The organism is Pseudoalteromonas sp. XMcav11-Q (assembly GCF_040104525.1).
Classification (GTDB): domain Bacteria; phylum Pseudomonadota; class Gammaproteobacteria; order Enterobacterales; family Alteromonadaceae; genus Pseudoalteromonas.
Window position 1 is genome coordinate 1 of sequence record NZ_JBECOX010000007.1, and the last position, 57671, is coordinate 57671.

Sequence of the window (57671 nt, forward strand, 5' to 3'; positions counted from 1 at the left end):
TATATAGTCACTCAGTTACAATTGAGACTCTAAATTTGTTTGCGTCATCTAGCGAACTAGAATCTGCTGTTAGAACTCAATCTGTACGAGTGCCCACACAGATGATTGCTTCATATTTTTAAAGAACATTTCGAAACATTTCGTTGTTTCGAGGGGTGTGCATTCTAAGCATTCCCAATTTTTTGTCAACACTTAATTTTGAATTTCTTTATAAGAAGTTTCGAACTTAAGTTTTACTTGACGCTAACTCGTTGCTGCTTTGCTTTTCAGCGTAGCGCTCCGTGTCAGTGGGGTCGCATTATAGGGCGATCCGATTTTAGTGCAACCCTTTTTTTAAAGAAAATTGCGAAAAAACGTTTGTTCGAGCAAAAATGAAGCGAAGCGCTTATTTTTGACACTTTTACTTATCTTTTTGCAGTTTTTTCGTACTAGAGTTTTACAATTCAACACTCTACACTAGTGACACAAGACACGAGAGATGAGTAATCTAGACATGCTTAGAAGTTATAAAGGTAAATCCCCGCGCTTGGCACAAGGCGTTTATATTGATGAATCATCCGTTTTGGTCGGTGATATTGAAATTGGCGAAGACAGCAGCGTTTGGCCATTGGTTGCAGCCAGAGGCGATGTGAACTACATCAAGATAGGGAAACGAACCAATGTTCAAGACGGAAGCGTACTGCATTTAACAAGAAAGAGCGCTTCAGTACCTAACGGTTACCCGCTTATTATTGGTGATGATGTGACTGTTGGCCATAAAGTCATGTTGCATGGTTGCAAACTTGGTAATCGTATTCTCGTAGGTATGGGTGCAATTATTATGGATAACGTCACCGTAGGAGATGACGTTATTATTGGTGGTGGTGCACTTGTCCCGCCTAATAAAAATCTTGAGTCCGGTTTTTTATATGTCGGTAGTCCGGTAAAACAAGCCAGACCCCTCACCGAACAAGAGTTACAATTTTTAAAAGTGTCCGCCCAAAATTACGTGGAACTCAAAGATGAATATTTAGAGGAAAGCTAAACTTATCTCTCCCGCCTCATTAAACGCTTCATCCTCTATTAATTGCTCAGCCTGCATTTCATAATCGAATTGGTGCTGAGCAAAGTGTGCTATTGCAGCTTCCTGCTCAAGCTTGGTTGCAATTTTACAGCGGATCAGCTGACCATTGGCCATCGCCGTAAACGTCAATTCTCCCTGTTGATAACTGATGTCATCATTAAACAGTATTGCTTGGTTCATATTTACCCTCTAATAAGCCTAAATATTTCGGACGTATCAGGTCTCACCCCTCGCCATTGGTAAAACGCTTCTGCGGCCTGCTCAACTAACATACCTATGCCATCAATCAATTGCGTTTGTTGATTATGTTGCGCCACCCAGTCTAAGAAACTTGTTTGCTGGTCGCTGTAGAACATATCGTAGGCAACTACGCAGGATGTAATAACAGTAGGGCTAACATCTGGCACTTGCCCTGTGATGCTCGATGAGGTGGAGTTAATCACAATATCGAAACCAATGTCGGGGGTATTGTTTAAGCCACACCCTGTAACCTCTCCATACGAGGAAAATTGCTCTGCTAGTTGCAATGCCTTTGACTCAGTACGATTGGTCACGACGATCCGTTTTGCTCCGGCCTGGAGGAGCGGATAGATACAGCCTTTGGCGGCGCCACCTGCACCAATCAATAGTACGTTAGCTCCCTCAAGTTTAGTTTGGTGTTTCATGAGATCTCGTACCAGACCTGCACCATCAGTATTATCGCCTGTAATACTGCCATCTTGCTGTTTGATTAGGGTATTGACGGCACCAGCGAGCTTAGCTCGTTCGGTGAGGGTATCTGCAAAGGCAAATGCCTGCTCTTTAAAAGGTAAAGTCACATTCGCACCACAACCACCTTGGGCAAAAAATGTCGATGCAGTTTGAATAAAGGCATCTTCTGGTGCCAAAATAGCCTCGTATTCTAATTGCTGCTGGCATTGCTGTGCGAATTGCGCATGGATTGCCGGCGATTTAGAATGCTTTATCGGATTACCGAATACCGCGTATTTGTCCATCGTTATAAGAGCGCCTTGAAAGAGTCATTATGAAGCAGTTAATTAAACGTATCTTTAATAAAGATGCAACCGTAGAACAAACAAATAGTGCCCCCACGCCAGAAAAAACACCTTATGAAATCATTGGTGGAGAACAAGGTGCCCGCGATCTTGCCAACCGCTTTTACGATATTATGGCAACCGACCCCTATGCAAAGCCGCTTTACGATATGCATCCACAGCCATTAGATAGGATCAGACAGGTATTTTTTGAATTTCTTTCTGGTTGGTTAGGCGGGCCCGATTTATTTGCAGAGAAATATGGTCACCCACGCCTAAGAATGCGCCATATGCCCTTCCCTATCGACCAAGATTTACGGGATCAATGGATGCACTGCATGAATAAAGCATTAGACTTAGAGGTAGGAAATCCATTATTAAGAGAAGGATTAAGGCAGTCCCTCGCTCAGCTTGCGACACATATGATTAATCAGGAATAAAACTAAAGTACTAGTTAATTAAAATTACACGGCTATTTTGCGCTAGGTCAAATCCCGCTCTTGAGTAGAGATGCATAATCACTGTTCTAATTGTGTACAGGTGCGATGCGTGTGAAATCTATTCAACATAAAATTTATGCGTTACTGGCTGTGACGGGCGTGCTCGTCTTGATTGCCAGTATCCTTAGTAGCAGCAGTCAACAAAAGACGCTCGCTGAAGAAACCGTCGAAAGTAATATTAAGCTACTGGCAGATAATTACTTTGACTCTATCAATACTATGATGCTGACCGGCACCATGGCAAACCGTGAAATTCTGAGTGATAAAATTCGCAATCATCCAAATATCGAAGATGCGCATATTATCCGCTCCGAGCAAGTTAATAAGCTTTACGGTCCAGGTAATGCAAATCAAGCACCTAACTCTGAGGCTGAATTTGATGCATTGAACGGGAAAGAAACCTTAGTTATTGAACAGCGCGACGGTAGTCGCATCATGACTTATTTAAAGCCGATGGTGGCCAAAGAAAGCTATAAAGGAACAAATTGCTTGGGTTGTCATCAGGCAAAGGAAGGCGATGTGCTCGGTGTTGTGCGGATCAGCTACTCTTTGGATGATATTGATAATACGGTACACACTAATACATGGTTTAGCACTGCGCTTCTCTCTGCTATCTTTATTATCACCTTTGTGATTTTAGGCGTACTTTTTAGGAAGCTCTTTATAGTACGACTAAAAACGCTAGGCCGAACCATGCGCCTCGCAACGACGAACAAAGACTTATCATTACGAATAGACGACCAAGTCGATGACGAGCTTGGACGCTTGGCGATTAACTTCAATAAAATGATGGATAGCTTTAAAGACAATATTGCGCAGTTATCCAACTCTTCAAAAATACTTATTCACTCAGCAGAATCTATATATGCTTCAGCTGAAACTACCGAGCTGGCCATTCAAGAGCAAAAACAAGGGACGGACTCTGTTGCAGCCGCAATTAATGAGCTTGAAAGCTCTTCAAGTGAAGTAAAAAATACCACCCACTTTGCATCAGAAAAGTCTGATAGCAGCAATCACCTCGCGGAGGAAAGCATGGCTGTTGCTAATCATACTGAGCAAAGTATCAACCAATTAGCACAAGATGTAAGGCAAGCTGCAGAACAAGTTTCTCAGCTTCAAGCACAAACACTAGAAGTGGGTAAAGTACTCGAAGTGATCAGTAGTATCGCGGAGCAAACCAACCTCTTAGCGCTCAATGCAGCAATAGAGGCCGCACGAGCCGGGGAAGCAGGAAGAGGGTTTGCGGTTGTTGCGGACGAAGTCAGAACACTTGCGACACGAACACATGACTCAACCGATGAAATCAAACGCACTATCGATAAACTACAGTCCGAGGCACAGCAAACCGTGGCAGCAATGAGTGCTTCTTGCGAAGAAGCAGATGACCGCGCACATCAGGTCAAGAAAGTGGCACAAGCGCTTAAAGACATCTCGACACAGATGCACGAAATTAATGCCTTAAACCTGCAAATTGCCGATGCCACTGAGCAGCAAAACTTGGCCGCTGAAGAAATCAATCGTAGCGTAGTGGCGATTAGCGATAATGCTGAGCGCTCGCTAGTTGATGCCCATGGCTCAAAACAGATCAGTGAAGAGTTGCTCACCCTTGCGCGCGATTTGGATGAGCAAGTGCGCGGATTTAAATTAAACTAAGTGAATAGCTAAGAGTAAAAAAGGAGCCTCGGCTCCTTTTTTACTCTATTACATCGCCAGCCAATTCTTTGGCGTAAGATAATTATAAAGCTCAGCTTCTTTCGATCCTGGCTCTGGCTGGAAGTCATACTCCCAACGTGCCAAAGGTGGCATCGACATTAAAATAGACTCGGTACGTCCACCTGTTTGTAGACCAAACAATGTGCCTCTATCCCATACCAGATTAAATTCAACGTAACGGCCTCGGCGATATAGCTGGAATTGACGCTCTTGTTCGCTATACGGTGTATCTTTGCGTTTTTCAATAATAGGCAGGTAAGCATCAAGGAAGCCATTACCAACAGCTTGCATAAATGCAAAGCTCTTTTCAAAGCCCCATTGGTTTAAGTCATCAAAGAATAAACCACCCACACCTCGAGTCTCATCTCGATGTTTTAAATAGAAATATTCATCACACCACTTTTTGTAGTCACCGTATACCGCGTCACCAAATGGTGCGCACAAATCCTTTGCTACTTGGTGCCAGTGCTTCACATCATCAAGAACTGGATAAAATGGGGTTAAATCAAAACCGCCACCAAACCACCAAATCGGCTCTTCACCTTCTTTCTCAGCAATAAAAAAACGCACATTGGCGTGGCTAGTTGGAATATTGGGATTCTTCGGGTGGATCACTAAAGATACCCCACAGGCATGGAAGCTTCTGCCTGCTAACTCTGGACGGTGTGCCGTCGCAGAGGCTGGCATGGAAGCGCCAAAAACATGTGAATAGTTTACCCCGCCTTGCTCAATAACATCGCCATTACGGATCACGCGAGTGCGACCGCCACCACCTTCAGCACGCTCCCAGGCATCTTCAACAAACTGAGCGTTACCATCGGCAGCCTCTAAGCCTTGGCAGATATTATCTTGTAGTTGTAATAAAAAGGCTTTTACGGTCTCTAGGTTTATTTTACTCATGGTACTTTTTATCCTCGGATCACTTGGCCAGTCATTGCATTTTTGATGACGCTTGGGGTCGTATTACCGCCTAACTCACCTTCAACATAATAGCCAACTTGCGAGCCAAACTGGCTACGAGCTTCCGACAACGAAACAACTGGAGTTTGACCCGTTACATTGGCACTGGTAGATACAATCGGCTTACCAAAACGTTGACACAACTGCTTTACAATGGGATGGCTAGTAACACGAATAGCGATAGTGTCGTGTCCCCCTGTTAACCAATGCGGCGTACTGGCTTTCGCTGGCAATAACCAAGTAATGGCGCCTGGCCATGACGAAAAAATATCAGCGCGCTTATCCATCGGGATTTTATTGTCATCCACGTAGGGCAAACATTGACCATAATTGTCGGCAATTAAGATTAACCCTTTTTCTATGGGTCGAGATTTGATTGTTAGCAACTTAGTGACCGCATCTTGGTTATCAGGATCACAACCTAAACCATAAATGGCTTCCGTTGGATAACAGATCACTTTGCCAGCTTGAAGTGCCGACTCGGGCGTTGTTATTGTCGCAGCATCCGCTTTATTGTCATTACTCACGGTATTTCCACTATCTTTTGACATGATTTCTGCGGGCATTGTAGCACAGCTTTACCCGCTCGGGTTTTCTCCACCAGCACGGGCCAATGACACTCAGGACAAGCCTGCTCTACAGGCTTGGCGTTCAAGGTATACTTACAACTTGGGTAAGTGTCACAGCTATAAAAGTGTTTACCAAACTTATTTTTACGCTGAATTAGGTTGCCTTTTTGGCATTTTGGACACGCAGGCAACGCCGCTGTGGGTGGCGCATCTTCATAACCAATATAGTGGCAATCAGGATACCCAGTACAGCCAATAAACATGCCGTAGCGGCCATTTTTTATCACTAGATCTTTGCCACATTCAGGACAAGCCACATCTTCTAGTACTTTAATTACATGGCTATCATGATGTGCGAGCGGGCGAATATAATCACAAGTCGGGTAGCTAGCGCAGCCAATAAATGGACCATTTTTACTGTTTTTGATTACCAGCTCAGAGCCACATTCTGGGCATACTTCATACTCTTTTTCTAATGCATGTTTGTCTGCATTAAATAATGCATGGTCTATTTTACTCATCGCTTTACCACCGCCCCCTTGTGCAAGTATGCGCCTAATATAATAGCCTCGTTTTTAGGGTCAAGGAAATGATGGAAATTCCCCCTTGCAAGTATTTGATATCAGTGTTTTCAACTAAGCAGGAACATTATTTGAAAGGCGGTAAGCTGAAACCAGAACCTCAACTTACCGAAGGAAACTTGCCATGCTAGAGCAGAGTTAATGAACTACAGATGCAGGCTCGGTAAAAATCAGATCTTCCATCTGCGCATAAGCATGTTCTTTACCCGGCACATTAAATAGCACCATTAGTATCACCCACTTTAAATCATCTAGGCTGATATAGGTTTTATCCAACGCGAATAAGCGATCCATCACCATTTCTCTGGTGGTACTGTCAATCACTCCGACTTGTTCCACAAACATTAAAAAACCACGGCTTTCAACGTCTAGCATATTGCATTCGCTGTCGGTGTAGATCCGCGTTGCATGGTCCGGTTTAGCATTTAAATAGGGGTTTTCGTCACTGTGTTGTAAATCTGCAAGTTGCTCAAGCCAATCAAGCGCTTTGTATATTTCGCCTTGATTAAAGCCGGCGCGAAGGAGTTCATCGGTGAGTTCATTTTGTTCGACAAAGATTTCTGCCTCACTGTGAATATAGTTCTCAAATAAATACATTAAAATATCAAACATCTTCTTAACCCCTCGCGAGTTTTATGTAGCCGTCGAGTACACGCTCTACTTTATCTTCGAGTTCTAGGTCCAATAGTCTGGCAATCACCTGTTCTACTGGCCACTGGGTCCTTTGCGTTAAAGTGTCGACTGACGTCACCTCAAAGCCAAGGTTTTCTAATACGGGACATTGCTCCTCTTTTTGCTCCCCTATTTCTATACTATATAGACTGTTTTCACAAAAAAAGCTCACTTCTTCCAAAATATCCTCAATATTTTCGGTGAGTTTTGCGCCTTGCTTAATCAAGTAATGACAACCGCTACTTAATCGATTTTTAATTGAGCCAGGGATCGCAAATACTTCCTTGTTTTGCTCCAGTGCATAGCGTGCAGTAATCAGCGAGCCACTTTTTACTTCGGCTTCAACCAACAAAACACCCAAAGATAAACCTGAGATTATGCGATTACGCCGCGGAAAGTGATTACTATTTGCTTGAGTATTTGGTAAGAATTCACTCACCACCAAACCATGCTGTACGATGTCTTCATAAAGTCGTTGATGGCGTTTGGGGTAAACAACATCAACACCAGTCCCTAGCACAGCAATGGTTCCTCCTTGAACATCAAGTGCACCTTGGTGCGCTGCGCCATCAATCCCTCTTGCCATACCCGACGTCACCACCAACCCCGAGCGACTTAAGCCCTGTGCAAACTCATGTGCAAGCCCAAGCCCAGTTCTCGTTGAACTACGACTACCGACAACCGCAATTTGTGGTTGTTTTAATAACGCAATGTTCCCTCTGCAAAAGAGCACTAAGGGAGGGTTACAGATCTCTTTTAGTTGCTCGGAGTACTCAGGAGAAAACAAAGATACAACATGAATTTGCTGACATTGACAATAAGCCAATATGTGCTCGATACGAGACCAATCTGTGCTCGCTAAATTGGCAGCAACATTTTCTTGTAGCCCAAGCTGACAAAGCTCAACTTGGCTTAATGTGAATAATTGCGCAAGGGAGACGTGATTAAGTAATGCAGTGATGGTTTTGATACCCAGCCCTTGGCAAAGGGTTAATGCCAAAGCTTGAGCTAGTTTAGCTTGTTTCATACTCTCTCCTTGAGTTTACTGACTCACTCAAGGAGAAATTCTACCACCTAGTTACTGGCAGTTTCCTTGAATGCTTGTACATGATCACCAACGCGGATCGGCTCCGAAGTTTCAACAACCATAGCGTAGCTTAAGTCTTCATACACTTTAAAGACCATCAGCTCACCGACTTTTTCCTTTGGCATATGCCATACCACACTATCGTCATCGTTTTCCTCACCAAACCAAGATCCCATTTCGGTGATCAGTTTGTCAAGTCGTGATGCATCTTCAATATAGCGCGGACCGTGTTGACTTTCTATAACTGTAGGTGATTGCCTTATAATATCAAGGACATGTCCCTCTTTTAGCCGTGCTTTACTACCCACATCTAGTACCACAACACTCATGGTACTAAACTCTCTGAGCTTATTATCGCTCGCAATAATACGGCCCAAAGTTTGCTCCTCAGGACGAGACATAGAAAACTGTGCCGGAAAGCTTTGTCCGGTAGATATGGGTAGTACAATATCCCCAGCTCTAACCTCTTGTTTGGCAACCTCTAACTGTAGCTTTGCCGGACGCCCCGCAGCTAGGTCACCTTGCTCAACCACGTGGCCAGAACCAACTAACACAGCTTCCAAGCCAAGCAATTGTTGGCTATCTATTGCACGATAGATTTCACCGCGACGATAGATGGCATAGTGCCCACCTTTTACTAAATCAGCTTTAACATACAAAAGATGACCCGGAGTCGCATTTTTAATATTTCGATTAGCTCCCAGTACAATTGGGCTATCAGAAAACTCCGACTCAGAAAGTGCTTGCTCGAAACGCAAAAACGGTTCCATGATGGGTAGTGGCAAGGTAGGAATAGCAGCCACTTTTTGGTTAACAATACGTGTATGCGGTGACAGCTTCTTCACACCTTTGTCTAACACCAGTATTGGATTGCCATTTTCATCGTAAAGTAGCTTAAGACTGTCTCCTGGATAAATCAGATCTGGGTTTTGAATACTAGGATTCCACTGCCACAATTGCTTCCACTTCCATGGAGAACGTAGGTACATTTTTGAAATATCCCACAAGGTATCGCCTTTTTTCACCACATAACGCTGTGGTGCATCTGCTTTTACAGCCAAAGTGTCCGCTTTCACAGAGAAAACAGAGCAGCTAGCGAGTATTAATGCAGCAATCGGATATTTCATGATGGCTTCCTTGTGGTTATTTTTGGTTATTATCCACCAAAACCTGTTAAAGGGGAACTTGAATGGCTAAAATAAGACCATACACTAGCTTACACGATAAATTGATTTAGGGTAATCATGGCTATATTAGAAGTTTTAAAGTTTCCAGACGAGCGTTTACGCACTGTTGCACAGCCTGTAGCAGAGGTTAATGACGAAGTACGTCAAATAGTTAAAGACATGCTGGAAACAATGTATGATGAAAATGGTATCGGCCTTGCGGCTACGCAAGTTGATATTCATCAGCGTATCGTCGTTATTGACGTTTCTGAAGAGCGCGATGAGCCACGCGTATTAATCAACCCAGAAATAACCAAACGCGATGGTACTACAGTGAGCGAAGAAGGCTGCTTGTCAGTACCATATTCATACGCAAAAGTAGATCGCGCTGAAACGGTCACGGTAAAGGCAACGAACGAACGTGGTGAAACATATGAGCTGGACGCTGATGGTTTGCTTGCCGTTTGTATTCAACACGAATTAGACCACTTAGTTGGTAAGCTATTTATCGATTACCTATCACCACTTAAACGTGACCGTATTCGTAAGAAGCTTGAAAAAGAAGCTAAGTTCGCTGCAAAGCAAGCTTAACCAATCTCCAACCAACTGATTTTAGGGTATTTCGTGAGTAATCCTTTGCGTATCGTTTTCGCAGGCACGCCTGATTTTGCAGCGCGCCACCTTGACGCACTTATTCAATCACAACATGACGTCGTGGCAGTGTACTGCCCACCCGACCGTCCAGCTGGACGTGGTAAAAAGCTCAAAGCATGTGAAGTAAAAATATTAGCACAAGAACACAACCTGCCAGTGCTACAACCGCAATCATTAAAAACATCGGACGCACAGGCAGAGCTAGCCGCGCTTGATGCCGATGTCATGATTGTTGTTGCCTACGGAGTATTATTACCAAAAACTATTTTAGATACTCCTCGACTTGGGTGCCTGAATGTTCATGGCTCAATTTTACCACGATGGCGAGGCGCAGCGCCTATTCAGCGTGCTATTTGGGCTGGCGACAATGAAACTGGCGTAACCATCATGCAAATGGATGAGGGCCTAGATACCGGTGATATGTTGCACATCGCCCGCTGCCCTATTACAGCTACTGATACCAGTGCAGATCTCTACAACAAGCTTGCTGAACTTGGCCCTGATGCACTGATCGATACGCTAGCACGCTTATCTGCGGGCGAGATCACGCCAGAAAAGCAAGACGATACGCTAGCGAATTATGCTAAGAAACTAAGCAAAGAAGAAGCCGAGATTGACTGGCAGATGGAAGCCGCGCAAATTGAACGTAACATCCGCGCATTTAATCCATGGCCGGTTTGCTTTACCAATATGGCGGGTAACAGCGTCAAGATTTGGCAAGCGAAGGTAGTTGACGAACAAGGTGATGCAGGACATGTGCTACGTGCGGACAAGCACGGTATTGTAATTGCCTGTGGCACACAGTCATTAGAAATTCACACCTTGCAACCACAAGGTAAAAAGCCCATGTCTGCACAAGACTTTTTGAATGGTCGAGCTGACTGGGTAGCAATTGGTGCTAAGGTTGGTGAAGCGTGAGTAATGTTCGCGCACTTGCCGCCCAAACCCTATTTCAAGTCGTCGATAAAGGCGCATCGTTAAGTGCTCAATTACCACTTGCCACCAGCCAGTTAGACGGTAAAGACAAAGCCTTGCTACAGCAAATTTGCTATGGCGTATTAAGGTACTTGCCTTCGCTTGAACATTATTGCCAGCAATTACTTGAGCAACCACTTAAAGGTAAGCGCCGTGTTTTCCAGTTTTTGCTGTATGTGGGTATTTACCAACTGCAACATATGCGTGTACCAGCTCATGCTGCAGTAGCCGAAACTGTAAACGCACTTACGCCACTAAGAGCGCCCGGCATGAAAGGCTTAGTTAATGCAATTTTACGCAGCTTCCAACGTCATCAGGTCGAATTAGAAACCAGCGCTGCCGAAATCCCAGCTTGTTTATACAACCACCCAGGCTGGTTTATCAATCAACTAAAAGCAGCTTACTCAACTCAATGGCAAGCTATTTTAGAAGCGAACCAACAACAAGCACCAATGTGGCTGCGTGTTAACCAATCGCAATTCTCTACTGCCGATTATGCAGCTCTGCTAGACCAAGAAGGGGTAGCCTATCAGCTTCATAGCGAATACCCTGACGGGATCTTACTTGATAGCCCAATCGACGTTTACGCACTACCACAATTTGCTGCTGGCGCTTGCTCAGTGCAAGACGCCGCTGCCCAAAAAGCCGCGAGATTATTAGCACCACAAGCAGGTGAAAATATCCTTGATGCTTGTGCCGCCCCTGGCGGTAAGACTTGCCATATTTTGGAGTTGGCAGATGCCAAAGTGACTGCAATTGATGCTGATGGTGACCGCTTGCTACGTGTAGAGCAAAACCTTGAGCGGATTGGATTGTCGGCCAAATGCCTTGAGGGCGATGCAAGTGACCCCGAAGCATGGTGGGATGACGAGCAATATGATCGCATCTTATTGGATGTACCTTGCTCTGCAACTGGCGTTATTAGAAGACACCCGGACATCAAATGGCTAAGACGTGCTTCTGATATTGATAACTTGGTGACGTTACAGGCACAAATTATTGATAAAATCTGGCCATTGCTTAAGCCCGGTGGCACACTAGTTTATGCTACCTGCTCGGTACTGCCACAAGAGAACCAGCAACAGATCGCACGCTTTCTTTCTGCGACCCCTGATGCAACGCTTGTACCTTTGCACGATGCAGACACACAAACACAACCAGGCTTGCAGCTATTACCCGGATTGAGTGATGGGTTTTACTACGCAAAGTTGACAAAACAATAATAGAAAATCGACCATAACCAATATGAAAATCATCATCTTAGGCGCCGGCCAAGTCGGCGGGACACTGGCAGAAAACCTCGTCGGTGAAGAAAATGAAATTACCGTTGTCGACATCGATGGCGAGCGCTTAAGAGAGCTGCAAGACAAATACGATCTACAGGGAGTCACTGGCCACAGTGCTCACCCTGAGATCTTACGTCAAGCAGGTGCTGAGGACGCCGACATGATAATCGCCGTAACCAGCTCGGATGAGGTTAATATGGTTGCGTGCCAGGTTGCCTATAGTATTTTCAATACGCCAACCAAAATTGCGCGGATCCGCTCTGAGCAATACTTAAAGTACAAAGAAAAGCTGTTTCACAATGACGACCTACCGGTCGACCATTACATCGCACCGGAGCAGCTAGTAACGCAATATATCCGCAGGCTAATAGATTACCCAGGCGCTTTGCAGGTGTTGCAATTTGCAGAGGGCATGCTGTCACTCGTGGCGGTTAAAGCTTATTACGGCGGTTTACTCGTTGGCTATGCACTTTCTGCATTAAAAGAGCATATTCCAAACGTCGACACCCGCGTTGCCGCTATTTATCGCCAAGGCAAAGCCATCAAGCCACTCGGCACCACCGTAATTGAAGCCGATGATGAAGTCTTCTTTATCGCCGCAACCAAGCATATTCGTGCGGTCATGAACGAGCTACAAAAGCTCGAACGCTCTTACAAGAAAATTATGATTGCCGGTGGCGGTAACATAGGTGCGGGATTGGCAAGTTCATTAGACAAGAACCATAGCGTCAAGCTTATTGAACGCAATCAAGCTCGTGCCACACAACTATCTGAAACGCTTGATAATACAGTAGTTTTTTGTGGCGATGCCTCAGACCAAGAACTGCTATCAGAAGAACATATAGAGCAAGTAGACGTGTTCATCGCGGTGACGAACGACGACGAAGCCAATATTATGGCTGCGATGCTTGCAAAACGTATGGGCGTACAAAAGACCATGGCGCTTATTCAACGTGGTGCCTATGTCGACCTCGTGCAAGGTGGCGACATTGATATTGCCATCTCACCACAGCAAGCGACTATATCAGCGCTACTCACCCATGTTCGTCGTGGAGATATCGTTAACGTTTATTCATTGCGTAAAGGTGCTGCAGAGGCCATTGAAGCTGTAGCACATGGCGATGAAAACACCTCTAAGGTTGTCGGTCGTGCTATTCGCGATATCAAATTACCGCCGGGTGCGACTATCGGTGCCATTGTCCGTGATGAAGATGTACTGATCGCACATGACGATACTATAATTCTCTCTGGCGACCATGTGATCATGTTCCTAATCGATAAAAAGCAAATCGGTGTTGTGGAAAAACTCTTCCAGGTAAGCGCTTTATTCGTTTAATGCCAATTGAGTTAATTCTCCAATCAATTTTAAGGGTGAATTATCTCATTTAAATGGTGTAAAGCGCCGTACTCACTAGGTATCTTGTTGGTCTTGAAAAATAGATAAATCGATTAAATAGTCTTTTAATACGCTGCGGATTATTTCTGGTTCTGAGGTTAAGTGAATGCCTAGAGAGACGATTTGCTCATGACTTTTTATACGCCGAATATCCCCTTCTAGCGAGATCTGATTCCCTTCTTTACCTTCGATAAACACTTCGCACTTTAAACCTTCTTCCATATGTTCAGCATCAATTGACGTTAAGTCGAGCTGTAAACCAGCAAGTGAGATGTCCTTTATTACCCCAACATCTTTGCTGCCATGACAGTGAAACTTAGCGGGGATTAAGGTTGGCACCCGGTTTTGCGAGCGGAGTTTGTATGTTTGTACCTTTTCGGGTAAATAGAGAAAAATAAGCCGCGCGGGATGGACTGAAACCGCTTTGATTTGCGATTTGAATGCAATGACTTGGCCATCACCATTTTCGAGCAAAGCCCGAACGATAACCGAAGTCCCTTCCATAACAAAGTCCAGCGCCGCGCCTAATCGCTTAGGGTTGGGATGGTTAAGAATTAAAAACGCCCCTTGTAGCATACCGACATATTCTGTTTTTATTCTTTTACTATTTGCCGGTAAACAAATTTCTAAATCAACAATACTTCCAGCGCTGATTGCGGTGAGCAAAGTTTCTTGCCCAACCTCTTGAGTTTTTAACATGGATCCAACCCTTCCTGAGTTCACTCTACTACTTTTTTATTGTAGCAGTTTTAGCGGAAGGCCATTTAAAACTGAATTCAGATTAATTACAACTCCCCGATCATCAGCAATACCTAACAAAGATCCGTTTATTTGACTAAAAAATGGCTTTTTAATACTATCGCACCATCTCTTAACGTCATCATTTTACTTTGTACCTCAAGCGAACTTTGTGGCATACCAAGCTCGTTATCCTCAATAAACAACATCATAGGTTCGCCGTTACGCTTAGCAACAAATAATATACCCGAGACATCATGCTTGAATAAGCAGCCTGCTCCCTCCGTCTCGAAGTCATCGACAATCGCTGGTATTTGGCGCTTTTGCCAGAGCTCATTTTCTGAAATCACTTGAACAACAAACCGTATACCACTCTCACAGCCAATTTGATGAAACAAGTCATATGATTGAGCACTACCTAATGTGGGCTGGTTATGTTGCAAGTAACCGACCTCATTGATTAAGCTATTTAACTGTATTACGCTTCGTTCTATAAGCTGCATACCCAAGTCCTGCTCATGGCTAGCAGCAAATCCCTCAATCACTTTAAACCCTTTATCTGAAAAGCGTGTGGCAAGCAATATCGTCGCCTCCAAGTTAAATCGTTGTAAAAATACTGACACTTGAAAACCCCGAAAATCCGAGTTTTTGAAATTTTTATTAACTTTTTCTTTGCGAAGTTCAAAAGGAAGATGACAACTTGTCACAAAGTGGCAGAAACAAGGTAGTGATACTGTCAGTTGTAGGCTCCTAGCAAAAGAGCCCACAACTTAAGCACTGTTACCCACGCCAGAAGGTAGGAGTAAATAAGACTAACAACGTGAAGATCTCTAAGCGGCCAAAGACCATAGCAAGAGTAAGGATCCACTTTGCTGCATCGCTAATGTCGCCGTAGTGCGCTGCAACACTTCCCAATCCTGGGCCCAAGTTATTTAGACAGGCCGCAGTTGCTGAAAATGCAGTAATGTTATCGAGTCCCGTCCCCAGTAATGCAATCATAATAATCACAAACACCAGCGCATAAGCCGAGAAGAACCCCCACACCGCTTCCACCACTTTATCAGGCAATGCCTTGCGGCCTAATTTTATCGAGTAAATAGCGCGTGGATGCACTAAACGATTAAGCTCGCGGATCCCCTGTAAATAGAGTAAGAAGACACGCACAACCTTCATCCCACCACCCGTAGAACCAGCACAGCCACCAATGAAGCTAGAGAAAATCAAGAGAATAGGTAGAAACAGCGGCCACGTTGAGAAGCTATCGGTCGCAAACCCAGCAGTTGTACTAATTGACACAGCCTGAAACATCGCTTGATCTAAGGTTTCATCACCCGTTTCATAGACATTGCTTGACGATAATACCGCAAAACAAATCACTACCAACGCTAACTGGATAAATAGAAAGACTTTAAACTCAGGATCTCGCAAATAGGCTTTAATATTGCGGCTCGACACAGCAGCATAATGTAGCGAGAAGTTAATGGCAGCAATCAGCAAGAAGATGACGCAAATAACGTTAATGAGCGGGTTATCGAAGTAGCCCATAGAAGCGTCATAAGTCGAGAAGCCACCGATAGCTATCGTAGCAAACGCATGACAGATAGCATCAAACCAATTCATTCCTGCTATCCAGTAAGCCAGCGTACAAGCTGCTGTTAGAGACACATAGATATACCAAAGGTGCTTGGCGGTATCGGCAATACGCGGTGTCATCTTTGAGTCTTTAACTGGACCTGGTGTTTCGGCACGATATAACTGCATGCCACCAACCCCAAGCATAGGAAGAACGGCTACGGCCAATACGATGATCCCCATACCACCAAGCCACTGCAACTGCTGGCGATAGAATAATACCGCTTTGGGTAAATGTTCTATACCCGTCAATACCGTAGCCCCAGTAGTTGTCAGCCCAGAAAAAGCTTCAAACACGGCATCTGCTAAAGATAGATTCGGTTTATCTAAGAAAATGAGCGGCAATGATGCAAACGATCCCAGTACCAACCAGAATAAAACAACGATTAAGAAGCCCTCTCTGGCTTTAAGATCGCCGTTTTCCTTGCGGTTTGGGTAGTACGCAAACAAACCCATCAGCACACTAAAAATGAAAGCTAAAACAAAAGGTACACCACCACCATCTTTGTATATCAAAGATACAATGGCTGGTGGCACCATAGTGATACTAAATAGAGCGACTAACTGCCCGAGTATTTTTATTATGGTACGAAATTGCATTTTGTACGCTGCGCTTTTTGTTATTTAACCAGAGGTTAATTAGTGAATGTAAAGAAGTAGAACCTACTCCTTGAGTTGCTTAAATAATACAACACCATTGGTTAATTCATAAATAGCATCAATGATTTGTTGTGTTTCACGACTATCTACTGCTATTTGCCAGGTAATATTAGCCGTGTATTCTTTATCTAAATTTAGCACTGTAAACTGGCTTTGTAATAGCTGCTCTATCACACCTTGGAGATGGTAATCACTGTGACCAACAATAATAGAAGCCGGTACCTTTTTAGTCGTGCTTAGCTGTGCTAAAGCGTTATTAAGCGTGCCTCCATAGGCTCTAACCAACCCCCCGGTGCCAAGTTTTATACCGCCAAAATAACGCGTCGTCACCGCGGTTATTTCACCAATCCCTGATCCCATTAGCACATTGAGCATTGGCTTACCAGCGGTCCCGTTAGGCTCACCATCATCAGAAAACCCTAACACATGGCTGCCACCAGGGGGCCCAGCTATGTGTGCCCAACAATTGTGCCGTGCATCAGGATACGCGTCATTAATCTGCTTAATAAACGCTTTAGCATCTTCGATGGTTGGCGTGTGGGCCAAATGTACGATAAACGTGCTTTTCTTAATTTCCTCATGATGACTAATTGATTCACTCGGAATGAAATATTCAGACATAATGTTCCAAACTAAAAGGGAGCCAATCGGCCCCCAAATATACTTACTTTTAGCGCTAGAAGTCAGCTTACTCGAGACCGAAATCTCGCGTCATATTTTCTAGTCTATCTTCATGCACAATGATGTTATCTTCAATACGGATACCACCGTAAGGCTTCAGTGCGTCAACCTTATCCCAATTGATATACTGTTTGTTTTCTGTTTGCGCCAAGTCTTCCAACAATGAATCGATGAAGTACAACCCTGGCTCAATAGTGAACACCTGATTAGCCTCTATCTTACGAGTACAACGCAAGAACGGGTGACCTTCAGGCGGTGCTTGGTGCGTGCCGGCTTCATCAGCCATGAATCCGCCCATATCATGTACCTGTAGACCAATATGGTGACCGAGACCATGAGGGAAGAAAGTGGAAGAAATTCCCTTCTCGACGATGGCCTGAGCACCAAGCTTAACAATACCAAAGTCACTCAACACTTGCGCCACACGATTATGACAATCGATATGCAGCTCACCGTATAGTTTGCCCGGTTGTAATGCTCTGCCCAATTCAATTTGGTGATCGTTCATGACTTTCACCAACTCGGCAAACTCACCTTGTTTAGCAAAATCATAAGTACGGGTAATATCTGACGCATAACCGTTAAAGTTTGCACCGGCATCAATCAAAAATGATAAGTGCTTACTCGGTGCTTTACGCTCAAAATGGGTATAGTGCAAAATCGCACAATTTTCATTCAAGGCGACAATATTGCCATATGGCGTATCGTTTTCCATATGCTGAGTTGCATTAAGATAAGCTTGTTGAATTTCAAACTCGGAACCACCAGCAAAGAAGGCATCGCGCGCCGCCATGTGGCCAAGCACGCCAAGACGGCTTGCTTCACGTAAACATGCCATTTCATACTGAGTTTTATATGCACGATGATAATGCAAGAAGTTCATCACCGGCTCTGGATTCACTTGAGTAAAGCCAAGCGCTTGTGCAACCTCTAAATATTCACCGATATAGGCATAGTTTGCTTTGTCGTATGGCAGTAACTGTTCAACCTGATCTGGCTTAACCAGCAGTTGAATATCAAAATACTCTGCCCAAAAATCTCTCGGCTCGTCAGGCACTTTATGCCAAAAATCAACCGGACGATAAAAAATGAGTTTCGGCTTGTCACTGCCATTAACCACAACCCAGCAATGCGGATTATCGATAACAGGCAACCAAGCTTTAAATTGCGGGTTAACTTTAAACGGATAGTACATATCATCAAGGAATTGACGCTTTGCTTGCCCCGAATGGATCACAAGTCCATCCAGTCCTTCTCGTTCTACTATCGTTCTTGTACGCTGTTGCAACGTGGCAATGTGCTCTGCGTATAAATTTGCTAACTTATCCATGGTGTACCCATTTTCAAAAATTCACATACTATCGAGTCTATCATAGCTGCTACCTAAAAACGACGAACTGAGTCTAAGCACCAGCCATGTGCGGTTATTTCACAATTTTCATATCCAAGATACTTGCCAATATGTTGCCATCACGACCAAGGCGGGTATGGTAAACCTGTCGATATGCCATCACATTTTTTACGTAGTCACGTGTTTCTCGGTACGGGATCAGCTCAATCCAAAGCTCAGCAGGCATAGCCTCTGACGGCAGCCAACGCTTAATTCTATGATAACCCGCGTTGTACGATGCTGTCGCCAAAACCTCATTTCCAGCATTTTTACGCTTCAAATACTCTAAATAACTGGTCCCCAAGCGAATGTTTGTGGCCGGATGATATAGGCGATTTTTTGCCACGCGTTTGCGGTTGTTGACGTATTTGGCTGTGCTTGGCAGCAGCTGCATTAAACCGTGAGCATCCGCACTCGAGCGTGCATCCGGTGCGAAAGAGCTTTCCCGGCGAGCAATCGCAATGCTCCATGCAACATCGACTCGATTACGCTCACTATATTTAGTGAACAGCTCTTTAAACGCTATCGGGAAACGCAAATCAACGTAATTCCAAGCTTTGATCTGTGCAAGAGTAAAAATAGTGCTGTCGTACCAATCAAAGTCAGCAGCCAATATGGATGCTGCAAGCTTTTCCTCTTTGCTTGAGGTGTTAGTAAGGTAGTTCCACTCTCGACGTGCTTGAGTATACCTTTCCAGTTCGTATAAAGCCTTTGCTCGCTTAAAACCTGGCGCATGAGATACTCGTTCGACAATGCTGGGGTCAACATTTAACGGCTCTTCATTCAGTGAGACTGGTAATCCTAAACGCGCAGCAGCCAAAAAACCGTAGTAATCACGCTCTTGCGCTAATTGCTGCCAAATCTCGTTAGCCTTAGCTAACTCGTCACGCTTCGCGAGGCTATATGCAAGCCAGTATTGTTGACCATTGCTTAGTTGCTCGTGACCCACGAATAAGGCCGAAATCCCTTCCCAATCTTGCTCTTTCAGCATGTTACTCATCAGCCACTGTAGTAGCTTTCTGTCCTGCAACGATTTGGGCACTTTATTAAGCCAAAACCGTGCGTCTTCATGCCCTTTAGACGCAAGCGCTAGAGCGAAACGATAAGCAACACTATCCTTTTGCCGCTGAGTAAAGGTAAACATATCCTGCATCTTCTGCCAGGCACGCAGCGCTAAATCAGGATCGCGCCAAACGAGGCGTCTTATACCATATACCGCAATTTCGGCTTCTTTTTCGGTGCGTTTACTAAACCGATAAAGCCCAGCAGCGGCACTCGGATCTTGGCGAACCTTTTTATATAGCTCGGCAAGGTATGCCTCATTTTTTGGTAACAGCTTCTCAAGATAGTCTAGCAGTGACGTTTGACCAGATTGCGCAGCATTAGAAATTCGCTGCCAGACTAGCTCAGGCGTTCTATACCCCGCTTTTTGCCATTGGTTAAAAAGACCATCACAAGCTCTGGGCTGAGACTTTCCCACCGTCCAAATATCGGCTACCTGATCAAGAATGGCTTTTTTCGGTGCACCCAAGTCCAACTGATACACCAAATACGTACACTTGAGTTCAACATCACTGGTTTCACGATAGAACTCGATGAATCGTGCTTTCTTTTTATACCGCTTTAAATAATCGAGCCAAGCTGAACGTACAGGCCATTCTAATGGGGTGTGTTCGTATACCGTTAAAAAGTGCTGAATTTCCTGCTGGTACTTGAGTTTAGGGTGACGCTTGTAAAATGCCATTTCAACGTATGGCTTAAGTGGATGATCGAGCTGCGCTGTTGCAGCTTTAAAATTATTATAATTACCAGACCAAGCGACACGCTCAGCCTCTTTAAATTCGTCGTGAGTGCTATCGGCTGCACAGAGCCAGCTCACCATACATAAGCTGCCTGCAGCTAAGCGGGGTAACCAATATGTCATGCAAACCCTTTTTTATCTGCCAAAAGAATACACACCTAAATTGAAATACAGCCAAATTATGCTTATCTAAAGATGGCGCTGAAGACCAAAACTCGGCTTGTCACTTGCGAGCATGCTCATAAATGACACTAAATGCGAGGTGCGTTAAGCCACCATAGCAAACCGACTCAGGTATTTCAGTAAATGTGCGGTAAATTTTTCATTGCAATTTGCCGCCAAAGGATCCACACTGATTGAAATTACAACTCATCGTACCAGTGTAAAGCACGGGAGAACATGTATGTTAATCAAACGCGAGTCCTTTGTAGTTGATTTTTGCAAAGGCAATATCGCTGAGTTTAAGTTTTGCCTACCAGGCTCAGTAAACAAACTATCTCAGCAAGTACTAAAGGAAAGCCACGAAGCACTTATCGAATTGAGCCAGCGCGACGACATCGACGGCTTAATTTTTACCAGCGATAAAGACCACTTTATTGTTGGCGCTGATATTTTTGAATTCCTTCCGACTTTCCAACGCTCAGAAGAAGAACTTGTTGGTTGGATTAAAACCGCAACCGATGTCTTCGACGCAATAGAAGATTTACCTTTCCCTACACTATCGGCAGTAAATGGCCTTGCGCTTGGCGGTGGTTGCGAGTGGTTGCTCGCCACGGATTACCGTATTGCAACTGACAACGCAAAAATTGGCCTACCAGAAGTTAAGCTTGGCATTATGCCGGGCTTTGGTGGTACCGTAAGACTTCCTCGCTTAATCGGCGCTGACAACGCAATGACGTGGATAACCACAGGTCAAGAAAACCGAGCGAATGACGCACTAAAAGTGGGTGCGGTTGACGGTGTAGTACCTGCTGACAAACTCATGGCTGCCGCTATTCGTACCTTGGAGCAAGCCATTGCAGGTAAATTAGATTGGCGCGCGAAACGCCAAATCAAGCTTGACCCATTGAAGATGAATCGTGTTGAGCAAGGTATGAGCTTTGGTATGGCCGAAGGCTTAGTCATGGCAAAAACCAAAGGTCATTACCCAGCACCAATGATGGCGGTACAAACGCTTAAAGCGGCAGCTAACCTTAGCCGCAGCGAAGCGATGGCACTCGAAAACCAAAACTTTGCTAAACTTGCCAAAACGGCAGAAGCCGCAGCGCAAACCGGTATTTTCTTAGCGGATCAATACATCAAAACGGTTGCCAAGAAACAAGCAAAACAAAGTAAAACAGAGATCAAACAAGCAGCGGTACTTGGTGCTGGTATTATGGGTGGCGGTATCGCTTACCAATCGGCCTACAAAGGTACGCCAATTGTCATGAAAGACATCCAGCAAGGTGCCCTAGACCTTGGTATGGGTGAGGCTGCAAAACTACTTGGTAAAAAAGTACAGCGCGGCCACATGTCAATGGACAAGATGGTTGCCACTTTAGGTAAAATCAAAGCAACGCTCAACGATCACGATCTACAAGGCTCAGACATCATCGTAGAAGCCGTTGTTGAAAACCCTAAAGTCAAGAAAACGGTATTGGCGAGTTTAGAGTCGCAATTACCAGAAGGTACGATCCTGACTTCAAACACATCAACTATTCGTATTGATGAGTTAGCCACGGCACTTGAGAAGCCAGAAAACTTCTGTGGTATGCACTTCTTTAACCCAGTGCCAAAAATGCCATTGGTAGAAATCATTCGTGGCGAGCAAACATCGGATGAAACCGTTGCTGCAGTGGTAGATTATGCCTTAAAGCTTGGCAAGTCTCCTATCGTTGTTAACGATTGCCCAGGTTTCTTCGTGAACCGTGTTCTATTCCCTTACTTTGCAGGCTTCAGCCAACTTGTTGTAGAAGGTGCTGACTTCGCAAAAGTAGATAAGGTTATGGAAAATGTCTTCGGCTGGCCAATGGGTCCAGCGTACCTACTAGACGTAGTGGGTATCGATACGGCAAACCATTGTACTGGTGTAATGGCTGATGGCTTCCCTACTCGCATGGCACGTAAAGACAAAGACCCTGTCGCAGTACTTGCGGGGGCTGAGCGCTTTGGTCAGAAGAACCAAAAAGGCTTCTACCAATACGCACCAGATCGCAAAGGTCGTTTGAAGAAGAGTAAAGACGACAGCGCGCTTGAGCTGCTGAGCGGTATTTGTGACGCACCAACTGAATTTGATAAACAAACGATTATTGAGCGTTGTATGGTGCCAATGATCAATGAAGTGTTACTGTGTCTGCAAGAAAACATTGTTGCTTCACCGCAAGAAGCAGACATGGCACTGATCTACGGTATCGGCTTCCCTCCATTCAGAGGTGGTGCATTCCGCTATCTAGACCAAATCGGCCTCGCAAACTTTGTAGCTATGGCTGATAAGTACGCTCATCTTGGTGAAATTTATCGAGTTTCTGAGCAAACTAGACAGTGGGCAGATGAAGGTAAAGTGTTCTATCAAGTGGAGGGCCAGTAACATGGAAAACGCGGTAATCGTAGATTGTATTCGTACCCCAATGGGCCGTTCAAAAGGCGGTGTATTTAAGCATAAACGTGCCGAAGACCTCAGCGCACACTTGATGAAAGGCCTACTTGAGCGTAACCCTCAAGTAGCACCAGACTCAATTGATGATATTTACTGGGGCTGTGTACAGCAAACTTTAGAGCAAGGCTTTAACGTTGGTCGTAATGCTGCACTCTTAGCTGGCATTCCTCACACCGTACCGGCGGTAACCGTGAACCGCCTATGCGGTTCCTCAATGCAGGCATTGCATGACGCAGCTCGCGCTATCATGACAGGTGCTGGTGACACTTACCTTATCGGTGGTGTTGAGCACATGGGTCACGTACCAATGACACATGGTAATGACTTTCACCCAGGCCTTGCGACATCAGTTGCGCAAGCTGCTGGCGTGATGGGGTTAACAGCTGAGTACTTAGCGCTAATGCATGGTATCAGTCGTGAGCAGCAAGATGAATTTGCCGTACGTTCACACCAGCGCGCACATGCCGCAACCCTTGAAGGGCGTTTTGCAAAAGAAATCCTGCCAATGGAAGGTCATGATGCCGATGGTACACCTGTACTTGTCGAGCATGACGAAGTTATCCGCCCTGAGACAAGCCTAGAAGGTCTAGGACAGCTACGTCCTGTATTTAACCCAGCATCGGGTACGGTAACTGCAGGTACCTCTTCAGCGCTTTCTGACGGTGCTTCAGCTATGTTGGTCATGAGCGAGTCTAAAGCAAGAGAACTCGGTCTTCCAATTCGTGCTCGTGTTAAGTCAATGGCAGTCGCAGGTTGCGATCCTTCCATCATGGGTTATGGTCCAGTTCCAGCATCACAAAAAGCCTTGAAGCAGGCGGGCATTACTATCGATGATATTGATGTTGCTGAACTAAACGAAGCCTTTGCAGCACAATCACTACCAGTGCTAAAAGATCTAGGTCTACTAGACAAGGTAGATGAGAAAGTGAACCTCAACGGTGGTGCAATTGCACTCGGTCACCCACTTGGTTGCTCAGGCTCACGTATTAGCACGACGCTTATCAATCTAATGGAAGAGAAAGACGCGAAGTATGGTCTTGCAACTATGTGTATTGGTTTAGGCCAAGGCATTGCTACCGTATTCGAGCGCGTAGAGAACTAATTCCAACCAGCTGGTACTGGGCTTTTATAAGACAATACCAGCACACAACTTCAACTTGGTGACCAAGGCAAAACGGCACAGCTGTTTTGCCTTTTTTATTACCTGCATTTACCTCACCTCGGTTGGCTAAGACTTGAGTTATCCAAACTTGAGCTTACTTACAACATGCGGTTAAAATAGCAGTTTTCGTCACTAACAACGTAACTAACAAGGCCACCCACAATGAGTTTTGATAATACCGACCACACCTTAGATGCAGTAGGCTTACGTTGTCCGGAGCCGGTAATGATGATTAGAGGCATGGTGAGACGGATGAACTTAGGTGAGACGTTGTTAGTTATCGCAGATGATCCATCAACGACAAGGGACATTCCGAGCTTCTGTGAATTTATGGATCACACTTTGGTTGCCAAAGCAGTGGCCGAATCTCCTTACAAATATGTGATTAAGAAAGGTCAGTGATCTCCTCTTTAACACACTGTTTGAACTCATGAGTCATAGACAATAAAAAAGCGGCTGATGCCGCTTTTTTAAGATTTTACAATCACCACCTTTGGTGAGCGAGGATTACGATAATCTAAGCGGATTTCGTACCAACCTTTTTTACTTGGCTTAAAGCTAAAGTAGTTATACACAGTGTTACAATCCGCAACCAGCGGTTGTCCTAGCGTTAACTGCCCTTCACTCTTATAGCCACAGTTGTAGCCTTCACTCCACTGCTCATCAGCAATTTTAAATTCATACACTTTACCTGGGCTCATGAATCTTGCTTTTGTTGCGTAGATCCCCGGTTGTGTTTCTTCAAAGCGATACTGAGGTTCGGCATCCCACAGAGTGAAGTCACCGCGTAAATACATTGCCTTATCCAACTCACCAGCAACTACCGGTGAAGTTGACGTTGTTGGCAATTGAAAGTTACTACTACAAGCGGTAAGTGCTAATAGCGCAATCGCCATTGCCCCTTGTTTTTTAATCATAGCTAGACTGCCTTTTACTTGCTTTTACCAATCAGCAAAAAGCCAGCAATTGCTGGCTTTTGTATCAGCAATTAGTTTTGTAACACTGAAATATCTGCAGTATTAAGGAATAACTTACTTAACTGACCAAGTAGCGCTAAACGATTGGCTTTAACCGCTTCATCGTCCGCCATTACCATAACATTATCAAAGAAGTTATCTACTGCTTCACGTAAACTTGCTAAACGCGTCAGTGCAGTTTGATAATCACCTTCAGCGTAAACAGGTGCAAGCTCAGCAGTTAACGCAGCAACTTGTGCAGCCAATGTTTGCTCAGCTTCTTCTTGCAGGAGTGAACTCTCCACCGCAGCTTCTGACGCGACGTTATTCTTCGCTAAAATGTTGTTTACACGCTTATTGGCAGCAGCTAACGCTTCAGCTTCCGCCAACGTTCTAAAGTGACTAACCGCTTTTACTCGGCGATCAAAATCAACAGGGCTCGTTGGACGTCTTGCAAGTACTGCTTGGATCACATCCACGCTGATACCTTCATCTTGGTACCAGGCACGGAAACGACCTAACATAAACTCAACCACTTCATCGGCAACATTTGCATTGTTTAGCTTATCACCGAATAACGTCATTGCTTTGGCAACGATATCCTGAATGTCTAATGGTAGTTCTTTTTCTACCATGATACGCAATGCGCCGATGGCAGCACGACGAAGTGCAAACGGGTCTTTATCGCCTTTTGGTGTCTGGCCGATACCAAAAATGCCAACCAAAGTATCAAACTTATCCGCAAGCGCCACGGCAAAACTAACTGGGTTAGACGGTAGGTTATCACCAGCAAAACGCGGCATATATTGCTCATTTTGTGCTAATGCGACTTCTTCCGCTTCACCATCAATACGCGCGTAATGCATACCCATCACGCCCTGAACGTCAGTAAATTCCATGACCATTTCAGTCATTAGGTCCGTTTTACTTAGTAAACCTGCACGCTCTGCTAGCGCCTTATCAGCACCAAGCTGCTCCGCAATAAAACCTGCGAGTGCCGAGATACGCTCTGACTTGTCTTTTAGTGTGCCAAGCTGCTTCTGAAATAACACTGAATCAAGTGACTCAAGACGGCTTTCCAGCGTTTTCTTCTTATCCGTTTCAAAGAAGAACTGAGCATCTGCCAGACGCGGGCGAACCACTTTCTCGTTACCCGAGATCACCACACTTGGGTCTTTACTTTCAATGTTAGAAACAAACAAGAACTTGTTGATCAAGTTGCCTTGCTTATCTAACAGTGGAAAGTACTTTTGGTCGTCTTTCATGGTGTAGATAAGTGCTTCATCTGGCACTTGCAAGAAGGCTTCTTCAAAAGAAGCAACTAAAGTGACTGGCCACTCGACTAGCGATGTAACTTCTTCAAGAAGGTCTTCATCCATCGCGACTTGCGCGCCGAGCTTTTCAGCTTCAGCTTCAATTTGGCCTCGAATTAACGCTTTACGTGCTTCGTAATCCGCAATAACGTATGCACCTTTTAGCACTGCATGACTATCATCCGCATGTTCAACACGAACACGCTCAGGGTGATGGAAGCGATGTCCTTGCAGCTCATTGCTGATAGCTTTACCTAGCACTTCACCTTCAACTTGTTGACTACCAAGTAGTGCAGCCACAGTATGCACAGGACGGATAAATTGCGTCTTGTTCGCACCCCAGCGCATCGGCTTTGGAATAGGTAACTTAGCCAGTGCTTTGTTGATCACATCGCTTAGTAACGCTAAGGTCTGTTGCCCCTCTACTTTCGCTTTGTGTAGCAGCCAAGTACCCTTGTCAGTTTCTAAACGCTCAGCATCATTAATATCAATACCACAACCACGCGCCCAACCTAGCGCCGCTTTAGTCGCGTTACCATCCGCGTCAAATGCCGCCTGAATAGCTGGACCACGCTTTTCAACCACTTTATCGGCCTGTTGCGTTTGCAATGCTTTAACTTGAATGCCTAAGCGACGAGGTGATGCATACCAGCTCACGCCTTCATGACTAAGTTCTAATGCTTCAAGTTCTTGCCTAGTATTTTCTGCGAATGACTCAGCAAGGTTGCGTAACGCCTTTGGTGGTAACTCTTCGGTACCAATTTCTACGAGTAAGTTTTCAATCGACATTATTTATCCTTACAAAGCGGGAAGCCAAGTGCTTCACGTGCGTCATAGTAAGCCTGTGCACAGGCTTTTGATAAAGCACGAACTCTTAATATATAGCGCTGACGCTCAGTTACTGAGATAGCATGACGTGCGTCTAACAGGTTAAATGCATGAGATGCCTTCATTACCTGCTCATAAGCTGGCAATGGAAGCCCCGCTTCGATTAGCTTTTCACTTTCTTTTTCACACTGGTCAAACTGCTTGAATAATGCCTCTACATCCGCATATTCAAAGTTATATGTCGACTGTTCGATCTCGTTTTGCATGAACACGTCACCATAAGTTACGCGCCCCATTGGACCATCTGTCCAAACGAGATCATAAATGCTATCTACACCTTGTATATACATCGCAAGGCGCTCTAAACCATAAGTAATTTCACCCGTTACCGGTGAGCATTCAATACCGCCAACTTGCTGGAAGTAAGTAAACTGAGTCACTTCCATGCCATTCAACCATACTTCCCAACCTAATCCCCAAGCACCTAGCGTTGGTGACTCCCAGTTATCTTCAACAAAGCGCACTTCGTGCGTTAATGTATCAATGCCCAACGCTTCTAGAGAGCCTAGGTAGAGCTCCTGAATATTCTCAGGCGATGGCTTCAAAACAACTTGGAATTGGTAGTAATGCTGAAGACGGTTAGGGTTTTCACCATAGCGACCATCCGTCGGGCGGCGACAAGGTTGTACGTATGCGCTCGACATTGGCTCAGGACCAATGGACTTAAGGAAGGTCATCGGGTGGAATGTACCCGCACCAACTTCCATATCTAAAGGTTGAGCTACAACACAGCCTTGCTGCGCCCAGTAATCCTGTAAAGCCAGGATCAAACCTTGGAAGGTTTTGATATCGTATTTTTGCATAGTTGGCTTATTTTTATCTGGTACTTATCGTATGTAAACGCCTGCAGTAATTTGGCGCTTACGCTAGATTCAATGATTGAAAATTATGCTCAGTATACCGCGAGCGCAGGAGGGTTTTAAGCTTTAAAGCATAAAAAAAGGAGGGAAAATCCCTCCTTTTTACTAGATGTTTGAGTTTACACGTCTAAGTTAACAACTCTCAGTGCATTTGTTTCGATAAACTCTCGACGAGGTTCAACTTGGTCACCCATCAAGGTTGCAAACAATTGGTCTGCAGCAATAGCATCTTCAATAGTCACACGTAGCATACGGCGAGCATCTGGATCCATCGTTGTTTCCCAAAGTTGGTCAGGGTTCATCTCACCCAATCCTTTATAGCGTTGTGTATACAAGCCACGCTTAGACTCTGAGATAAGCCATTCAAGACCAGCCTCAAAATATTCGATTGCTTGTGTCTTCTCACCACGCTGTACATAACCGCCTTCGCTGATCAAACTACCAATCTGACGACCCGTGTTCGCAATGCGAACATAATCTTTAGATGTAATAAAATCGAAGTTCAAAGTATGCGCTTTATCAACACCGTGCTGACGAATATTGATCACCGGATAATACATATGGCGCTCTTCATCAAATGCAACTTCTGCGTTGAAGATAGTGGCGTCTTCATCTTTCTTCACAAGGTCAGCAACCAAGTTTTCAGTCCACGCCGTTACTTTTGCTTCATCAGATAAGTCTGACTCGGTTAGTTCTGGGTGGTAAAGCAAGCGGTTCATGATTGAAGACGGATACTTACGCTTTAAACGCTCAATAATATCTATCGTATTCTGATAGTCATGCACTAGGTTTTCTAACTTGTTGCCAGTAATTGGCTCAGCACCTTCTGCTGGGTATAACGCAGCATCGTTTAGAGCTAATGTCGTTAAATATGAAGTTAGCGCATTATCATCTTTAATATAACGTTCTTGCTTACCTTTCTTCACTTTGTATAGCGGTGGCTGAGCAATATAGACATAACCGCGTTCGATGATCTCTGGCATCTGACGATAGAAGAAAGTCAGTAGCAGCGTACGGATGTGTGACCCATCCACGTCCGCATCGGTCATGATGATGATGCGGTGATATCTTAGCTTTTCAGGGTTATATTCATCACGGCCAATACCACAGCCTAATGCAGTAATTAGTGTTGCCACTTCCTGAGAAGAAAGCATCTTATCAAAGCGTGCTTTTTCTACGTTCAGGATTTTACCTTTGAGCGGCAGAATTGCTTGGTTCTTACGATTACGACCTTGCTTAGCAGAACCACCCGCTGAGTCACCCTCCACTATATATAGTTCAGAAAGTGCAGGATCTCGTTCTTGGCAGTCAGCGAGTTTACCCGGTAGACCAGCTAAATCCATAACGCCCTTACGACGAGTCATTTCACGGGCCTTACGTGCAGCTTCACGTGCGCGCGCAGCATCAACGATTTTGTTTACAACGGTTTTTGCATCGCCTGGGTTTTCTAGCAAGAATTCGGTTAGCTTTTCAGCCATCATTTGCTCAACAGCCCCTTTCACTTCACTAGAAACGAGCTTATCTTTTGTCTGTGAAGAGAACTTAGGATCAGGAACTTTAACACTAACAACAGCGGTCAAACCTTCACGGGCATCGTCACCCGTAGCACTGGTTTTATACTTTTTATTAAAGCCTTCTTTTTCCATGTAGGTGTTAAGCGTACGCGTAAGTGCTGCACGGAAACCCGCTAAATGAGTACCACCATCGCGTTGAGGAATGTTATTGGTAAAACAGTAGATGTTTTCTTGGAAACCATCATTCCATTGCATAGAGACTTCTACGCTAATGCCATCATCACGCTCAGTCGAAAAGTGGAAAACGCTTTGATGAACTGGCGTCTTCTTACGATTTAGATATGCAACGAATGCTTGAATACCGCCTTCATATTTGAAGTGATCTTGTTTATTCTCTTCGCGCTCATCACTCAAAATGATGCTTACACCAGAGTTAAGGAAAGATAGTTCACGTAGGCGCTTGGCTAGAATATCGTAGTGGAAATTTGTATCTGAGAAAGTTTCAGCACTTGGCCAGAATCTCAATTCTGTACCAGTAGATTCCGCTTCACCGATAATACCTAGCGGCGCATCTGGAACACCCATTGTGTATTTTTGCTGATGCACTTTGCCATCACGGCGGATTGTTAATTGTAGTTTTTCAGAAAGTGCATTTACAACAGAAACACCTACACCGTGCAGACCGCCAGATACTTTATATGAGTTATCATCAAATTTACCACCGGCATGTAGTACAGTCATGATAACTTCCGCCGCAGAAACCCCTTCTTCTTCGTGAATTGAAGTTGGGATACCACGACCATTATCTCGAACAGATACAGAGCCATCGGTATGAATTGTTACGAAAATATCGTCACAATATCCTGCTAGTGCTTCGTCGATTGAGTTATCAACGACCTCAAACACCATGTGATGTAAACCAGTACCATCGTCTGTGTCACCGATATACATTCCCGGACGCTTTCTTACAGCATCCAATCCTTTAAGTACTTTAATACTCGACGAATCGTAATTTTCCGACATGGTTTCTTCCAATTATTTTGTTATTAAGCTGCCATGTTCCACGTGGAACATTTTAATTTCACGTTCCATTGGTTCAATAACGGCGGCAATACTTTCTGGAGTAATAGCAGTGATAAACAGCTGTGACTGACATTGCGCCAACAGACGCGATACCGCCACCTTAGTATCTTCACTAAGCTCCGAAGGTAAATCATCAATAAGCAGAATTGACTGCTTATTACTCTCTTGGTCAATCAAACTGTTTTGCATTACTTTAAGTGCATACAGTAAGAGCTTGAGTTGCCCACGAGAAAAAATATGTTCTACGCTGTTTCCTTGAGTATAAAAGTTAAAGTCAGCCTTATGCGGCCCTTTACTTGTATAGCCAAGTTTTACATCTCGCTCTAACTGATTCGTTAATACCTCAGCGAGTTCCCCCTTCCAGCCCGCTTGAAAGCGAATTTCAAGGCCTTTAAATATAGGGCTTATATCCCCTATCTTATCAAAAAAATGCGTCTGAAACCTACCTATATAAGCCTCTCTAAACATATTTATTTGCTCAGCAAGGCGTACAAACTCCTTATCCCAATAACTTAGCTGGGATTGGAGATCTCTCGGTTTAGATTTCAATAAAGCGTTACGTTGCTTGAGCACCTGATTAAACATTTTCCATGTGGAATAGAACTGATGTTCCACGTGGAACACACCTAAATCAAGAAACTTACGACGCTCTTTTGGACCACCAAAAAACAGCTCATAGCTTTCTGGTGTAATAACTTGAACAGGTAAAACCTGTGCTAATTCTGCCACTTTCCGGCTTGCTTGCCCCTGAATTCGAAGCTTAGTTTCGCCACTGGTATATTTACTAATGCCAAGCGGTATAGACAAGTTATGTAGTTGTTTTTTTGCATGAACAACGCAATGAGAAGCCTCATGCTTGATCATTAATTTTTGCAGATTGGTACGGAAAGATTTACCACTGGAGAGAAAGTAAATGGCTTCGAGCAGACTGGTTTTACCGCTACCATTTTCACCGAGAATGACATTAACGGCATTGCTAGGTGAAAGCGCCATCGCCTCAATGTTTCGAAATGCATTGAGGCTAAGGTGAGTTAAACTCATAACTCTATAAACGCATCGGCATAACTACATACATTGCATGTTCGTCACCAGCGGCTTCAATAAGCGCACTGCTGTTCGCATCAGAAAGCGTAAATTGTACATCTTCAGACTTTATTGTATTTAACACGTCTAATAAGTAAGAAACGTTAAAACCAACTTCAAGATCATCACCTTGGTAACCTACCTCAACAATTTCTTCAGCTTGCTCCTGCTCTGGGTTATTGGCACTAATTTTTAATTGTCCATTACTCAGATTCAATCGTACGCCACGAAACTTCTCGTTAGAAAGAATAGATACACGCTGAAATGCACTACGTAGCCAGTCGCGATTTGCGGTAACCAACTTGTCCCCGCCTCGAGGTAATACGCGACGATAATCAGGGAATCGCCCATCCACCAGCTTACTCGTGAAAGTAAATTCGCTGTCGATGATGCGCACATGATTAGCGCCAAATTGAATGGTGATAGTTTCATCATCCGCAGGCAATAAGCGCATGATCTCTTGCACGCCCTTACGAGGAATGATCAATTGACGTTGTGTTTGCAATGACTCAGGTAATCTTTGCTGCGCAATTGCCAAACGGTGACCGTCAGTAGCTACCGTTTTAATTTCATTATTATCTACCTCGAACGACATACCATTTAAATAGTAACGTACGTCTTGGTTAGCCATAGAGAAATGCGTTGCTTCTAGCAATTTTCTAAGCTCTAAACGCGTTATGGCAAACTCAACCTCACCATCCCACTCTTCAAGATTAGGGAAATCTTCAGCGGCTAAGGTTGTCAAAGAAAAGCGACTTTGACCGCTAGTCAGTAGCAATTGATGCTCTTGGCTACTCAGCACTAAATCCGAGTTATCTGGCAAGCTCTTACAAATATCTAGGAGCTTTTTCGCTGGTAAAGTGATCTTGGCGTCTGGCACATTGGTTTCAAGGGCAACAGATGCAACAAGCTCTATCTCTAAATCTGTACCTGTCATATGTAACGCGCCATTTTTCACTTCTAGCAATACATTAGACAAAATAGGCAGTGTATGTTTGCGCTCAATGGCACCCGACACTTGTACCAGTGGCTTTAAAAATAGTTCTCTTGGAATCGTTATTTGCATCATTTAACCCTTAAGAAGACAGCGTTCTAATTAAGTTTTGATAATCTTCTTTTACCTCATGACTTTCATCACGAAGTGCTTTTACTTTTCTACACGCATGTAACACGGTGGTATGGTCGCGACCACCAAATGCATCACCTATTTCTGGTAAGCTGTGGTTTGTCAGTTCTTTAGACAATGCCATGGCTACTTGTCTTGGTCTTGCAACTGAACGGCTACGACGTTTTGACAATAAGTCAGAAACACGAATTCGATAATATTCCGCCACGGTGCGCTGGATATTATCGATGGTAACGAGTTTGTCTTGTAGCGCTAATAAGTCGCGTAGCGCTTCTTTAACAAAATCGATAGAAATTGGACGACCAGTGAAGTTGGCATTAGCTATCACGCGGTTTAACGCACCTTCTAACTCTCGCACATTAGAGCGTAATTTCTTAGCAATAAAAAAGGCAACTTCGTGTGGCAAGTTAATATTACTTTGCTGCGCTTTCTTCATTAAGATAGCAACGCGAGTCTCTAATTCTGGAGGCTCAATAGCAATAGTTAACCCCCAACCAAAACGCGACTTCAGTCGGTCCTCAACCCCTTCTATTTCTTTAGGGTAACGGTCAGAAGTTAGAATAATTTGTTGGTTGCCTTCAAGCAGCGCATTAAAAGTATGGAAGAACTCTTCTTGCGAACGCTCTTTGTTTGCAAAGAATTGGATATCATCAATCATCAATGCATCAACGCTGCGGTAGTAACGCTTGAATTCTTCAATGGCATTATTTTGTAGTGCTTTAACCATGTCCTGAACAAAACGCTCTGAATGCATATAAACAATTTTTGCATCCGGTTTTTGTTCAATAATGCCATTACCTACGGCGTGTAACAGGTGCGTCTTACCCAGACCTGTACCACCATAAATAAATACGGGGTTGAATGCAGAACCTGGATTATCTGCAACTTGCGTTGCAGCGGCTTTTGCCAGCTGGTTAGATTTACCTTCCACAAAGTTATCAAAGGTATAATTCTCTTTAATATTAGACTTATGCGAAGATTTAGGAGCTGGCTCAACTTTTTCTGCCATTTTTGGCTGAGTGCCTTGCAGCATTGACATGTTATCAGCGGCATGACCTACACTTGCGGCTTTTTCGTTAGATAAACTTGGTTGTGCAGCTAACACAGGTTTGCTACCCACATCAAAGCGCAGCTCTGGTGCTTCATCACCACAGATCTCAATCAGCAGTTCATTGATGCGGTGGAGATACTTTTCTCGTACCCAATCCAATACAAAACGATTCGGCGCATAGATAGTTAGCGTATCATCAGTACTTTCTGCCTGTAGTGGTCTTACCCACATGCTAAATTGCTGAGATGGCAATTCATCTTGCAAAACATATAAACAACTTTGCCAAACCGACAGATACACTCTGAACTCCAATAGGTTTTGATTCCCGGGAATAAAAAATAGAGCATTCAGATCTAAAAAATCAGATCTAAATGAAAGGATCGCCGGAAATACTTAGTTTTTATTACAAAATCACTGGTGGAAGCGGGGTATTATGAAGTGATCTTATCCACAAGTTCAATATTGACATTTAGAAAAAGCAAGATCTCACCCTAACAAAAAAATAAACACATGAAATTTAAAGGTTTTTATTTTTTACCCACAAGTAAGATCATAGCAAAAAACTCTCCCGATCTCACCCCAAAATTAAGATCAAATTTAGTTTTCCAGAGCTTTTCCTATTCTTACTAAATGCTATAATGCCGCCCATCGGATCAGATCTATGCAGATCGATTTCGTATTGATCCTACTTTATGTAGATCGTCTATGTTTGCTCGATAGCTTTGCCAAGTTTTGTCTATATATAAGGATAAAGAAATCCTACTGTGGATTATTTAGCCACAGAGAACAGATTTTGATTGACTTTAGACGCGCTCAGCTTTAATATCTCGCGCTCGCAATGGCACCTGTGCCAGGATCGCGACCTGCATAGGATGTTTTAACTTTTAACCGATCGGATGGAATTGTTATGAAAAGAACTTTTCAACCTAGCGTACTTAAGCGCAAGCGCACTCACGGTTTCCGTGCTCGCATGGCGACTAAGAACGGTCGTAAAGTATTAGCACGTCGTCGTGCTAAAGGCCGTAAAGTACTTTCTGCTTAATATTTAGTGGAAGACTTTAGCTTTAGCAGGGAGTTACGTCTGTTAACTCCCTCGCATTACTCCCGCATATTTCAAGAACCAGCTCGCGCTGCTACGCCTTATTTTACTCTACTTGCAAAACCAAATGATGTTGGTCATCCAAGACTCGGTTTAACTGTAGCAAAAAAACGCTGCAAAAAAGCATGTCAACGAAACCGTATCAAACGACTTGCTAGAGAAAGCTTTCGATTAAATCGTCATAAACTTGATAATATCGATATTGTGTTGATGGTCAAAACCGGTGTTGACGAGCAATCTAATGAAGAGCTAACTAAACAGCTCACTAAGATGTGGCGCAAAATAAATGAACGTTGTAAGCCAGGTGCACCTAAACCACCTTTTAAGCCAAAACCTCAACACAAGCGTTCAAAAAATCCTCAAGCTAACGCGAAAAAGCAATAATCTGCTTTAGCCTTTCCTTTTTACGGCGCATTTACCCTTGCTAGCATAGTAATTTTACGCCAATTAAGGTAAGGTTAGCTCACCTTTTAATCAGCTATATCAATGGAAAAATAGTCTGTTTTTGCCTACTTAGGTTGAAGCAGTAAATTGAGGAAATTGATATCTACAAAGCCATGAATTCAACTTCAGGGCGTAGCAAGATCAGAAATCAGTTCAAAGCAGTTTGTTCGCTTCCCAAGCACCTGCTTATATTGCTGATCCGCGGTTATCAACAATGGATTAGCCCCCTACTCGGGCCTCATTGTCGTTTTAACCCGACCTGTTCTAGTTATGCAATTCAAGCAATTAATTTACATGGAATTGCAAAAGGGAGTTGGTTAGCGGTTAAACGCATATTAAAATGTCACCCTTTGAGCGCAGGTGGAGATGATCCTGTACCTGTGAAGTCGACTAAAGTTAAACAACACGAGAAATAAGAGCTGTTATGGAATCGCAACGCACGTTTTTATTTATCGGTTTGTTGCTGGTTTCGTTCCTACTGTTCCAAGAGTGGACACAAGAACAAAACCCGCCACAAGCTGATACCAGTGCCGTCACACAACAAGTGGCGAACTCAACCCCAACAGAAGAGCAAGCTGATGTACCAGCATCAAGCCAATCCGATGTCCCAGTTGTAGCAACTCAGGCAACACGTTCTGTCATTAGTATCACTACCGATGTACTTTCGGTAAAAATTGATACTAAAGGCGGTGACATCGTTGAAGCCAGCTTACTACAACACGCAGAAACCCATGGCAGCGACACGCCTTTCATGTTACTTGGTGAGTTTGAAGGCAAACAGTATGTTTCACAGAGTGGTTTAATTGGTTTAAACGGCCCTGACGCGAACAAAGCTGGTCGCCCAGTCTATGAGTCGGCACAACAGCAATATGAGCTCAATGGCGATACATTACGTGTACCACTGACTTTTACTGATGAGAAAGGTGTACAGTACACAAAAACTTATGTATTTAAAGCAGGTAAGTATGACGTTGACTTAGAATACCAAGTTAACAACACCACCTCATCACCTGTTCAAGTACAACTATACACACAAATCAAACGTACACGCCAAGATAAAGGCAGCATGGTTGATCAGACCTACTTAGGCGCAGCCTATGGTACCGCTGAAGAACCTTATGAGAAATACAGCTTCTCTGATATGGCGGATGCGAACCTGAATAAAAATACCCAAGGCGGCTACGTTGCTTTCCTACAGCACTACTTCGTCAGTGCATGGGTGCCAGATCAGCAAACCAATAATACGATTTATACCGCGCTTAGAAATGGTAATGGTATTGTTGGTATGAAGAGCGAGCCAACCAATGTTCAAGCAAATAGCACGGCAACTATCCATGCGGTGTACTACATGGGTCCTAAAGACACAGAAGCGCTTGAAGCAATTCAAGAAGACCTAGATCTCACTGTAGACTACGGCTGGTTATGGTTTATTTCACAACCTTTACTGACTCTGCTTAAGTTCCTTTACGGTATTTTAGGTAACTGGGGTCTGGCGATTATTGCTATCACTTTGATTGTGAAAACGGCGTTATACCCACTAACTAAAGCGCAATATACCTCAATGGCTAAAATGCGCATGCTACAGCCTAAGATGCAGGCACTAAAAGAGCGTTATGGCGATGACCGCCAGAAGTTCGGCCAAGCGATGATGGAAATGTACCGTAAGGAAAAAGTGAACCCAATGGGTGGCTGTTTCCCACTACTACTACAAATGCCAATCTTCCTAGCCTTGTTCTACGTATTCCTTGAATCAACGGAACTACGTCATGCTGAGTTTATGTTGTGGCTAACGGATCTATCATCAATGGACCCGTACTACGTACTACCAGTGCTATTTGGCGCAAGTATGTTCCTAACCCAAAAACTACAGCCAATGACAGTTACAGACCCAATGCAACAAAAGATGATGACTTACATGCCAGTCGTGTTCTCAATCTTCTTTATTTGGTTCCCATCAGGTCTGGTACTTTACTGGTTGGTTTCAAACCTTATCTCTATCGCTCAGATGCTTATCATCTACCGTGGCATGGAGAAAAAAGGCATGAAAGTACGCGGTTAACGCTCGTACACCTTGAATAAAAAACGCCAGCTTCACAGCTGGCGTTTTTTATTTGCGTATCATATGAAGTTGTCGTTATTGATCAATCCACTGGAGCTCACCATTTGGACCGCCGTCAACACAGACTTTCCATTTGTTATTTTGCTTTTCTACCGATCCCTTAGAATATGCCTGATCGGCAAAATAACAATATTTTGTAGGGTCGTAGTCTGGTTTTACATTCTCACCACTTAGTGCAGAACCAGATACCGCAAATGCTGCAGATACAACCGCTAGTGTTAGTCTATTCATAATATCTCCCTTTACGCATAATTTTAAGTTACCTAAACTAGGTAACTTACCTTATCTTATAAACACAACGAGCAACAAGCACTTTTTCTTTTAAACTCATAACAATTAAAATATCAAATAAAAGCAAACGCTTGATAAAATTTGATAGCGATTTTATGACGATTTGATAGGTCAAATCTGGGCTATCCGTCATGCTCTTTTGCAGTTAAAAAATGCAAAGAGAAGACGATGCTTGAATCTACGTTACTACAGGCACTCTCCAGTGCCGAAACTGATTGGTGGTTAGTGCCTATTGCACTCTTAGTAGGTGTACTCACCAGCTTCACGCCCTGCGTATATCCCATACTTCCCATAACTGTTGCGACTCTTAGCCAACAACGCCATATTCGCCTTGCCCCTATTTTGTATGCGCTAGGCTTTGCAGCTGTGTACGCCGCGCTTGGATTTATTGCAGCACTAACGGGTAGCTTTTTTGGCCAAGTAGCAACAAACCCTTGGGTGCTGCTTATTTTTGCTAATCTATTACTCTACTTTGCTGCGGTATCAAAAGGCTTAATCTCGCTGCCACGCTTGCCAAATACGATTGCAACAGGCTCACCAGCACCTCTTCTAATGGGCATGGCCAGCGCTCTTGTTGCGGCTCCTTGTACGTCTCCAATTCTAGGCGGCTTATTGCTCTTCGTTGCTAATGCCCAGCAACCTCTATTAGGAGGCGCGCTGCTGTTTAGTTTTGCGCTCGGTATGAGCACCCTATTACTGCTAGCAGGGCTAAGCACGCGCTTTTTGCATACATTACCAAGATCTGGAGCTTGGCTAAATCACATCACTACAGCAACCGCACTTATCTTAGTCGCGATGGCGCAATATTTTCTTATTCAAGCTGGCAAAAGTTGGCTATAAAACGCAAAGGAACCACCATGAAAAAAATCATTTTTTCTTCACTCTTTATGTTACTCAGCACAATGTCTGCAGCAAAGGACTATCCCGTACTGACCGCCAATACGCTTGCAAACAATACCGTAACCAGTCAAGGCAAAGTCACTTACTTGAAGTTTTGGGCAACGTGGTGCTCCTACTGTGTGGAAGAAATGCCACTGCTTGAGCAAAGCTTTCAGCAAGCCAATAACCACTATCAGGTTATCGCCGTCAATATTGGCTTCAATCAGTCGAAAAAACGCGTGCAAACTTACCTTGATAAACATGATTACCAGTTTCCAACGGTATTTGATGGTAGTGGCAAGATAACTCAGCAGTTTCAAGTGTTAGGCACGCCACAACACATCCTCATTGATGAAAACGGCAAAGAAATCTATCGCAGCGCATTGTTTACAGATGAGCTGCAACAACATCTGAGCACACTCCAAGGAGCAAACTAATGTCATCAATTAAAGCCTTACTTATGTTCGCCGCTGTGTGTTTCAGCGTGTTTGCGCACGCCAACACGCAAGAGTATGTGTTTATTAATATTTGGGATGAGTATGTACAACCCACGACTCTACCAACGCCACTAGCACCAAGGAGATTGCTACAGCCCGATATCAATATTGATGAGGCAAGCTTAGCGCAATTTAAAACGGCCTATCCAAGCTATGCTGAGTTAGCTATTGATAAGCAAAACCAGTTGATGCAACGGTTTGCAGTAAGGCAAACACCTGCTCGTGTTGTCGTTAAAGACGACAAAGTTATCAAACGAGAGTTGTTGACGACTAACAGTGCACCAAGCACAGAGAAAGAAACACAGATCCCATTGCAAACACTCACCGGTGCGCCATTTTCGATAGCGACGATAAACAGCCAATACAGAGTGTTATTTTTCAGCGATAGCTTGTGTCCGTTTCAGCATATTCCTGCCTGTGAAATGAGAATAAAGCAAAACAATCAACTCGCTGACTCGAGTGCGTATCCGGTCGTTACTGTGATTAAGCCCTTTTATGTGGAAGAACAAAGTGCTCGAGACTACCAACAACGCTTTGAGGTCAAACACGATATTGTGTTCGATCACCACAACGAAGTATTTAGCCAGTTTGAGATTAGAGAGCTACCTTACTGGGTGGTACAAGACAAACACGGTGAAGTCGTTTATCGCGGTAATCAGCCACCCAACATAGACTAGAGCCTAATTTATCGTCCATTTACTCTGACAATAGACGCTGTAAGGGGCATCGATAAGCTCAGCAATAAAGCGCTTATCGATGCTGCTTTGCTGGCGTATTTGCAGCAACTGTTGCTGTAATAATTGGCTGTTTTCGAGTCCGGCCAATTTATCTGAAAAGCGCTTTTGCAGCGCTTCTTCATTTAACATATCAGCCGCAACAACACCGTAAAGCAACAAAAGATGTGAATTGGTATGTTGATGTGCAGTAATGATCTCAAGCGCTTGTTGAGGCTCGTTTCTCAAAAGGTGGATATACATTTGCGTATAGAGCGCATAGGTCTCAACTTCTTGTAGCTGTAACGTTTGATAGTCTTGCATTGCTTCAATCGTCAACGGCTCTGCTAATTCGAGCTTGCCCGCTTTGATCCAGGTCCAACCCAGTAACAATTTAACGTTGGCACGCGTCACCGAAGAAATATAATCGCTTTCTAACAGCATTTGATATTGCGTAATTGCACTTTGCATTGCATCCGTATCACCCGTTTGCAATGCGATATCCATATGCGCCATGCCAATCAGTAATTGCTGTTGCTCATAGCTTGGAATAAAACGCGGCTCGCCGTTAATGTCTTTTAAATACCGTAGCGCCTTTTCTCCCTGATGTAGCTGAATATAGTAGAATCCTAGGTAAGTGAGTATTTGCTTTTCTAAATAGTGATATCCATTTTTCTGAGCTAAAGCGAGGGCTTTTAATAAACTAGGTTCACTTTCAACCACTGGCACTAAGTAATTTTGACCATAAGCAAACAAAGCTTTTATTAGATTCATGGTCTGCTCTGTTTGCTCATAATAGGCAATGGCTTGCGCGAGTACAGGTTTACTCTTCTCTAAGTTCAGTAACGTTTTTTCAGCGGGACCAGCCGCTGGTGGATTAGCAAGATAGAAACTCCGCTGTGCTTCGCTATAGGCAAACGATCGACTGCCTATCAAAACATGCGCTGAACTCATCGCTTGCTGGTATTCATCCCAACGTTGTAACACCCAAAAAGCATCTGCTTTGAGTTGATATGCCATCGCAATCAACTCAACTTGCTGGCTTTGCTCAGCAGCATCGAGGGCAAGCTGAGCTTGCTGCAACGCTTGCTGATGTAAGCCTTGTGCCTTGAAAAACTCTCCGTAATAGAGGTGGTAGCGAGCACGAGTCGCGATTGAAGCTGTACTTAGTGAAGTCTGTTCGAATCGACGTGTGGCAGAACCAATATCACCGAGCTGCCAACAAATTTGCGCAAGCTCCAACTGACTTTCTAGATGTTCTGGCATTTGTGCCACAGCCGCCTCAAAATATGCCTTTGCTAGTTGAGGTCCCTGTTCATTTAATGCTTGTACACCGCGGTAATAGTCATTCATTGCTAGATTTAAGGATGATTTTTTGGCGGTTTTAGTGTCAACACCTAGCGCTAACTGCGCAATAACCTCTGTTGCAATCGCTTCAAAGCTCTCATCTAACTGTTCAACAATTATCTCGCTTTGCTTATCTCCATAAGTAACACTGAGTAAAAAACGCTGTTGTATCGGCTTTAGTGAAAGCGTGAGCTGATTAATCGCACTATCCTCTGCAAGCTCAGGATATTGGCTTCGTGGTACTAATTGATAATGAGACTGTAAATGTTGTCTCAATGCTGCTTCAAGCGCATAACCCCACCACGCATTGGCTTGCACACCCGTCTCATTCACCATAGGCACAATGATTAACGAGTCTTGCTCAGCTTGTACACGAGTGACAACGGGTGCTGAGCTAGAAACGAGGTAAACACTCGCTGCGACTCCACTTAACGCAATAGCGCCAACGACAAGCATCGCTTTCATTGTTGTAGTGAGTTTGAATGTGGTAAATGTGCGGCTCTCAACAGGACAAATCCACTGATAACCTTGCTGTGGTATGGTTTTAATAAAAGTGGGGTGCTGGGCGTTATCTTTGAGGGCTTGTCTTAGCTCAGTGATACTTTGTGTTAGTGCAGCTTCTCTAAACTCACCGTGTTGCCACAACGTGCTGAGCAATGTTTCACGTGTAACAATCTGATTTGGATGGGCTAAAAAATAAGCCAACAACTGCGCGACTCTCGGCCTCAGTGGCACTTGCTCAGCATCACGATATAAACACGAGACATTTGGATCGAAGCGGAATTGAAGAAAATGCAGCACAGCGTTAGTTTCCCTTATACAACCTTTGCTAGTAAGAACAGTAAAAACTGTGACCATAATTATACCTGACAAAAGCGCATAACCGTATCATTAAGCTCATCAACCACCCAAAACACAATGAGCATACTCAGATATTACCCACCAGCTATACCTGAGATATATCAATTGCTGTACAATTATGGCTATTAACCAGACAGTCTAAAGAGTCATCATGATCGCACAAGACACCATAGCAGCACAGGCTACCGCACCGGGTCGCGGTGGCGTTGGTATTATTCGAGTTTCAGGGTGTAAAGCCCGAGCAGTTGCCGAGCAAATCTTAGGTAAATGCCCAAAAACTCGCTATGCCGAATACCTGCCATTCAATACCCTAGCAGGTGAACAACTAGACCAAGGTATTGCATTGTTCTTCCAAGGGCCGAACTCATTCACCGGTGAAGATGTCCTTGAGTTACAAGGCCACGGTGGCCCCGTGGTACTTGATATGCTGTTAAAGGAAATCAGCCAAATTGAGCAAGTGCGCTTGGCAAAGCCTGGTGAGTTCTCAGAACGTGCTTTTATGAACGACAAGCTAGACTTAACACAAGCAGAAGCTATCGCAGACTTGATCAACGCCACCAGCGAGCAAGCTGCAAAGAGTGCGCTACATTCACTACAAGGTGACTTTTCTAAACATATCAATACGTTGGTTGAGAAAGTAATTCATCTGCGCATGTACGTAGAAGCCGCAATAGACTTCCCTGACGAAGAAATCGATTTTCTTTCCGATGGTAAAGTCTCGGGTGACCTAGAAGCCATTATTCAGCAACTCGCGGAAGTGCGTAAGCAAGCCAAGCAAGGCAGCATCATGCGTGAAGGCATGCGCGTGGTGATTGCAGGCCGCCCTAACGCCGGAAAATCTTCACTACTCAATGCCTTAGCAGGCCGTGAAGCCGCGATTGTTACAGACATCGCAGGTACCACAAGAGACGTACTACGTGAACATATTCATATTGATGGCATGCCGCTTCATATTATCGACACGGCAGGACTTCGTGATAGTCCAGACAAAGTAGAACAAATAGGTATTGAGCGTGCTTGGGAAGAGATCCGCGGTGCCGATCACGTACTATTTATGGTGGATGGCACCGAAACCCACGAAACCGATCCTGCGAAGATCTGGCCTGATTTTATCGAGCAATTACCACAAGGCATGGAAATTACCGTGATCCGCAATAAAGTCGATTTAAGCGGTGAAGCGGTTGGCGCAACAACGAGTGATGGCCATACTCTTATTCGCCTAAGTGCCAAAGATATTCAAGGCATTGATTTATTGAGGGAACACCTAAAAGCCTGTATTGGATTTACTGGTGCAACTGAAGGTGGCTTTATGGCTCGCCGTCGTCACTTAGACGCCCTGGAGCACGCTGCTGAGCATCTAGAAATAGGTCAGACTCAGCTAGAAATGCATATTGCCGGTGAAATTTTGGCAGAAGAGCTGCGCCTTACCCAGCAATACCTCAATGAGATCACCGGTGAATTCACCTCCGACGACTTGCTTGGCAAAATCTTTAGCTCATTTTGTATTGGTAAATAACAAGGTAAACTAAAGGAAACAAACATCCAACTTAAGTTAAAAAACCTAATTTATTCATACATTTAATAACTTTCTTATCTTTCAATAGTTTCCTTTAGTTTCATAATATGGGTCTTGAACGGCCCACCTACTTCTTTGATGTGGGCCACTATTGGTCCACCAAAGAGGAAGTTATTATGAAACTAACCATCGAGAAAAAATCACCTGATAGCACTGGCCGCCAACAACTACTGTTAACCAGAAATTATGGTTCTTACCTAAACGAAAACGGCAAACGAGTTAAACGCCGTAAAAGACAATCAATGGACTTGTTCATTTATGCCAACCCTAAAGACAAGTTCCAACGTGACCACAATAAAAAGACCTTAGATATTTCTGAAAAGATAAGAGCGCAAGCGATTGTCGATTTAGCTAACAACAAGCATCACTTTGAAGACTCAGAAAAACAGCAAGAAAGCTTTTATAGCTACATGCAGCAAATAATTAATGACAAAGAGCACACTGATAGCCCATCAAACGTATCGCTATGGGAATCATCGTTAATGCATCTAAAGAGATATTGTGAAGGAAATCCGCTGTCATTTACTGATTTTGATGCTGATGTATTACTTGGGTTCAGAACATACCTAATAAAACATGCACGCACAAAATCAGATAAGCTACTTTCTTCAAATACTACATCATGCTATTTCAATAAAGTGAGAGCGGCTTTAAACAAAGCATTTCACGAAGGCATTATTCGTCGAAATCCTGTAAACGAAGTAAAAAGCATCAAGATAGAACAAAACCCTCGTAATTACTTAGAAGAGGAAGAAGTAACTGCACTTTATAAAACAGAGTGCCGGTATGATGTACTCAAAAGAGCATTCTTATTCGGATGCCTCACAGGTATGCGCTGGTGCGATATTCAAAAGCTAACGTGGGGTAAGCTTACAATGATCGATCCACGAGCAACTTTTAGGCATATTAAAACTGGGCAACTCCAGTACTTACACCTTCCTTCTGATGCCAGAATGCTGTTGGGTACGCCAGGAGAAGACCATGAGCGTGTTTTTAAAGGTTTAAAGTACTCTAGCTATACCAATGTAGCCTTAACCCAATGGATGCTCAGAGCGGGGATCACAAAACATATTACCTTTCACTGTGCTAGACACACCTTTGCTGTACGTATGCTAACTAATGATGTCGATATTTATACTGTTTCAAAATTGCTTGGCCATTCAGAGTTAAAAACAACACAAATTTATACAGACATCATTGATCGTAAGCGAAAAGAGGCGATGACTACCCTACCTAGTCTATTTCAATGAAGGATATTAGGTTGGGAAATATGGGAAACTGGGAAAGTATAATAAAAACAGATAAATATAAATTTATTTACCTTCCCCCTTTCCCGCTTTTATTTGAAAAGCCAGTTGTATCCAGGAGGTGTGAAAGCGTCGAGTGCTTGCCACTCAGAGCGCCGCATACCTCTTGGATAACCTTCACTACGCAAAGAAAAGTCAGTCAAGCTAGAAATCGCCCGCAGGGTTGCGAAGCAAGGGGGCCCCGCTTGCGGGGTTCCGATTTATGGCTTTACTGGGTTTGAAAGGAGTGGTTTATCTCAAAAAAATAGACCGTGTTATTTTTAATTTCTATAGAAAAAACAACAAAAATGTTGTATTTTTAGTACTCAAACTCAAAAACTTTACCCTAGTAGATCATAATGCCTTTTAAACCAAGAGAAAGAGTTAGATTTAACAAAAACCCTCTGAAGGAAGTCATATGCCAGCTAACTTTTGTAGCAAAGGATGAAAAGTATGATACTCCTGAGTGGCTTGTTCGTTTTCATGACTTAATTCGTGAGCAATTACCTTTCTTAAACAAGCGCAATGAAGTTACTGTTGATGTGAATACTGATACTCAATCTATTACTGAACATCAAGAAACGGTATATGAATTTTCAAATTTAGAGTCAACGCTAAACGTAACATACGATGGTCAAAATGTAACTTGCTTTACTAGTGATTATACCTGCAAAGAAGATTTTTTTGCTGTAATTGAACTCTTCCGTAGCTCTTTGATGAAGGTAGGATTAAATAATAACATGCCTTTTAGTCGTGTTAGTTTAAGATATAAAGATGTAATAGAACGTAGTGATTTAGGTTATTCAAAAAGTGAACCATGGAGTAACTTACTTAATGAAAGGCTCACTGGGGCAATATCTGCTCATGAGTTTTCAGAGGATGTAAGAGGGTTTCAGAGTAAATTAGCTATAAAACTAGACTCAGATGTCAGTTTAAATTCTATATATGGCTTAATTAGAAATATAAAAACGGAAGAAATGTGTTTCTTAATAGATTGCGATTTCTTTATTGAGGGAGTTATAAACGATGATGACGTCATGCCACACTTATCAAGAGCCAATGAATATGCAAGAAACTTCTTTCAATGGTGCATTACACAAAAACTCTATCAAGATCTCGAGCCAACAAAAATTGAATAAGGCACAACCAACTGTCGCTTTATTTCTAGCTGTACCTCTACTCTCATTTCAAGGATCTGTAGATAACTTTGAACAATTAGAAAGCTTAGTTAGCACAAATAATCAAGCTAAATACGAGGATACCTCTTTCTCCGCAAGCACAAAGAAGCGAGCAACAGTGAAAAAGGCTCCTTTGAGTGATGTAAAGTGGCTTAATGAATTTATGGAAAGTGATCCATTAAACGCAAACTCAGCTATAGCTGTTTACCCTATTGTTGAAGGTATTAGAAATCACTTCTTAAAAGGTGATTTTTCGACTGTGAACGATATATTACTTTTAAATCAATGGCAGAAAATGAGCCCTACGGCAATGGTAACATTTCTAACTACAGTTTTTTCAGCTAAAGATAAATTACCATTCTGGGATATTGCTATAAAAAATGTATCTTCTGCACTACAACATAAAGGTTTTTCTGCGGAAGAGATTCTTGTTGGCTTAATATAAAGTATATTCAATGGAATTAAAGAAACCTTCTGATAATTGTTTCACAGAAGTAGATGGCTTTGGTATAGCAATATGCAATTACGAAGGAGACCAAAACCATCTAGCTATTTTATATAAAAACCCTCAAAAGCCAGATGATGTGAAGCTGTTTCATGTTAATAGTTATAAATCAGAGTTATTAACGCCTGTAGAGAGTCACTACCTTTGGGTGGATATAGACTGGCTTCCACCTATACGTAAAATTGCAGTTACTGCAAATCTTAAAAATATAATAGATAATAATAAAGACACAAAGATTAGATATGGGTTCAGTTTTAACCTAGGCTGCTTTGATCCTGTCACAGGTAAAATAAACGACTTTTATAATAGTACTGACGGTTTCACCTGTGCGACCTTTGTGTTGGAGATTTTAAAGTCACTAGGGGTAGAGCTAGTAGATTGGAGTAGTTGGCCTTCAGCAAGCCAAAAAGATATAGCCTTTAAACAGCACATACTATCTCAGCTAGAAAGCTTCAGCGTTAAGCGCCCAGATATTGTTACTAAGGACTTTTTGCTTGGACAAAAAAACAAGCTTTATGATCCAAGATTCAAACCTCAAGAAGTCATTGCGGCCACAGAATTTAAGGAAGCTAGTACTTATCAATCTATTCAAAAACCAGCACAATTAGTTCACGAACAACTTTTATCCTTCTCTAATTAAAATATAGTCGTCCCTACTAGAAAGAGGTAGGGACGACTCGCAGAGTCCCTCGTCGAGGCCACTGCTCATGTTGCCTCGACACCCAATCTGTCCTGAAAAATTGCAGGGCCAGAAGAAGGATGGAAATTTGAGCGCGTCGAAAAGGTCTTGCAATCTCTGATCACTGTGATAATTTTAACTATGTAGTAGCTCGAAATGAGCACAAAGAAAAAGGGCGTATTCACTGCCCGCAACACGTTTCTGAGGAGCTGCATTCGCAGCATTATGGGTCACACGACCACCCCACTATAAACAACACAAATATAAACCACAGTAGTTCGCGCTGTATTTCAACAGAAATCACACGGCTCAGCTTTGTTGCTTTAGGCCAGTTAGCCTTTATGTCTTTCGACAGTATGCTCGGTTACGCACCGTTCATATGGCTTTAAAACTTACCTATTTTGGCATTTCGCCCCCTGGTCTTCGGTTTGGTGTTTTTCTCAATACTTTCGAAATTACTTTTTAAATTTATGAGGAACATGAAATGAGCCAATTAGGATATCGTCTTCACCAAATGGTAAACGACACACACCGCGAAAGTAGCTTTAGCACTAGAGCTACCCGAAGCAAAGTTTTAAACCTTGCAGCAGCACAGCTACTTAGCCATGGTTATCGATTAAGAGATCCATCAGGTCTTAAAACCAAACATATCAATCACCTTGTAATGCGTTGGAAGGATGAAGGTTTAGCACCAAAAACGATTAAAAACAGAATGGCAGCACTGCGTTGGATTGCCGAAAAAATAGGTAAACCTAATATCTGTTCACGCAGCAATGATGATTACGGTATTCCAAGAGTTCGCAACAACCCCATTGGCAAGTCAAAAACGTTAGATATGGACAAGCATGCCAAGATCAAGAGTGACTTAATTAAGCTTTCCCTGCGTTTGCAGCAAGAATTTGGGCTAAGAAAAGAGGAGTGTATGAAATTCAGCTTATCTTATGCTTTGATAGACTCTAACACTCTACAAATAAAAGGCTCATGGGCTAAGGGTGGCAAATACCGCAAAATTCCTATCTTAAAAGAATCTCAACGACAGCTTATTCGTGATATTGCAGCTGTTACTAAAGGCGCACTTATCGAACCTGACAAAAACTATAAGTCACAAATGGAACAGTACGACCGCGAAACAATTCGAGTTGGATTAAATAAAAATCACGGACTGCGTCATCATTACGCAAGGGAGCGTTATTTAGAGCTTACAGGTTGGAAATGCCCTGCCGATGGAGGCCCACATAGAAGAGGGCTCTCGCCAACCGATTATGAGCACGATACCAAAGTCCGTGAGCAAATTAGCCAAGAGTTAGGTCATGAACGTTTGAAGATAACCTATGCATACCTGGGTAGCTAGCGATTTGGCATGCCAAATCGCTCAATCATTTTCTTAGCTGTATTTTAAGATTAGCCATAATTTTCAGGCTTCTATTAATCAGCTAAACTTTTTAAATTTACTGTTTAGTATCAAAATCACTAGTATGGTGAAATAGCCGATAAATATAAGTGTTACGATAGATGCAATTACTTTGAAGAAAGTAACAAACCCCGAGGTTCTTTCTATCTCTAATGGCTTTTGCTGACCATAGTCAAATAATGCATTTGAGTGTAAATTTGATCCCGTAACTAATATGGAATCAAAAACTGGATGCGATATTAGGCAATAGATGTAAAAGCTATCACGGCCTAAAATTTCTCCGACAGAAATATTAATTATGCTATTTTTTGACTCTTTTTCTTCAAAAAACTTATTTTCAGGTAGCGTTTCGCATTTTGAAACTGATGACTCTCCAAAGTTAATTTTTATATTCACATCTTTAGCGGTGATTTGAGAGTAGTTAATAACCTCTACAAAAAACGCTGAATCAATAGATGTATTCACGGGAGGCACATAGGCGTTTGATATTGCAAGCCTTGCAGCGTCATTAGGTTTTTCTAACTTACCAGTAACATTTACTTCTTTATTTTCAGCAGCCTTGCCATCTAGATGAATATACAAAGCAATACTACCAGTTATAAATGCTGCTATCACAGCTCCCCAAAAAGTATATTTAGCGGTTTTAGATTCCATGTAGCTTTGTTTTCCTTATATTTTTATAGCTCATGAACAAGATACTATAAATTAGCATATTTCCTAGGTTAGTTTCTTCGATCCCACAATATTAGTATAAAACTACTCACAAAACTGAGTAAGTTTATATCTTTCATAAAAAATAAGCTGTTTTTTTATGGGAGATATAAATAACCAATTGAAATATCAATGAATTATTTATTCCACTTTACACTGTGAGACATATCCTATTGATTTACTTCCCCTATTCAACTTAACTAAAAGCAAGCTCAATTACCGTTCGAATTAGGCATGCCTAATTCTACCCTACCTAAACATACATTTTAGCCTTCAACATAGTACCCAAAAAAAACCCACTTTTTTTGACCCCCCCTTTTCGAAGAATTAAAAGTTGCCTTCGTGATTGAATTGGTTTTGAGAAAACAACCGAAACCAATAGAAACTAGAAGGTAACTAATAACATGTATGAATTACGAGATTCAGGGTTATTTTACACCCCGGCAACTAACTCAGAACCAAGGTTCTTATGCGGACCTATTCAAGTGCTTGGTATTTCAAGGGGAGATGATGGCACTAAGGATTATGGCTTGCTTGTTGAATGGAAAAACTTAGACGGTATTTGCATACGCAAGCTGATACCTCGACGTCGGATAATGAATGAAAAAAGTAACTTCGTAAAAGAGCTACTTTTGGATACAGGGCTTGTAATATCAAGTCGTAAAGGAGTTTGGGAGCCAATAATATCTTACCTCATTCAAGCAAGACCAAAGCAGAGATATAAAAGCTCGGCTCAACCAGGCTGGCTTAATAATAGCTTTATTACACCGAGCTGGTGCGTTAGCAATGGAGCTGAAAAAGTTATTTATTCAGGAAATAAGAGCAACGAATTCCTCAGTACTTCAGGTACTGTTTCGAGTTGGCAAAAAGAGGTAGGAAGCCTGTGTATTAATAACCCGATCTTAGCCTTCACTGTCTGTGTCGGGTTAAGCGCCCCACTGCTTCATTGGCTGAACTGGCCTAGCAGTGGTGTGCATTTATTCGGTAAATCGAAAATATCCAAAACAACCATACTAATTTTAGCAGCTAGCCTATATTCCGGTACTAACTTTTACTATACGTGGAGAGCAACAGAAAACGGGCTAGAAGCCACTGCTGTTGAGCATAATGACTTGCTCCTTTGCCTTGATGAGCTCCATCAGGCCCCGCCTGAAGTTGTCGACCAATCTATATACACCCTCGCAAATGGACTGTCTAAAATGCGCAGTAACAAGACCATAACCCAAGACGACATAAAAAATTGGCGTCTACTTTATTTAAGTACCGGAGAAATGGGGCTAGAGGAAAAATTGGCACCCATTCAAAAAGGTGTCAAAGCAGGCCAAGAAATTCGCTTTTTAGAAGTGCCAGTCCAGAGAAAATATGGGGCCTATGATGAGCTTTACGGCCACAAAACGATGAATGACTTTTCAGACTCTATCTGGAAAGCAGTAAAAGAGAACCACGGTACTGTCATGCCAAAGTGGATTGAACACTTAAGCTCAATTGACGATCTTTCAGGCTTGCTAGCTTATCGAGTCCATGAACTTCGCGATAAATGGCAAATAAGTAAAGACAATAATCATGGCAGCCAAGTACTTGAAGCAGCCAAACGTTTTGCACTGTTTGGGGTTGCTGGGGAAATAGCTATATCAGCAGGGTTAATGCCTTGGCCAAAAGGCTGCGGAGAGCATTCAGCGAAAGTAGCGTTTGACTCTTGGCTTGAGATGCGAGGCTCTTCCAATGACTCAGAGGATGAAAAGCTGCTTAAAGAAATACCTATCGCATTAAAGCGCTGGCGCAACAAACTATTACCTGAAGGCCAGCCGCTGAATGATAACTTCGGTTACGCTTTAGATTTGGACGGCAAACAAGCATGGTTTTTAACACGACAAGCATTTCTGGAAGGACTAAATATTAAGTACAAGCAGCAAATATCCCAAGCGATGAAATTTATGGAAGAGAAATCTTGGATGGAAACGAGTGAGGGACGCGATACGTTCAAGCGTGTTGTGGATGGCGGGCCAAAGGGTGGCCGCTACTACAAAGTTATTCCGCATCGCATAACCGAAGAACTCGCGCTAGATGAGGCGCTTTCGCGAGCCGCTTTCCCATGTTAGTGGTTTGAATTTAAAACAGTTTCCCAATTTCCCGTTTTCCCGTTTTCCCGTTTTCCCGTTTTCCCGTTTTCCCGTTTTCCCGTTTTCCCGTTTTCCCAAAAGATTTAAGAGAGTAAACCATGAAAAATAACATAAGTGATGCACTACGTAAGAATGACGAATTACCAGATATCCGAAATACAATTGAAGAGATGATCTTGAAAAGTCACTTAAGCAACAAAGCCGCATTAACGGTTGACGAATGCGCACTTTATACAGGCATGGCAAAAAGTTATATCTATAAACTAACCCATGAAGGCATTATTCCTCACTCAAAACCTAATGGTAAAAAGATCTTCTTTGATAGATTAGAGCTAGATCAGTGGTTACTTGGTAACAAGATAGAGAGTGACAGAAGCCTAGGTGATTTTATCAAGAAGACAGCAGAATCACTCAATAAGAAAGCATCTATAAACTACCGATAATAAAACTTGGTGATCGGGCTTACTTTCCTTTAGTTTACTTGCACGATATTTTCTAATGCGAAAGTGGGCCACCACAGACCCACCAATAAAATATAAACCCACTGTTTTTATGGGTTTTTTCACTTATTGTATCGGTAAATAACCCAAATATCTGAGTAGCCATACGCCCCTTTTTTAGGCGTATGACTACACACTAACCAGCGTATTGGTTTACCGCTTCTTTTACCTTGCGAGATTTGTCTTTTTTTAATGAAGCTAGCAATGCTTCAGCGTCTGCTGCTTGGCTGAATATTTCAGGAAGTTCAGCGCGGCGATCAGCATATAAATAGCTCAAACTCTGTTTAAAACTGCCATATTGGCCACGGGCATGTGCCACGATAAATTCACGACATACGTCAAAGTGACTGCGCTTAATACAAAACAGCACCAAATGTTCGGGTTTAACGCCTATATCAAATAACCAGGTGAGCAAAAATGCCATGCCGGTTTCGGACGCTTCGCCTTCATATTCACCGCTTTTCGATAGGTAAGTTTCAAAATCTATCTCATTGTGTGCCAGTTGATGTAATAGCCAAGGTTGTTCCATTTGCGCTTCAATTAATTTAAAGCCCCGATAATCATGATTAAGAAGCAGACGTACCAGTTTGTTGCGACGCTTAGCATCTAACATCCACACAAACTGACGGAGACTATACATTTGATATTCATCGGCATCGATACGCATAAACTCGGTGGAGATTTGCCCTTTAAACAGCGCAGCCATGACATCAAACTCAACTTCGTTATCTAAATAAGCCATCGTTTGCTCAACAATCGCTTTAATGCGATTGGATTGCACTTGCAGTTCAGCCACGCATTTTATAATAGCCGCACGCTCAAGCTGTTCTGAAAATATCAGTAATGGCCCCGATGGCAGCCTTTCTTCATACCAAGCAAGTGGCACCTCATGATCGGCCATCACAATAACGTAATTGTCTCCTTGCTGTTGTAGCACAGTGCACGCTTCCCAACTTCGACCATCAACATGGCAAGGCTTATCGTGTATTGAGAGACTATCCGCTACAATGGCTTTATGCAGCTTCTTTGGTAACTTTTCACCTTCACCAAAATATAGACAATCCCTACCTAATTCCTGTGCTAACGCATGCTCCCAAGAGTGCAGGTTCAATTGCACAAAAATATCAATCGCGCGCTGTAAATCATGACTGAAATCAAGCTCAACTTCCGGGTGTTTAAGCGATACATGATGTAAAAACTCAACTTTCGTGCGCTCATTGATATACGCGAGTCCCTGCTCCATAGCTTTGGCTTTGTTACGTCCCATGCTGCCAAACATGCTGTTATCATCACTAGCTATTTCGCTGTAAATCTCTATCCAATTCAAGTAGCGTTCGGAGTTATAACGTTGGTTGCTCATTTCATAGGCATTTAGTATACCGCCATCTATCCCAGCTTTACTTAACTGTTCGTAGACCTCAATTTCATCGAGTATAGTGTCAAATTCTATGCTCAAATGATCATCCGAATAAGCACGAAGCACGTTGCGTGCAGCCCTAACTGGCGCTAATGCAATAATAAATTGCCACAAACGATCTGCTTTATTTTGCTGGGGGAAAGGTAGCTGTCGCAACAAAAATGCAGTTAGGGTAAAGCGTTGGAAATCATCATCATGATCTTTAAAAAGCTGATAGCTTGGTTGCTTTTCACTAAACTTGTTTAGATAAAGATCGCCGCGACAACATTCATCTCGATACAACTGCGGCTGCACTAATGCCAATAAACTGCTCAAATCTTCTTGCGGTGTGTCTGCGGTAAAGTAATCACAGATCCGAGTTATTTGTGCCTCGGACAATCCTAAATTATCAGGGTTATAATGATCTGACTTTTTATGACATTTCTGAATTATGTGCTGGGCAGCGAGCTGCCAAATATGATTGTCGTTAAGATAATTTGCTAGTGCCTCAGTAATATCATCGCCAATATGCTGATTATAATCACTATGCAGGTGATAGCTGGCCAGTGTAATTAATCCCATATTCAATTGCGGCCATTGCTCTGGGTGGCACAGCGCACGTGATGAGCGAAAATGCTCATCGACCAACTTAAGATGCTCGCGACAAAGTAATTCATCTTGGTTGGTAAAATGACGAAATATCGACTGGATATTTTTGGCTTTAGCATTTTCAGCCGCGCTTTTGATATCAGACACGGAGAGTTGAGTATAACGCTGATAGTAGGCTTCTCTGGAGAGTAGTGCTTCATCACCTTCGGTAAGTGATGCCATCATATATTTGCTAAACTCACGCTTGCCTAGGGCATGGTAAAATACATCAATCACGCGAAGGTACTGCTCAGCACGAGCTTGTAGTAAGTTATTTTCTGCATCGTTGCGTACCGCAAGCGTCAACACCATGCCATTTGGTTGTGTATATTCAGCTTCTTCACTGAAGTGATCTGTAAGTAGATCGCCTCGCACAAGGCTGAGCACCGACTCCAGCTCCTCGGCTATACCTTGATTATTGCGCTCAAAACTATTCAATTGATCAATAAGATGCTCAGCCATGTCACTGGCATGCACTTTCGCTAATTCAAGCACATCTACTTCACAGACTGTTTCTAATACTGTTTGTGGTTCCCCAGTTTCAATGTAGCGCCACAATAATCCGCCTTGGGGCATGGCCAGCACTAAAGGTTTCAACAAATTAGTACCATAGTTAAGCTCATATTTACGCTCATCTCTGGCAAGATAGGCACGATAGTTTGCACGAGCAGCAATAGCACTCTGTGCAATTTTAACTAATGGACCTGCAACCTGTGATTGGACTTTTTGCTGTAAATCATACGCTTCATTTTCGAGGGTACTGCCAAAAAATGGTATTGCCATAAAGCTGTTTTTGGCTTCTTCATCGTCATAAAAAATGGTATTGCCATAAAGCTGTTTTTGGCTTCTTCATCGTCATAAAAACAGCTATGGGGGAATAGCGATTGATACAAAGAGATCACAGGCTGATGACCACTCAGGTCTTCTTCTTCCTCATCACACATGGTATCGACATGGGAAAGTAATACGGGCTCAGCTTGAAAACGTGCAATGACTAATGCTTTAAATTGCTCATAACTCTCAGGATTTTCGCGTAAATATTCCCCAAGCGGCTGGTAGTCACATTCTTCACTGTATTGATCATTTTTGAACATGCCAGATCTAAAGTTATCGTTGTCACACCAAATAAATGCTTTGATCATTTCACGATGCCAACCGTGCTCGTGTAGCAATACACTTAAATAGCTTTCATAACCGCATGCATGTTCATCATCCCAATAAGGCACAAAGTATTGTGCTAGCAAATAGGCGTACTGTATATCCGTCTTTGCAAGCATATACAAAGCTTCAACGCCAAATACCCGCATATCATCAAGCCACATTTCATCAGTGTCATTTTGGCGGCGACTATAGGCCACTATCGCCTTGGCGGCCTCTACAACGGCTTGTTTGATCTCAGGGTATTGCAGCGCTGCTGCAAATAAAATGACCTCAGAAATATAGTTTTCGGTGTCATCAAGTATGGTGTGGTCATAGTGGTGAGCACCGCCTTCTTGGCCTAAATCTAATGCAGATTGAAGCAACTTTAGGTTGTTGCCACTATCTTGCGGTTGCAAACGGCGCATCCCCGCTTCATCAAGTTGCTTAAACTCAACATCAAACTGACTGTTAAAACAGGCCTTATCGCTGTCCAACAAAGCCTTATACTGAGCTAATGCTAATTCTATTTGTTGCGGGTTTTGGATATCCAGCGTGATTATCTGGTTTTTATCGAATTGGTTCATGTCGTTATTTCTAATTGAATTTGACGTATAGCCACACCAATCGGGCTATAGAGTAGAAAAAGATAATGAAGCGCAGCTTTGAGAACTGCGGCAACTTCAAGTAAATGCTAAACACAGCGAGTGGCAGCTACGCGTTAGCATCCTCAGCTTGCAGCTCCTTTAACCTGTCGATATCTATTTGAGAGTCCTGCTTTGCTTTTTTCTGTTGATCGGGTGTCATATCATCCCAATGAATGTAACCACCGTGTGCGTATGGCGTATTGTATAAATAGTTGGCGAATTTTTTGTTGGCAGTACCAGAGACTAGCCCTCTTACTGAACCCTGTTTATCAGCAGCCCACAGTGCAACGCGTTTAAATTCCAACTCTCCAGATGCATTAATACGAAATGAGTACCAATTTTCAGCAGCACTAATGTGCAGATCCTTATCCATGTTTTACCTTTTGTAGTTCCTTAATATCGACACTATTATTTCGAATCCATGTAACTAGGTCAATATCAAACTCATCGTTAAGCTTTTGATAAATATTAATAAAAAGTAAATATTAGCAAGCCTATAAGCAGGTTCTGAGCGATAACCACAAATCTACCCATTCACGTTAAGTGCTAAATCTGGCCAGTCCAACATCCCTACACTGCGTATCCTAAGCACTTCAACTTAGGAGAAATAAAATGGCTCTATCTACAACTTTCAATGCACTACACCAACAATCAGCCCCGCTTTTTCTAGCTAACTGCTGGGATCCATCATCAGCGCTTATCATCGAACAGGCTGGTGGTCAGGCCGTTGCGACAACAAGCTGGGGTATGTCTAATCATCAGGGCTACAAAGATGGAGAACAACTCACATTTGACCGTGTACTACAAACAGTAAGTGCCATCCTTAAGGTGATCACTATTCCATTAAGTGTTGATATTGAGGCAGGCTACAGCGCGGATCAAAATCAGATCATCAAACATATTATCCAATTGGCCGACCTTGGCGTTGCAGGTATCAATATTGAAGACAAACCCAGTCACCAGAGCAGCTTACGCGATATAAAGGCACACCAAGCATTATTGCAGGCAATCAAACAAGCTTTACGTCATGGCGGTTTCGATCATTTCTTTATTAATGCCCGTTGCGACCTTTGCTTACAACCACAATGGACGGAAGCGGCGCTGCATGAGCGTGCGCTCGCCTATCAAGCAGCAGGTTGCGATGGCTTTTTTATTCCCGGTTTAACCAACACCACCATGATAAAGCACCTAACAGCCCTGCTTTCAATTCCAGTTAATGTGATGCTGTTGCCCGGATTTAGTGATAAACAGGCGTTAGCAGAGTTAGGAGTCAAACGTATCTCATCGGGTAATGCTCTCAGCGATCATCTGATTGCACTACAAGAATCAGCCACCAGAAGGCTGCTCGAAGAACATGCTGTAGACTTCTTATTTGAGCAATCAGTCCGCACAACTTGG

At 43.2% G+C, this 57671-nt stretch carries 53 protein-coding genes (1 of these 53 running past the window's edge); 26 read left to right on the plus strand and 27 right to left on the minus strand.

Features of this window, described 5'->3' with window-relative positions; all coding sequences use genetic code 11:
• Window positions 1-478: 478 nt before the first annotated feature.
• Complete coding sequence (locus ABMY45_RS12510) at window positions 479-1024, plus strand: gamma carbonic anhydrase family protein (protein WP_039840733.1); 546 nt, start codon at window positions 479-481, stop codon at window positions 1022-1024.
• Here the strand turns inward: ABMY45_RS12510 and ABMY45_RS12515 are convergent.
• A complete protein-coding gene (locus ABMY45_RS12515; protein WP_102055806.1) occupies window positions 1010-1243 on the minus strand; it encodes a DUF1488 family protein in 234 nt (77 codons plus the stop codon). The two genes, ABMY45_RS12510 and ABMY45_RS12515, sit on opposite strands and share 15 nt — an antisense overlap.
• A 2-nt stretch (window positions 1244-1245) precedes the next feature.
• Window positions 1246-2058 carry a shikimate dehydrogenase gene (gene aroE, locus ABMY45_RS12520; RefSeq protein WP_174170116.1) on the minus strand — a complete coding sequence of 271 codons (813 nt, stop codon included), beginning with the start codon at window positions 2056-2058 and terminating at the stop codon, window positions 1246-1248.
• Between the two features lie 29 nt (window positions 2059-2087).
• Between aroE and ABMY45_RS12525 the strand changes: the two genes are divergently transcribed.
• Window positions 2088-2537: a group II truncated hemoglobin gene (locus ABMY45_RS12525; RefSeq protein ID WP_010379482.1), complete on the plus strand. Its 450-nt coding sequence runs from the start codon at window positions 2088-2090 to the stop codon at window positions 2535-2537.
• A 105-nt stretch (window positions 2538-2642) separates the two neighbouring features.
• On the plus strand, window positions 2643-4250 hold the full coding sequence (locus ABMY45_RS12530; RefSeq protein ID WP_349288944.1) for a methyl-accepting chemotaxis protein: 1608 nt from the start codon (window positions 2643-2645) through the stop codon (window positions 4248-4250).
• 48 nt (window positions 4251-4298) lie between these two features.
• Here ABMY45_RS12530 and hemF read toward each other — a convergent pair whose 3' ends face one another.
• The 6 genes from hemF to ABMY45_RS12560 form a co-directional block, all read right to left on the minus strand.
• Entirely contained in the window at window positions 4299-5210 is a 912-nt protein-coding gene (gene hemF / locus ABMY45_RS12535) for an oxygen-dependent coproporphyrinogen oxidase (RefSeq protein WP_010604183.1), read from the minus strand.
• An 8-nt stretch (window positions 5211-5218) separates the two neighbouring features.
• Window positions 5219-5797, minus strand: a complete 579-nt coding sequence (locus ABMY45_RS12540; RefSeq protein WP_010604182.1) for an L-threonylcarbamoyladenylate synthase — start codon at window positions 5795-5797, stop codon at window positions 5219-5221.
• Entirely contained in the window at window positions 5794-6360 is a 567-nt protein-coding gene (locus ABMY45_RS12545) for a type I DNA topoisomerase (protein ID WP_174170117.1), read from the minus strand. The genes ABMY45_RS12540 and ABMY45_RS12545 overlap by 4 nt, the downstream gene beginning before the upstream one ends.
• Window positions 6361-6558: 198 nt before the next feature.
• Window positions 6559-7032: a DUF494 family protein gene (locus ABMY45_RS12550; RefSeq protein ID WP_010376797.1), complete on the minus strand. Its 474-nt coding sequence runs from the start codon at window positions 7030-7032 to the stop codon at window positions 6559-6561.
• A 4-nt stretch (window positions 7033-7036) separates the two neighbouring features.
• Window positions 7037-8119: a DNA-processing protein DprA gene (gene dprA, locus ABMY45_RS12555; RefSeq protein WP_102055801.1), complete on the minus strand. Its 1083-nt coding sequence runs from the start codon at window positions 8117-8119 to the stop codon at window positions 7037-7039.
• Window positions 8120-8166: 47 nt separating this feature from the next.
• Window positions 8167-9306, minus strand: coding sequence for a LysM domain-containing protein (locus ABMY45_RS12560; protein ID WP_174170118.1), 1140 nt, complete (start codon window positions 9304-9306; stop codon window positions 8167-8169).
• Window positions 9307-9423: 117 nt separating this feature from the next.
• Between ABMY45_RS12560 and def the strand changes: the two genes are divergently transcribed.
• The 4 genes from def to trkA are packed head-to-tail and all read left to right on the plus strand — an operon-like array spanning window position 9424 to window position 13596.
• Window positions 9424-9936: a peptide deformylase gene (gene def, locus ABMY45_RS12565; RefSeq protein ID WP_102055799.1), complete on the plus strand. Its 513-nt coding sequence runs from the start codon at window positions 9424-9426 to the stop codon at window positions 9934-9936.
• Between the two features lie 33 nt (window positions 9937-9969).
• Complete coding sequence (gene fmt, locus ABMY45_RS12570) at window positions 9970-10917, plus strand: methionyl-tRNA formyltransferase (RefSeq protein ID WP_349288945.1); 948 nt, start codon at window positions 9970-9972, stop codon at window positions 10915-10917.
• On the plus strand, window positions 10914-12197 hold the full coding sequence (rsmB, locus tag ABMY45_RS12575) for a 16S rRNA (cytosine(967)-C(5))-methyltransferase RsmB (RefSeq protein ID WP_349288946.1): 1284 nt from the start codon (window positions 10914-10916) through the stop codon (window positions 12195-12197). The genes fmt and rsmB overlap by 4 nt, the downstream gene beginning before the upstream one ends.
• Window positions 12198-12219: 22 nt before the next feature.
• Window positions 12220-13596 carry a Trk system potassium transporter TrkA gene (gene trkA, locus ABMY45_RS12580; RefSeq protein WP_010604175.1) on the plus strand — a complete coding sequence of 459 codons (1377 nt, stop codon included), beginning with the start codon at window positions 12220-12222 and terminating at the stop codon, window positions 13594-13596.
• Between the two features lie 75 nt (window positions 13597-13671).
• Here the strand turns inward: trkA and ABMY45_RS12585 are convergent, their stop codons facing one another.
• From ABMY45_RS12585 to ABMY45_RS12610, 6 genes are all read right to left on the minus strand, one after another.
• The gene (locus ABMY45_RS12585) at window positions 13672-14355 is read right to left on the minus strand and encodes a flagellar brake protein (protein WP_010604174.1); all 684 of its coding nucleotides are present in this window, start codon (window positions 14353-14355) and stop codon (window positions 13672-13674) included.
• A 128-nt stretch (window positions 14356-14483) separates the two neighbouring features.
• Window positions 14484-15017: a hypothetical protein gene (locus ABMY45_RS12590; RefSeq protein ID WP_227387647.1), complete on the minus strand. Its 534-nt coding sequence runs from the start codon at window positions 15015-15017 to the stop codon at window positions 14484-14486.
• 157 nt (window positions 15018-15174) lie between these two features.
• On the minus strand, window positions 15175-16626 hold the full coding sequence (locus tag ABMY45_RS12595; RefSeq protein ID WP_010604172.1) for a TrkH family potassium uptake protein: 1452 nt from the start codon (window positions 16624-16626) through the stop codon (window positions 15175-15177).
• Between the two features lie 63 nt (window positions 16627-16689).
• Window positions 16690-17307 (minus strand): YigZ family protein, encoded by a 618-nt coding sequence (locus ABMY45_RS12600; protein WP_010604171.1) that lies wholly within the window; start codon window positions 17305-17307, stop codon window positions 16690-16692.
• 67 nt (window positions 17308-17374) lie between these two features.
• Window positions 17375-18697 carry a Xaa-Pro dipeptidase gene (pepQ, locus tag ABMY45_RS12605; protein ID WP_174170121.1) on the minus strand — a complete coding sequence of 441 codons (1323 nt, stop codon included), beginning with the start codon at window positions 18695-18697 and terminating at the stop codon, window positions 17375-17377.
• Window positions 18698-18791: 94 nt separating this feature from the next.
• Window positions 18792-20681 carry a transglycosylase SLT domain-containing protein gene (locus tag ABMY45_RS12610; RefSeq protein WP_206473612.1) on the minus strand — a complete coding sequence of 630 codons (1890 nt, stop codon included), beginning with the start codon at window positions 20679-20681 and terminating at the stop codon, window positions 18792-18794.
• 280 nt (window positions 20682-20961) lie between these two features.
• Here ABMY45_RS12610 and fadB point away from each other — a divergent pair, with 280 nt between their 5' ends.
• The 3 genes from fadB (at window position 20962) to tusA (ending at window position 24757) form a co-directional block, all read left to right on the plus strand.
• Entirely contained in the window at window positions 20962-23124 is a 2163-nt protein-coding gene (gene fadB, locus ABMY45_RS12615) for a fatty acid oxidation complex subunit alpha FadB (RefSeq protein ID WP_206473606.1), read from the plus strand.
• 1 nt (window position 23125) lies between these two features.
• Window positions 23126-24295, plus strand: coding sequence for an acetyl-CoA C-acyltransferase FadA (gene fadA, locus ABMY45_RS12620; protein ID WP_211867390.1), 1170 nt, complete (start codon window positions 23126-23128; stop codon window positions 24293-24295).
• A gap of 222 nt (window positions 24296-24517) precedes the next feature.
• Window positions 24518-24757 (plus strand): sulfurtransferase TusA, encoded by a 240-nt coding sequence (gene tusA, locus ABMY45_RS12625; protein WP_010376829.1) that lies wholly within the window; start codon window positions 24518-24520, stop codon window positions 24755-24757.
• Window positions 24758-24825: 68 nt separating this feature from the next.
• Here tusA and ABMY45_RS12630 read toward each other — a convergent pair whose 3' ends face one another.
• From ABMY45_RS12630 to dnaA, 7 genes are all read right to left on the minus strand, one after another.
• Window positions 24826-25272: a hypothetical protein gene (locus ABMY45_RS12630; protein WP_349288947.1), complete on the minus strand. Its 447-nt coding sequence runs from the start codon at window positions 25270-25272 to the stop codon at window positions 24826-24828.
• Window positions 25273-25343: 71 nt separating this feature from the next.
• Window positions 25344-27413, minus strand: coding sequence for a glycine--tRNA ligase subunit beta (gene glyS / locus ABMY45_RS12635; RefSeq protein ID WP_211867388.1), 2070 nt, complete (start codon window positions 27411-27413; stop codon window positions 25344-25346).
• Window positions 27413-28315: a glycine--tRNA ligase subunit alpha gene (gene glyQ, locus ABMY45_RS12640; RefSeq protein ID WP_010376835.1), complete on the minus strand. Its 903-nt coding sequence runs from the start codon at window positions 28313-28315 to the stop codon at window positions 27413-27415. Before glyQ ends, glyS begins: the two co-directional genes overlap by 1 nt.
• 176 nt (window positions 28316-28491) lie before the next feature.
• On the minus strand, window positions 28492-30909 hold the full coding sequence (gene gyrB / locus ABMY45_RS12645; protein ID WP_211867386.1) for a DNA topoisomerase (ATP-hydrolyzing) subunit B: 2418 nt from the start codon (window positions 30907-30909) through the stop codon (window positions 28492-28494).
• Between the two features lie 12 nt (window positions 30910-30921).
• The gene (recF, locus tag ABMY45_RS12650; protein ID WP_010604162.1) at window positions 30922-32010 is read right to left on the minus strand and encodes a DNA replication/repair protein RecF; all 1089 of its coding nucleotides are present in this window, start codon (window positions 32008-32010) and stop codon (window positions 30922-30924) included.
• A 4-nt stretch (window positions 32011-32014) separates the two neighbouring features.
• Window positions 32015-33118 carry a DNA polymerase III subunit beta gene (gene dnaN / locus ABMY45_RS12655; RefSeq protein ID WP_349289021.1) on the minus strand — a complete coding sequence of 368 codons (1104 nt, stop codon included), beginning with the start codon at window positions 33116-33118 and terminating at the stop codon, window positions 32015-32017.
• 10 nt (window positions 33119-33128) lie between these two features.
• Entirely contained in the window at window positions 33129-34529 is a 1401-nt protein-coding gene (dnaA, locus tag ABMY45_RS12660) for a chromosomal replication initiator protein DnaA (protein ID WP_039493141.1), read from the minus strand.
• A gap of 607 nt (window positions 34530-35136) precedes the next feature.
• Between dnaA and rpmH the strand changes: the two genes are divergently transcribed.
• The 4 genes from rpmH to yidC all read left to right on the plus strand — a co-directional run bounded on the left by rpmH (window position 35137) and on the right by yidC (window position 37831).
• On the plus strand, window positions 35137-35271 hold the full coding sequence (rpmH, locus tag ABMY45_RS12665) for a 50S ribosomal protein L34 (protein ID WP_010376846.1): 135 nt from the start codon (window positions 35137-35139) through the stop codon (window positions 35269-35271).
• 6 nt (window positions 35272-35277) lie between these two features.
• A complete protein-coding gene (gene rnpA / locus ABMY45_RS12670) occupies window positions 35278-35712 on the plus strand; it encodes a ribonuclease P protein component (RefSeq protein ID WP_010376847.1) in 435 nt (144 codons plus the stop codon).
• A 173-nt stretch (window positions 35713-35885) separates the two neighbouring features.
• The gene (gene yidD / locus ABMY45_RS12675) at window positions 35886-36188 is read left to right on the plus strand and encodes a membrane protein insertion efficiency factor YidD (RefSeq protein WP_010604158.1); all 303 of its coding nucleotides are present in this window, start codon (window positions 35886-35888) and stop codon (window positions 36186-36188) included.
• Window positions 36189-36196: 8 nt separating this feature from the next.
• A complete protein-coding gene (yidC, locus tag ABMY45_RS12680; RefSeq protein ID WP_010604157.1) occupies window positions 36197-37831 on the plus strand; it encodes a membrane protein insertase YidC in 1635 nt (544 codons plus the stop codon).
• A gap of 75 nt (window positions 37832-37906) precedes the next feature.
• On the opposite strand, the gene ABMY45_RS12685 is transcribed toward yidC, so the two are convergent.
• Complete coding sequence (locus tag ABMY45_RS12685) at window positions 37907-38122, minus strand: DUF1496 domain-containing protein (RefSeq protein WP_010604156.1); 216 nt, start codon at window positions 38120-38122, stop codon at window positions 37907-37909.
• A 228-nt stretch (window positions 38123-38350) separates the two neighbouring features.
• Here ABMY45_RS12685 and ABMY45_RS12690 point away from each other — a divergent pair, with 228 nt between their 5' ends.
• Genes ABMY45_RS12690 through ABMY45_RS12700 form a run of 3 tightly spaced genes read left to right on the plus strand, consistent with a single transcriptional unit; the run spans window position 38351 to window position 40235 of the window.
• On the plus strand, window positions 38351-39022 hold the full coding sequence (locus ABMY45_RS12690) for a cytochrome c biogenesis protein CcdA (protein WP_206473595.1): 672 nt from the start codon (window positions 38351-38353) through the stop codon (window positions 39020-39022).
• A 17-nt stretch (window positions 39023-39039) separates the two neighbouring features.
• The gene (locus ABMY45_RS12695) at window positions 39040-39498 is read left to right on the plus strand and encodes a TlpA disulfide reductase family protein (RefSeq protein WP_010604153.1); all 459 of its coding nucleotides are present in this window, start codon (window positions 39040-39042) and stop codon (window positions 39496-39498) included.
• Window positions 39498-40235 carry a hypothetical protein gene (locus ABMY45_RS12700; protein ID WP_010604152.1) on the plus strand — a complete coding sequence of 246 codons (738 nt, stop codon included), beginning with the start codon at window positions 39498-39500 and terminating at the stop codon, window positions 40233-40235. Before ABMY45_RS12695 ends, ABMY45_RS12700 begins: the two co-directional genes overlap by 1 nt.
• A gap of 3 nt (window positions 40236-40238) precedes the next feature.
• Here the strand turns inward: ABMY45_RS12700 and ABMY45_RS12705 are convergent, their stop codons facing one another.
• Window positions 40239-42419, minus strand: a complete 2181-nt coding sequence (locus ABMY45_RS12705; RefSeq protein WP_349288948.1) for a winged helix-turn-helix domain-containing protein — start codon at window positions 42417-42419, stop codon at window positions 40239-40241.
• A gap of 211 nt (window positions 42420-42630) precedes the next feature.
• Between ABMY45_RS12705 and mnmE the strand changes: the two genes are divergently transcribed.
• From mnmE to ABMY45_RS12735, 6 genes are all read left to right on the plus strand, one after another.
• Complete coding sequence (mnmE, locus tag ABMY45_RS12710; protein ID WP_206473591.1) at window positions 42631-43995, plus strand: tRNA uridine-5-carboxymethylaminomethyl(34) synthesis GTPase MnmE; 1365 nt, start codon at window positions 42631-42633, stop codon at window positions 43993-43995.
• A 176-nt stretch (window positions 43996-44171) separates the two neighbouring features.
• Window positions 44172-45305: a site-specific integrase gene (locus tag ABMY45_RS12715; protein WP_349288949.1), complete on the plus strand. Its 1134-nt coding sequence runs from the start codon at window positions 44172-44174 to the stop codon at window positions 45303-45305.
• Between the two features lie 395 nt (window positions 45306-45700).
• Complete coding sequence (locus ABMY45_RS12720; RefSeq protein ID WP_349288950.1) at window positions 45701-46480, plus strand: TIGR04255 family protein; 780 nt, start codon at window positions 45701-45703, stop codon at window positions 46478-46480.
• Window positions 46473-46964, plus strand: a complete 492-nt coding sequence (locus ABMY45_RS12725) for a hypothetical protein (protein ID WP_349288951.1) — start codon at window positions 46473-46475, stop codon at window positions 46962-46964. The genes ABMY45_RS12720 and ABMY45_RS12725 overlap by 8 nt, the downstream gene beginning before the upstream one ends.
• Before the next feature lie 10 nt (window positions 46965-46974).
• Window positions 46975-47664 (plus strand): hypothetical protein, encoded by a 690-nt coding sequence (locus ABMY45_RS12730; RefSeq protein ID WP_349288952.1) that lies wholly within the window; start codon window positions 46975-46977, stop codon window positions 47662-47664.
• A 523-nt stretch (window positions 47665-48187) separates the two neighbouring features.
• Entirely contained in the window at window positions 48188-49054 is an 867-nt protein-coding gene (locus ABMY45_RS12735; protein WP_349288953.1) for a phage integrase N-terminal domain-containing protein, read from the plus strand.
• 78 nt (window positions 49055-49132) lie between these two features.
• Here ABMY45_RS12735 and ABMY45_RS12740 read toward each other — a convergent pair whose 3' ends face one another.
• Entirely contained in the window at window positions 49133-49768 is a 636-nt protein-coding gene (locus ABMY45_RS12740) for a hypothetical protein (RefSeq protein WP_349288954.1), read from the minus strand.
• Between the two features lie 461 nt (window positions 49769-50229).
• On the opposite strand from ABMY45_RS12740, the gene ABMY45_RS12745 reads away from it, so the two are divergent.
• Both ABMY45_RS12745 and ABMY45_RS12750 read left to right on the plus strand, forming a co-directional pair.
• Window positions 50230-51924, plus strand: a complete 1695-nt coding sequence (locus ABMY45_RS12745; protein WP_349288955.1) for a DUF927 domain-containing protein — start codon at window positions 50230-50232, stop codon at window positions 51922-51924.
• A 119-nt stretch (window positions 51925-52043) separates the two neighbouring features.
• Window positions 52044-52388, plus strand: coding sequence for an excisionase family DNA-binding protein (locus tag ABMY45_RS12750; protein ID WP_349288956.1), 345 nt, complete (start codon window positions 52044-52046; stop codon window positions 52386-52388).
• Window positions 52389-52581: 193 nt separating this feature from the next.
• Here the strand turns inward: ABMY45_RS12750 and ABMY45_RS12755 are convergent, their stop codons facing one another.
• The 3 genes from ABMY45_RS12755 to ABMY45_RS12765 form a co-directional block, all read right to left on the minus strand.
• Window positions 52582-55272, minus strand: a complete 2691-nt coding sequence (locus ABMY45_RS12755; RefSeq protein WP_349288957.1) for a hypothetical protein — start codon at window positions 55270-55272, stop codon at window positions 52582-52584.
• Window positions 55185-56213, minus strand: a complete 1029-nt coding sequence (locus ABMY45_RS12760; RefSeq protein ID WP_349288958.1) for a hypothetical protein — start codon at window positions 56211-56213, stop codon at window positions 55185-55187. Before ABMY45_RS12760 ends, ABMY45_RS12755 begins: the two co-directional genes overlap by 88 nt.
• A 127-nt stretch (window positions 56214-56340) precedes the next feature.
• Window positions 56341-56646, minus strand: a complete 306-nt coding sequence (locus ABMY45_RS12765; RefSeq protein ID WP_349288959.1) for a hypothetical protein — start codon at window positions 56644-56646, stop codon at window positions 56341-56343.
• 239 nt (window positions 56647-56885) lie between these two features.
• On the opposite strand from ABMY45_RS12765, the gene ABMY45_RS12770 reads away from it, so the two are divergent.
• Window positions 56886-57671, plus strand: partial view of an isocitrate lyase/phosphoenolpyruvate mutase family protein gene (locus tag ABMY45_RS12770; protein WP_349288960.1) — the 5' portion only. The gene runs 12 nt beyond the window's last position; the window shows 786 of its 798 coding nt (coding positions 1-786); it begins with the start codon at window positions 56886-56888; its stop codon lies beyond the right edge, outside the window.

What these genes read in the sequence shown, in the direction of transcription:
- recF (WP_010604162.1), bottom strand. Translation starts at nt 32,010, where the DNA reads ATGAGTTTAACTCACCTTAGCCTCAATGCATTTCGAAACATTGAGGCG.
- ABMY45_RS12715 (WP_349288949.1), top strand. Translation starts at nt 44,172, where the DNA reads ATGAAACTAACCATCGAGAAAAAATCACCTGATAGCACTGGCCGCCAA.
- dprA (WP_102055801.1), bottom strand. Translation starts at nt 8,119, where the DNA reads ATGAAACAAGCTAAACTAGCTCAAGCTTTGGCATTAACCCTTTGCCAA.
- ABMY45_RS12550 (WP_010376797.1), bottom strand. Translation starts at nt 7,032, where the DNA reads ATGTTTGATATTTTAATGTATTTATTTGAGAACTATATTCACAGTGAG.
- ABMY45_RS12755 (WP_349288957.1), bottom strand. Translation starts at nt 55,272, where the DNA reads ATGGCAATACCATTTTTTGGCAGTACCCTCGAAAATGAAGCGTATGAT.
- def (WP_102055799.1), top strand. Translation starts at nt 9,424, where the DNA reads ATGGCTATATTAGAAGTTTTAAAGTTTCCAGACGAGCGTTTACGCACT.
- yidD (WP_010604158.1), top strand. Translation starts at nt 35,886, where the DNA reads ATGAATTCAACTTCAGGGCGTAGCAAGATCAGAAATCAGTTCAAAGCA.
- ABMY45_RS12595 (WP_010604172.1), bottom strand. Translation starts at nt 16,626, where the DNA reads ATGCAATTTCGTACCATAATAAAAATACTCGGGCAGTTAGTCGCTCTA.
- ABMY45_RS12510 (WP_039840733.1), top strand. Translation starts at nt 479, where the DNA reads ATGAGTAATCTAGACATGCTTAGAAGTTATAAAGGTAAATCCCCGCGC.
- ABMY45_RS12760 (WP_349288958.1), bottom strand. Translation starts at nt 56,213, where the DNA reads ATGAACCAATTCGATAAAAACCAGATAATCACGCTGGATATCCAAAAC.
- ABMY45_RS12730 (WP_349288952.1), top strand. Translation starts at nt 46,975, where the DNA reads ATGGAATTAAAGAAACCTTCTGATAATTGTTTCACAGAAGTAGATGGC.
- ABMY45_RS12735 (WP_349288953.1), top strand. Translation starts at nt 48,188, where the DNA reads ATGAGCCAATTAGGATATCGTCTTCACCAAATGGTAAACGACACACAC.
- ABMY45_RS12690 (WP_206473595.1), top strand. Translation starts at nt 38,351, where the DNA reads ATGCTTGAATCTACGTTACTACAGGCACTCTCCAGTGCCGAAACTGAT.
- ABMY45_RS12610 (WP_206473612.1), bottom strand. Translation starts at nt 20,681, where the DNA reads ATGACATATTGGTTACCCCGCTTAGCTGCAGGCAGCTTATGTATGGTG.
- ABMY45_RS12585 (WP_010604174.1), bottom strand. Translation starts at nt 14,355, where the DNA reads ATGTTAAAAACTCAAGAGGTTGGGCAAGAAACTTTGCTCACCGCAATC.
- trkA (WP_010604175.1), top strand. Translation starts at nt 12,220, where the DNA reads ATGAAAATCATCATCTTAGGCGCCGGCCAAGTCGGCGGGACACTGGCA.
- yidC (WP_010604157.1), top strand. Translation starts at nt 36,197, where the DNA reads ATGGAATCGCAACGCACGTTTTTATTTATCGGTTTGTTGCTGGTTTCG.
- pepQ (WP_174170121.1), bottom strand. Translation starts at nt 18,697, where the DNA reads ATGGATAAGTTAGCAAATTTATACGCAGAGCACATTGCCACGTTGCAA.
- ABMY45_RS12765 (WP_349288959.1), bottom strand. Translation starts at nt 56,646, where the DNA reads ATGGATAAGGATCTGCACATTAGTGCTGCTGAAAATTGGTACTCATTT.
- ABMY45_RS12695 (WP_010604153.1), top strand. Translation starts at nt 39,040, where the DNA reads ATGAAAAAAATCATTTTTTCTTCACTCTTTATGTTACTCAGCACAATG.
- ABMY45_RS12515 (WP_102055806.1), bottom strand. Translation starts at nt 1,243, where the DNA reads ATGAACCAAGCAATACTGTTTAATGATGACATCAGTTATCAACAGGGA.
- ABMY45_RS12525 (WP_010379482.1), top strand. Translation starts at nt 2,088, where the DNA reads ATGAAGCAGTTAATTAAACGTATCTTTAATAAAGATGCAACCGTAGAA.
- ABMY45_RS12630 (WP_349288947.1), bottom strand. Translation starts at nt 25,272, where the DNA reads ATGATTAAAAAACAAGGGGCAATGGCGATTGCGCTATTAGCACTTACC.
- tusA (WP_010376829.1), top strand. Translation starts at nt 24,518, where the DNA reads ATGAGTTTTGATAATACCGACCACACCTTAGATGCAGTAGGCTTACGT.
- dnaN (WP_349289021.1), bottom strand. Translation starts at nt 33,118, where the DNA reads ATGCAAATAACGATTCCAAGAGAACTATTTTTAAAGCCACTGGTACAA.
- ABMY45_RS12750 (WP_349288956.1), top strand. Translation starts at nt 52,044, where the DNA reads ATGAAAAATAACATAAGTGATGCACTACGTAAGAATGACGAATTACCA.
- aroE (WP_174170116.1), bottom strand. Translation starts at nt 2,058, where the DNA reads ATGGACAAATACGCGGTATTCGGTAATCCGATAAAGCATTCTAAATCG.
- ABMY45_RS12545 (WP_174170117.1), bottom strand. Translation starts at nt 6,360, where the DNA reads ATGAGTAAAATAGACCATGCATTATTTAATGCAGACAAACATGCATTA.
- ABMY45_RS12600 (WP_010604171.1), bottom strand. Translation starts at nt 17,307, where the DNA reads ATGTCTGAATATTTCATTCCGAGTGAATCAATTAGTCATCATGAGGAA.
- gyrB (WP_211867386.1), bottom strand. Translation starts at nt 30,909, where the DNA reads ATGTCGGAAAATTACGATTCGTCGAGTATTAAAGTACTTAAAGGATTG.
- ABMY45_RS12530 (WP_349288944.1), top strand. Translation starts at nt 2,643, where the DNA reads ATGCGTGTGAAATCTATTCAACATAAAATTTATGCGTTACTGGCTGTG.
- ABMY45_RS12560 (WP_174170118.1), bottom strand. Translation starts at nt 9,306, where the DNA reads ATGAAATATCCGATTGCTGCATTAATACTCGCTAGCTGCTCTGTTTTC.
- rpmH (WP_010376846.1), top strand. Translation starts at nt 35,137, where the DNA reads ATGAAAAGAACTTTTCAACCTAGCGTACTTAAGCGCAAGCGCACTCAC.
- mnmE (WP_206473591.1), top strand. Translation starts at nt 42,631, where the DNA reads ATGATCGCACAAGACACCATAGCAGCACAGGCTACCGCACCGGGTCGC.
- ABMY45_RS12700 (WP_010604152.1), top strand. Translation starts at nt 39,498, where the DNA reads ATGTCATCAATTAAAGCCTTACTTATGTTCGCCGCTGTGTGTTTCAGC.
- ABMY45_RS12685 (WP_010604156.1), bottom strand. Translation starts at nt 38,122, where the DNA reads ATGAATAGACTAACACTAGCGGTTGTATCTGCAGCATTTGCGGTATCT.
- ABMY45_RS12740 (WP_349288954.1), bottom strand. Translation starts at nt 49,768, where the DNA reads ATGGAATCTAAAACCGCTAAATATACTTTTTGGGGAGCTGTGATAGCA.
- ABMY45_RS12720 (WP_349288950.1), top strand. Translation starts at nt 45,701, where the DNA reads ATGCCTTTTAAACCAAGAGAAAGAGTTAGATTTAACAAAAACCCTCTG.
- fadB (WP_206473606.1), top strand. Translation starts at nt 20,962, where the DNA reads ATGTTAATCAAACGCGAGTCCTTTGTAGTTGATTTTTGCAAAGGCAAT.
- glyS (WP_211867388.1), bottom strand. Translation starts at nt 27,413, where the DNA reads ATGTCGATTGAAAACTTACTCGTAGAAATTGGTACCGAAGAGTTACCA.
- fadA (WP_211867390.1), top strand. Translation starts at nt 23,126, where the DNA reads ATGGAAAACGCGGTAATCGTAGATTGTATTCGTACCCCAATGGGCCGT.
- ABMY45_RS12745 (WP_349288955.1), top strand. Translation starts at nt 50,230, where the DNA reads ATGTATGAATTACGAGATTCAGGGTTATTTTACACCCCGGCAACTAAC.
- glyQ (WP_010376835.1), bottom strand. Translation starts at nt 28,315, where the DNA reads ATGCAAAAATACGATATCAAAACCTTCCAAGGTTTGATCCTGGCTTTA.
- hemF (WP_010604183.1), bottom strand. Translation starts at nt 5,210, where the DNA reads ATGAGTAAAATAAACCTAGAGACCGTAAAAGCCTTTTTATTACAACTA.